Annotated in this window: 56 protein-coding genes (2 of these 56 cut by a window edge); 26 read left to right on the top strand and 30 right to left on the bottom strand. The window is 61.9% G+C overall.

The genetic code is table 11. The annotated features are described in order from the left end of the window. Positions 1–38 carry the 3' portion of a DNA mismatch repair endonuclease MutL gene (mutL, locus tag EFB14_RS29405; protein ID WP_126830135.1) on the top strand. It extends 1765 nt beyond the left edge of the window, so only the last 38 of its 1803 coding nucleotides appear in the window; its start codon lies beyond the left edge, outside the window; its stop codon occupies positions 36–38. 170 nt (positions 39–208) lie between these two features. Beyond that, a complete protein-coding gene (locus tag EFB14_RS29400) occupies positions 209–439 on the top strand; it encodes a DUF2093 domain-containing protein (protein WP_126830133.1) in 231 nt (76 codons plus the stop codon). A 247-nt stretch (positions 440–686) separates the two neighbouring features. Here the strand turns inward: EFB14_RS29400 and EFB14_RS29395 are convergent, their stop codons facing one another. The 3 genes from EFB14_RS29395 to EFB14_RS29385 all read right to left on the bottom strand — a co-directional run bounded on the left by EFB14_RS29395 (position 687) and on the right by EFB14_RS29385 (position 3502). Beyond that, positions 687–1604, bottom strand: coding sequence for a sugar ABC transporter substrate-binding protein (locus tag EFB14_RS29395; RefSeq protein ID WP_126830131.1), 918 nt, complete (start codon positions 1602–1604; stop codon positions 687–689). A 78-nt stretch (positions 1605–1682) separates the two neighbouring features. Then, on the bottom strand, positions 1683–2447 hold the full coding sequence (locus EFB14_RS29390; protein ID WP_125843894.1) for an ATP-binding cassette domain-containing protein: 765 nt from the start codon (positions 2445–2447) through the stop codon (positions 1683–1685). Then, on the bottom strand, positions 2444–3502 hold the full coding sequence (locus EFB14_RS29385; RefSeq protein WP_183605220.1) for an ABC transporter permease: 1059 nt from the start codon (positions 3500–3502) through the stop codon (positions 2444–2446). Before EFB14_RS29385 ends, EFB14_RS29390 begins: the two co-directional genes overlap by 4 nt. 99 nt (positions 3503–3601) lie before the next feature. On the opposite strand from EFB14_RS29385, the gene EFB14_RS29380 reads away from it, so the two are divergent. Then, positions 3602–4486, top strand: coding sequence for a GntR family transcriptional regulator (locus EFB14_RS29380; RefSeq protein WP_126830129.1), 885 nt, complete (start codon positions 3602–3604; stop codon positions 4484–4486). Between the two features lie 77 nt (positions 4487–4563). Here the strand turns inward: EFB14_RS29380 and lpxK are convergent, their stop codons facing one another. From lpxK to EFB14_RS29350, 6 genes are all read right to left on the bottom strand, one after another. Continuing rightward, positions 4564–5637: a tetraacyldisaccharide 4'-kinase gene (lpxK, locus tag EFB14_RS29375; RefSeq protein WP_125843892.1), complete on the bottom strand. Its 1074-nt coding sequence runs from the start codon at positions 5635–5637 to the stop codon at positions 4564–4566. Between the two features lie 159 nt (positions 5638–5796). After that, the gene (locus EFB14_RS29370; protein ID WP_125843891.1) at positions 5797–6519 is read right to left on the bottom strand and encodes an HAD family hydrolase; all 723 of its coding nucleotides are present in this window, start codon (positions 6517–6519) and stop codon (positions 5797–5799) included. Positions 6520–6528: 9 nt separating this feature from the next. After that, positions 6529–7848: a lipid IV(A) 3-deoxy-D-manno-octulosonic acid transferase gene (gene waaA, locus EFB14_RS29365; RefSeq protein ID WP_125843890.1), complete on the bottom strand. Its 1320-nt coding sequence runs from the start codon at positions 7846–7848 to the stop codon at positions 6529–6531. 170 nt (positions 7849–8018) lie between these two features. Then, a complete protein-coding gene (locus tag EFB14_RS29360) occupies positions 8019–8261 on the bottom strand; it encodes a DUF4170 domain-containing protein (protein WP_125843889.1) in 243 nt (80 codons plus the stop codon). A gap of 63 nt (positions 8262–8324) precedes the next feature. Next, positions 8325–9134 (bottom strand): 3'(2'),5'-bisphosphate nucleotidase CysQ, encoded by an 810-nt coding sequence (locus tag EFB14_RS29355; protein WP_126830127.1) that lies wholly within the window; start codon positions 9132–9134, stop codon positions 8325–8327. 16 nt (positions 9135–9150) lie between these two features. Next, a complete protein-coding gene (locus tag EFB14_RS29350) occupies positions 9151–10497 on the bottom strand; it encodes a TldD/PmbA family protein (protein WP_126830125.1) in 1347 nt (448 codons plus the stop codon). A gap of 119 nt (positions 10498–10616) precedes the next feature. Here EFB14_RS29350 and EFB14_RS29345 point away from each other — a divergent pair, with 119 nt between their 5' ends. The 4 genes from EFB14_RS29345 (at position 10617) to EFB14_RS29330 (ending at position 14831) form a co-directional block, all read left to right on the top strand. After that, positions 10617–12428, top strand: coding sequence for a monovalent cation:proton antiporter-2 (CPA2) family protein (locus tag EFB14_RS29345; RefSeq protein ID WP_126830123.1), 1812 nt, complete (start codon positions 10617–10619; stop codon positions 12426–12428). A 91-nt stretch (positions 12429–12519) separates the two neighbouring features. Continuing rightward, complete coding sequence (locus tag EFB14_RS29340) at positions 12520–12927, top strand: hypothetical protein (protein WP_126830121.1); 408 nt, start codon at positions 12520–12522, stop codon at positions 12925–12927. An 89-nt stretch (positions 12928–13016) separates the two neighbouring features. Beyond that, a complete protein-coding gene (locus tag EFB14_RS29335) occupies positions 13017–14390 on the top strand; it encodes a PepSY-associated TM helix domain-containing protein (protein WP_126830119.1) in 1374 nt (457 codons plus the stop codon). Positions 14391–14402: 12 nt separating this feature from the next. Then, the gene (locus tag EFB14_RS29330; RefSeq protein ID WP_126830117.1) at positions 14403–14831 is read left to right on the top strand and encodes a copper uptake system-associated protein; all 429 of its coding nucleotides are present in this window, start codon (positions 14403–14405) and stop codon (positions 14829–14831) included. Between the two features lie 10 nt (positions 14832–14841). Here the strand turns inward: EFB14_RS29330 and EFB14_RS29325 are convergent, their stop codons facing one another. Genes EFB14_RS29325 through EFB14_RS29315 form a run of 3 tightly spaced genes read right to left on the bottom strand, consistent with a single transcriptional unit; the run spans position 14842 to position 18304 of the window. Beyond that, on the bottom strand, positions 14842–15723 hold the full coding sequence (locus EFB14_RS29325; RefSeq protein WP_126830115.1) for a patatin-like phospholipase family protein: 882 nt from the start codon (positions 15721–15723) through the stop codon (positions 14842–14844). A 15-nt stretch (positions 15724–15738) separates the two neighbouring features. Beyond that, on the bottom strand, positions 15739–16299 hold the full coding sequence (gene rsmD / locus EFB14_RS29320) for a 16S rRNA (guanine(966)-N(2))-methyltransferase RsmD (protein WP_126830113.1): 561 nt from the start codon (positions 16297–16299) through the stop codon (positions 15739–15741). Further along, positions 16280–18304 (bottom strand): pseudouridine synthase, encoded by a 2025-nt coding sequence (locus tag EFB14_RS29315; RefSeq protein ID WP_126830111.1) that lies wholly within the window; start codon positions 18302–18304, stop codon positions 16280–16282. Before EFB14_RS29315 ends, rsmD begins: the two co-directional genes overlap by 20 nt. Positions 18305–18394: 90 nt before the next feature. Between EFB14_RS29315 and EFB14_RS29310 the strand changes: the two genes are divergently transcribed. After that, positions 18395–18832 (top strand): nucleoside deaminase, encoded by a 438-nt coding sequence (locus EFB14_RS29310; protein WP_126830152.1) that lies wholly within the window; start codon positions 18395–18397, stop codon positions 18830–18832. A gap of 164 nt (positions 18833–18996) precedes the next feature. Here the strand turns inward: EFB14_RS29310 and EFB14_RS29305 are convergent, their stop codons facing one another. The 4 genes from EFB14_RS29305 to EFB14_RS29285 form a co-directional block, all read right to left on the bottom strand. Beyond that, complete coding sequence (locus EFB14_RS29305) at positions 18997–19626, bottom strand: hypothetical protein (RefSeq protein ID WP_126830109.1); 630 nt, start codon at positions 19624–19626, stop codon at positions 18997–18999. A gap of 131 nt (positions 19627–19757) precedes the next feature. Further along, positions 19758–22664, bottom strand: a complete 2907-nt coding sequence (gene ileS, locus EFB14_RS29300) for an isoleucine--tRNA ligase (protein WP_126830106.1) — start codon at positions 22662–22664, stop codon at positions 19758–19760. A gap of 288 nt (positions 22665–22952) precedes the next feature. After that, the gene (locus tag EFB14_RS29290) at positions 22953–23936 is read right to left on the bottom strand and encodes a bifunctional riboflavin kinase/FAD synthetase (protein ID WP_125844099.1); all 984 of its coding nucleotides are present in this window, start codon (positions 23934–23936) and stop codon (positions 22953–22955) included. Positions 23937–23950: 14 nt separating this feature from the next. Continuing rightward, positions 23951–24799 (bottom strand): TIGR01459 family HAD-type hydrolase, encoded by an 849-nt coding sequence (locus EFB14_RS29285; RefSeq protein WP_126830104.1) that lies wholly within the window; start codon positions 24797–24799, stop codon positions 23951–23953. 335 nt (positions 24800–25134) lie between these two features. Here EFB14_RS29285 and groES point away from each other — a divergent pair, with 335 nt between their 5' ends. The 3 genes from groES to EFB14_RS29270 all read left to right on the top strand — a co-directional run bounded on the left by groES (position 25135) and on the right by EFB14_RS29270 (position 28292). Continuing rightward, positions 25135–25431: a co-chaperone GroES gene (gene groES / locus EFB14_RS29280; RefSeq protein ID WP_004675403.1), complete on the top strand. Its 297-nt coding sequence runs from the start codon at positions 25135–25137 to the stop codon at positions 25429–25431. Positions 25432–25502: 71 nt separating this feature from the next. Next, entirely contained in the window at positions 25503–27140 is a 1638-nt protein-coding gene (gene groL / locus EFB14_RS29275) for a chaperonin GroEL (protein WP_125843878.1), read from the top strand. A gap of 705 nt (positions 27141–27845) precedes the next feature. Then, complete coding sequence (locus EFB14_RS29270; protein ID WP_125843877.1) at positions 27846–28292, top strand: hypothetical protein; 447 nt, start codon at positions 27846–27848, stop codon at positions 28290–28292. A 65-nt stretch (positions 28293–28357) separates the two neighbouring features. On the opposite strand, the gene EFB14_RS29265 is transcribed toward EFB14_RS29270, so the two are convergent. After that, complete coding sequence (locus EFB14_RS29265; protein ID WP_126830102.1) at positions 28358–29068, bottom strand: glutathione binding-like protein; 711 nt, start codon at positions 29066–29068, stop codon at positions 28358–28360. Between the two features lie 212 nt (positions 29069–29280). Here EFB14_RS29265 and EFB14_RS29260 point away from each other — a divergent pair, with 212 nt between their 5' ends. Continuing rightward, positions 29281–29718 carry a DoxX family protein gene (locus EFB14_RS29260; protein WP_126830100.1) on the top strand — a complete coding sequence of 146 codons (438 nt, stop codon included), beginning with the start codon at positions 29281–29283 and terminating at the stop codon, positions 29716–29718. 78 nt (positions 29719–29796) lie between these two features. On the opposite strand, the gene hisG is transcribed toward EFB14_RS29260, so the two are convergent. From hisG to hisS, 3 genes are all read right to left on the bottom strand, one after another. Then, positions 29797–30492, bottom strand: coding sequence for an ATP phosphoribosyltransferase (gene hisG / locus EFB14_RS29255; protein ID WP_126830098.1), 696 nt, complete (start codon positions 30490–30492; stop codon positions 29797–29799). Beyond that, complete coding sequence (locus tag EFB14_RS29250; protein ID WP_126830096.1) at positions 30489–31610, bottom strand: ATP phosphoribosyltransferase regulatory subunit; 1122 nt, start codon at positions 31608–31610, stop codon at positions 30489–30491. The genes hisG and EFB14_RS29250 overlap by 4 nt, the downstream gene beginning before the upstream one ends. A gap of 174 nt (positions 31611–31784) precedes the next feature. Further along, positions 31785–33311, bottom strand: a complete 1527-nt coding sequence (gene hisS / locus EFB14_RS29245) for a histidine--tRNA ligase (protein ID WP_126830094.1) — start codon at positions 33309–33311, stop codon at positions 31785–31787. A 129-nt stretch (positions 33312–33440) separates the two neighbouring features. On the opposite strand from hisS, the gene EFB14_RS29240 reads away from it, so the two are divergent. The 3 genes from EFB14_RS29240 to copM all read left to right on the top strand — a co-directional run bounded on the left by EFB14_RS29240 (position 33441) and on the right by copM (position 35060). Continuing rightward, positions 33441–34202, top strand: coding sequence for a hypothetical protein (locus tag EFB14_RS29240; RefSeq protein ID WP_183605219.1), 762 nt, complete (start codon positions 33441–33443; stop codon positions 34200–34202). A 57-nt stretch (positions 34203–34259) separates the two neighbouring features. Further along, positions 34260–34625 (top strand): hypothetical protein, encoded by a 366-nt coding sequence (locus EFB14_RS29235; RefSeq protein WP_126830092.1) that lies wholly within the window; start codon positions 34260–34262, stop codon positions 34623–34625. 75 nt (positions 34626–34700) lie between these two features. After that, positions 34701–35060 (top strand): CopM family metallochaperone, encoded by a 360-nt coding sequence (gene copM, locus EFB14_RS29230; protein ID WP_126830090.1) that lies wholly within the window; start codon positions 34701–34703, stop codon positions 35058–35060. Positions 35061–35142: 82 nt separating this feature from the next. Here copM and EFB14_RS29225 read toward each other — a convergent pair whose 3' ends face one another. Continuing rightward, positions 35143–36192 (bottom strand): aldo/keto reductase, encoded by a 1050-nt coding sequence (locus EFB14_RS29225; RefSeq protein WP_126830088.1) that lies wholly within the window; start codon positions 36190–36192, stop codon positions 35143–35145. A 332-nt stretch (positions 36193–36524) separates the two neighbouring features. Here EFB14_RS29225 and EFB14_RS29220 point away from each other — a divergent pair, with 332 nt between their 5' ends. Then, complete coding sequence (locus EFB14_RS29220) at positions 36525–37229, top strand: HAD family hydrolase (protein WP_125843868.1); 705 nt, start codon at positions 36525–36527, stop codon at positions 37227–37229. A gap of 16 nt (positions 37230–37245) precedes the next feature. On the opposite strand, the gene EFB14_RS29215 is transcribed toward EFB14_RS29220, so the two are convergent. Next, positions 37246–37746, bottom strand: coding sequence for a hypothetical protein (locus tag EFB14_RS29215; RefSeq protein ID WP_125843867.1), 501 nt, complete (start codon positions 37744–37746; stop codon positions 37246–37248). After that, positions 37743–38372: a DNA-3-methyladenine glycosylase I gene (locus EFB14_RS29210; protein WP_126830086.1), complete on the bottom strand. Its 630-nt coding sequence runs from the start codon at positions 38370–38372 to the stop codon at positions 37743–37745. Before EFB14_RS29210 ends, EFB14_RS29215 begins: the two co-directional genes overlap by 4 nt. A gap of 248 nt (positions 38373–38620) precedes the next feature. Here EFB14_RS29210 and EFB14_RS29205 point away from each other — a divergent pair, with 248 nt between their 5' ends. The 3 genes from EFB14_RS29205 (at position 38621) to EFB14_RS29195 (ending at position 40993) form a co-directional block, all read left to right on the top strand. After that, positions 38621–39370 carry a L,D-transpeptidase gene (locus EFB14_RS29205; RefSeq protein WP_125843865.1) on the top strand — a complete coding sequence of 250 codons (750 nt, stop codon included), beginning with the start codon at positions 38621–38623 and terminating at the stop codon, positions 39368–39370. Positions 39371–39505: 135 nt separating this feature from the next. Continuing rightward, on the top strand, positions 39506–40198 hold the full coding sequence (locus tag EFB14_RS29200) for a L,D-transpeptidase (protein ID WP_125843864.1): 693 nt from the start codon (positions 39506–39508) through the stop codon (positions 40196–40198). 120 nt (positions 40199–40318) lie between these two features. Beyond that, on the top strand, positions 40319–40993 hold the full coding sequence (locus EFB14_RS29195) for an outer membrane protein (protein ID WP_125843863.1): 675 nt from the start codon (positions 40319–40321) through the stop codon (positions 40991–40993). A 96-nt stretch (positions 40994–41089) separates the two neighbouring features. On the opposite strand, the gene EFB14_RS29190 is transcribed toward EFB14_RS29195, so the two are convergent. The 4 genes from EFB14_RS29190 to EFB14_RS29170 all read right to left on the bottom strand — a co-directional run bounded on the left by EFB14_RS29190 (position 41090) and on the right by EFB14_RS29170 (position 45803). Next, positions 41090–41530, bottom strand: a complete 441-nt coding sequence (locus EFB14_RS29190) for a hypothetical protein (protein WP_125843862.1) — start codon at positions 41528–41530, stop codon at positions 41090–41092. Between the two features lie 36 nt (positions 41531–41566). Continuing rightward, positions 41567–42883: a glycolate oxidase subunit GlcF gene (glcF, locus tag EFB14_RS29185; protein ID WP_126830084.1), complete on the bottom strand. Its 1317-nt coding sequence runs from the start codon at positions 42881–42883 to the stop codon at positions 41567–41569. Positions 42884–43167: 284 nt separating this feature from the next. Then, the gene (locus EFB14_RS29175) at positions 43168–44367 is read right to left on the bottom strand and encodes an FAD-binding protein (protein ID WP_126830082.1); all 1200 of its coding nucleotides are present in this window, start codon (positions 44365–44367) and stop codon (positions 43168–43170) included. Further along, positions 44364–45803, bottom strand: coding sequence for an FAD-linked oxidase C-terminal domain-containing protein (locus EFB14_RS29170; protein WP_125843859.1), 1440 nt, complete (start codon positions 45801–45803; stop codon positions 44364–44366). The genes EFB14_RS29175 and EFB14_RS29170 overlap by 4 nt, the downstream gene beginning before the upstream one ends. Before the next feature lie 146 nt (positions 45804–45949). On the opposite strand from EFB14_RS29170, the gene EFB14_RS29165 reads away from it, so the two are divergent. Beyond that, entirely contained in the window at positions 45950–46846 is an 897-nt protein-coding gene (locus EFB14_RS29165) for a LysR family transcriptional regulator (protein ID WP_126830080.1), read from the top strand. 13 nt (positions 46847–46859) lie between these two features. On the opposite strand, the gene EFB14_RS29160 is transcribed toward EFB14_RS29165, so the two are convergent. After that, positions 46860–47711, bottom strand: coding sequence for a LysR family transcriptional regulator (locus EFB14_RS29160; protein ID WP_126830078.1), 852 nt, complete (start codon positions 47709–47711; stop codon positions 46860–46862). 133 nt (positions 47712–47844) lie between these two features. Here EFB14_RS29160 and EFB14_RS29155 point away from each other — a divergent pair, with 133 nt between their 5' ends. After that, positions 47845–48840, top strand: coding sequence for a zinc-dependent alcohol dehydrogenase family protein (locus tag EFB14_RS29155; RefSeq protein ID WP_126830076.1), 996 nt, complete (start codon positions 47845–47847; stop codon positions 48838–48840). A 17-nt stretch (positions 48841–48857) separates the two neighbouring features. Here the strand turns inward: EFB14_RS29155 and EFB14_RS29150 are convergent, their stop codons facing one another. Together EFB14_RS29150 and EFB14_RS29145 are read right to left on the bottom strand one after the other, a co-directional pair. Further along, a complete protein-coding gene (locus EFB14_RS29150) occupies positions 48858–50015 on the bottom strand; it encodes an adenosylhomocysteinase (protein ID WP_126830148.1) in 1158 nt (385 codons plus the stop codon). A gap of 99 nt (positions 50016–50114) precedes the next feature. Further along, the gene (locus EFB14_RS29145) at positions 50115–51026 is read right to left on the bottom strand and encodes a LysR substrate-binding domain-containing protein (protein ID WP_126830074.1); all 912 of its coding nucleotides are present in this window, start codon (positions 51024–51026) and stop codon (positions 50115–50117) included. A 230-nt stretch (positions 51027–51256) separates the two neighbouring features. Between EFB14_RS29145 and EFB14_RS29140 the strand changes: the two genes are divergently transcribed. The 5 genes from EFB14_RS29140 to EFB14_RS29120 form a co-directional block, all read left to right on the top strand. Beyond that, positions 51257–51787 carry an NUDIX hydrolase gene (locus EFB14_RS29140; protein WP_126830072.1) on the top strand — a complete coding sequence of 177 codons (531 nt, stop codon included), beginning with the start codon at positions 51257–51259 and terminating at the stop codon, positions 51785–51787. A gap of 63 nt (positions 51788–51850) precedes the next feature. Then, positions 51851–53350: an inorganic phosphate transporter gene (locus tag EFB14_RS29135; RefSeq protein ID WP_126830070.1), complete on the top strand. Its 1500-nt coding sequence runs from the start codon at positions 51851–51853 to the stop codon at positions 53348–53350. Positions 53351–53493: 143 nt separating this feature from the next. Next, a complete protein-coding gene (locus tag EFB14_RS29130) occupies positions 53494–54231 on the top strand; it encodes a 16S rRNA (uracil(1498)-N(3))-methyltransferase (protein ID WP_126830068.1) in 738 nt (245 codons plus the stop codon). A 145-nt stretch (positions 54232–54376) separates the two neighbouring features. Further along, entirely contained in the window at positions 54377–55750 is a 1374-nt protein-coding gene (locus EFB14_RS29125; RefSeq protein ID WP_126830066.1) for a glutamate--cysteine ligase, read from the top strand. 157 nt (positions 55751–55907) lie between these two features. Further along, a protein-coding gene (locus EFB14_RS29120; RefSeq protein WP_126830064.1) for a DUF937 domain-containing protein crosses the window boundary here: on the top strand, positions 55908–56407 show its 5' portion. It continues 346 nt past the right edge of the window; the window shows 500 of its 846 coding nt (coding positions 1–500); its start codon is at positions 55908–55910; the stop codon falls past the right edge of the window.

Raw genomic sequence — 56407 nt, 5'->3', positions numbered from 1 at the left:
AGCTCAGCGATATCGAACGGCTTTTCGGCAGAAGCTAAAAAAGCTGGAAAAGCAGCCTTTGCGGGAGTAAGGCAGACTAAAGCGTGTCGCGATCTTTCAGATTCGCTTGCCACGCTTTAGGCATTTGGTGTTCCGCATGTCGTGATCGCAAAACCGCGGCACACTTTTGCGCGACATCTTTAATGACAGACTGCAGGGAACGGAGCGCATGAATTTGTTCGAAGGGCACGGAAACCGCGAAGCGAAGATCCGGTATCTCGATGGCGATTTCCAGATTCTCTCGCCCGGCTCCTATGTCGTCTGCGCGATGACAGGCAAACAGATCCCGCTCGACGAGCTGCGCTACTGGAGCGTTGCACGGCAGGAACCCTACGCCGATGTCATATCATCGCTCGAAGCCGACAAACGCGCCGGCGTGCTGCCGAACCAGCGGCGCTAGATATTGCGATCCGCTGCGCGGCAGACGCGACTGTAGTGCCGTCGGAGGTTCTGGCTGAGATGGTTCTCCGACCCGCAGCCCGGAGCTGCTGCAAGGAGAATATTCACTCTGGTCACCCGGCGACTTGAAGTATCATAGGCTCTCCAGACTAGCAAACTGGCTCCGGGCCGCAGGGTTCGACGATATCAATCCCGACAACGGGTGAGGTTTGACTCTGCCGCCTACGCGGTCGGCAGAGGGTAATGATTCACTTGAATTTTGCCATATTCTCAGGCGTCACGAGCGCAGCGCCGGAGTCGATCAAAGACTCAACCTTCTCTCCACGAATCGATTTTACCAGCGCATCCACACCGAGTTCAGCCATCTTGGTGGGGAACTGTGCCACTGACGCATCCTCGATCCCACTCTTCAGCGCCTCCTCTTCGCCGCAGCAGAAGTCGAAACCGACCAGCACAATCTTGTCGTTGGCAATGCCGGCGTTCTTGATGGCGCGTGCCGCGCCAGCAGCGGGCGGGCCGCAAGCCGCATAAATGGCCTTAAGGTCCGGGTTCTTCGTCAACAGATCCTCGGCGACACTGATCCCGAGTTCCTCGGTGCAGTTTGTTGCGCCTTTCCCCACTATCTTGACGTCAAGACCATTCAGCCCTTCAAGCATACCCTTCACACGATCATCAAGTGCCGGCACGCCGGGCACACCCTCGAGAATCCCGAACGTGTCGCCGGCTTTAAGAATAGTTTTGAGATATTCGCCGGCGATTTTGCCGGCGGCGAAATTATTGGTCGTGGCAAGCGCCGTCCTGCCGTTCCAATCCGGAATATTGTTATCCATCAGGACGACCTTGATCCCGGCCGCCACCGCCTTGTCCAGGGCAGTCGACACGGTGGGATCGACGGGGGTAAGGGCAATGCCCTGCACGCCTCGTGTCACCATCGACTCGATCTGGGCAATCTGGCCCTCGATGTCGGTTGCTGATGTCCCCTGCCCGTAGATGATCTCGACGCCGGGATTTCTCTTCGCATAATCCTTTGCGGCGTTCTCCATTGTGGCGAAGAACGGTACAGGAAATTTGGTTATAAAGCCGAGCTTCACCGGCTCCTGCGCCAAGGCCGGAACTGCAGCGACGGCCAGGAGCGCAAGAGCTCCCAGCAGGGATTGCGGTTTCATGATATGCCTCCCATGTTTCGACCGCCCTCCTCTAGAGCGATCTCGTTGTCCGCTGCCCCGACGAAGCAGCGATCTCCCTTAAACCTCCGCCCCGACAATCATCGCGACAATGTCCTGCTTGTTCGCTTCCGTCGGCTTCAGTTCACCCACCTTGCGACCCTGCCGCAGCACAACCGCCCGATCGGCGATTTCGACGACATGTTCCATATTGTGCGTGATGATGATCACGGCATTGCCGTCGGCTTTGAGCTGATTGATAAGGTCGAGAACTTGGCGAGACTCGCGAAGCCCGAGGGCAGCCGTTGGTTCATCGAGAACCACCAGCTTGCGCGCAAAAACAATGGCGCGCGCGACCGCGATCGCCTGTCGCTGCCCACCGGACATCAGCGCGACCGGCGCGTCGAACCTCGGCAGCTTAACCTTCAGACGATCGATGACACTTGCTGCTTCCCGCTTCATCACGCCCGTGTTGAGGAAGCGGAGCGGACGCGGCAGCCAGGAGGGGAAAGAGATTTCTCGTCCGCAATAGAAATTCTGTACGGGGGTCAGGTTGTCGAAAAGCGCCAGATCCTGATAGACGGTTTCAATACCGGCGCGGCGGGCGGCCGCCGTTGAATGGAGCGATACAGGCGCACCATCCACGAGGATCTCTCCTTCGTCGAGACTATGAAGCCCACTGATGCATTTGACGAGCGTCGACTTGCCGGCACCATTGTCCCCCAGGAGAGCGGTTACCTCGCCTGCATAGGCATCAAAGCTTACATTTTTCAGGGCATGGATCGCGCCAAAGCGCTTCTGCGCGTTTCGAACCGAAAGTGCCGGTGTTGTGGATGCAGGGTTCATTGTACTCTCGCCGATTGAAGCACGCGCGCCCGCGCCTCGAGATGATTGCGAAGCACATCGGCCTCTACGGCGATAACGATGACGAGCCCAATCGCGATCATTTGAAAGAACACGTCGACCCCGAGAAGGTTAAGGGCGTTGCGGATGACGCCGATCAGCACGGCGCCGATCAGGGCGTGGCCGAGATGGCCTCGTCCGCCAAGGAAGCTAGCGCCACCGATAATCACCGCAGCAATCGTGTCGAGCTCCAAAAGATTGCCGTAGATCGGCGAGGCGGCGGCGGTCCGTCCCGCAAGTAGCACCGCGCCGACACCTGCGCAAAAGCCTGAGATAATGTAGGTTGCGAGCAGAACGCCCTTTACCGGTATACCCATGCTTCTGGCGGCATTCGGCGCGCCGCCGACCGCATAGATCCATCGGCCACAGACCATCGACTTCGTCAGGATCAGAAAAAGTAGCCCGAACATCGCAACGACAAAGAAGGAATTGGGCACACCAAGCGTCGTCCCGCCGCCGATCGCAGTCACTGCATCGGGCATCCCGCGCATGGTGGTGTGGCCGGGCGCCAATGCAAGTGCCAGGCCGCGGCAGATACTCAAGCTCGCGAGTGTAATGATGAAGGGGTGTGGCAGCCGCCCATAGACAAACACCACGCCGTTCACCGCGCCGACAGCCGCACCCGCAAGCAGCATGGCCACAATGACGACGATCGCGGAATCAACCTGCTGGTAGACCAGCCCGCCGATGACCGTCGCGAGCGCAAGATTCGAGCCGACAGACAGATCGATCCCGCGCGTCAGGATAACGAGCTGCTGCCCCATTGCCACAACGGCAATCACTGCCGTCTGCGCCAGGATGTTCCCGAGGTTAATGGGCTTTAGAAAAGCCGGCGTGATCAAACTAACGACGGCGATGAGCATAATGAGGATCAATAATGGGCCCAGGCTCAATAGCTTCAGCCCCAATGTGATGCCAGATTGTCTCGGATGGAAGGTTGCATCCTGCGAACCACCAGGCCGCGACGAATTCTGAGGCAGAATCCCGGAGTCTTCCAAATTCCCCTAGCCTCCCCCGTTTTTTATACATAAGAAACATATGATACACGTGGGTCAACTTGTTTTTTATAGATATATAACCATCTCTAGGATTGCGTAATGAGACCAGATACAACCTTCAAGAGAGCATTCAACGACATGATCGATATCATTCGGACGCTCGATCTCGGGGAGGAATTGCCGTCGGAAAACGCCCTGCGCGCCCAACTCGGCGTGAGCAGAACGACGGTGCGGAAGGTGCTGGCCGGGATGTCCGCCCGTGGGATCATCATATCTGAAGCGCACAGGCGGATCATAGGTGAGCAGCCGCTACAGGCGGAGCGCTATCCGAAGGAAGAGACCTTAGCCATTTCGGAACAGGTCGAGACGAGTTTCATGGAATGGATGCTGCGCGACAATGCCTGTCCGGGCACCGAAATCAATGAGGCGGAATTGGCCAGGAAATTCGGCGTCGCGACAACGATCGTGCGTGAATTTCTCAATCGATTTCAAAAATATGGGCTGATCGAGAAGCGTCAGAATGCAGGCTGGATTTTTAAAGGGTTCACCGCGAACTTCGCACTCGAACTGTTCGAAATCAGAGAGATGTTCGAAATGCGCTCCGCACGACTGTTCGCTACCCTGCCCGACAGCTCGCCGGTCTGGAAGCAGGTCCGTGCCATACGGGCAGCGCATTTGGAACTGCTCGCGGATATCGACGCTCGGTTTCAGGATTTCTCGGAGCTGGACAGCCGCTTCCATCGGCTGATTGCGGCAGTCTCGCCAAACCGCTTTATCGAAGGCTTCCAAGACGTGATAGCCATGGTCTTCCACTATCACTATCAGTGGAACAAGCGTGATGAACGCACGCGGAATGAGATCGCCATCAGGGAACATCTCGCGCTGATCGACGCCCTCGAAAGCCGCAATATCGCTTTGATCGATCGCGCCTGCCGGTCGCATCTGACCTCCGCCCGCGAAACTTTGCTTCGCTCGATCGTATGAGGAGCGTTGCTCCATCAGCATCCTCCGAGCGGATCGAGCCTTCAGGAGCGTCGCCGCAGTGCCACTGCAGCAGCCCACTAGAGCGGGTCGGCCTTGCCTGGACTTGCTTTAACCCCGGCCTTGATTTCCCGCAGGCGCCGCTCCCGGCAGGCGGCGATCGCCCGGTCGATGATGAGGCTTGGTGCGCTGTGATCCTCGAACACCATGTCGACCTCGATCACCCTGCTCTTTTCGGCAAGCCGCTCCGCCTTGCCGTGATGGCCGGAGAGGCGGACGAAATCCTTGGAGGTGGTGACGATCAAAAGCCCCTGCCCGTCGGCGGTCGTCAGGATGTCGTCGATCTCCTCCTCGGTCAGGTGCTCGTGGTCCCCGAAGGATTTGGCGACGACGATTTCGGCGCCGCGTGATTCCACAGTGCGGAAGAATTTGGCCGGATCGGCGATGCCTGCGAAAGCAAGCACCTTCGCGCCGGCAAGCGTATTGTCGCTGCGCACTTTCAGCGATGCGGTGAAATAGGGTTTTGCCGCACGCGCCGCCATTCGGACGATCCTGTCGGCAGCATTGCCGCCGCCGACCTTGAGCAGCGCCGTGGCATAGCGCAGCTGCTGGCGGATCGGCGCGCGCACCGGACCGCCCGGCACGATATGACCATTGCCGAGACCGCGCGTCGCATCGATGACGAGCAGGGCATAGTCGATCGCCAGCCGGGCACTCTGGAAACCGTCATCCATGATGATGAGATCGGCGCCCTCCGCCACCAGGCGCTGAGCCCCTTCGACGCGCCTGCGGGAAATCACCGTCAGCGCCTCCTGGGCGAGCAGCAACGGCTCGTCGCCGACGGCCACCGCCCGGTGATGATCGGGATCGACCACCGTCGTTACATCGAGCGAGCCGCCATAACCCCGGCTGAGGAAACCGGGCTTCAGCCCCTTCGCCTTGGCGGCGCGGGCGATCGTCAAGGCGGTCGGCGTCTTGCCGGCGCCGCCGACGGTGAAGTTGCCGACGCAGATGACGGGAATGGGAACAGAGGCGCGGCGCGCATAGGCCATGCGATGACCTGCGATGCGGCCGTAGAGAAAGGAAAGCGGCAGCAACAGCCAGGCCCGCCAGTCGGCCTTCCTCCACCAGAACGGCGGCGCTTCGGATATCATCTTGCCGTCCTGCTCCCCTGCCCGCCTTGTTCCCCCGCGGTCCCGAATGCAAAACCGCTGTGCATTTTTGCTGGAATTGCTCCAGCCGCAGCCAGCCCCTTGCGTTTCGACCGGCCGGATTGAGAAGCTAAAATCGGTGAAAATGCAAGCCCTTACCGGTCAGGCAGGCTGCAGATCCGGCAGCAGCGTCTCGATGGCGGTGATGTCGTCGAGCACATGATCGGCCGCGGCGGCAAGCGATTCCCGCGAACCGGTGCCCGTCAGCACTGCGATCCTCAGCCCCGCACCGGCATTCAGACCCATGTGCAGATCGTGGTTGTTGTCGCCGACCATGGCGATTTCGTCAGGCGAAAGGCCGGTCGCGGCACAGAAGCCGAGCACCATGCCGGGCTCCGGCTTGACGCCGAAACCACTGTCGTAACCGGCGATATAGTCGACATAGCGGGCAAAACCAAAACGTTCCGCCGTCTGGCGGATCGAGCGTTCATTGTCGCTGGAGGCGACCCCGAGCTTGAAGCCGCGCTGATGCAGCCGGGCAAAGAAGCCGGCGAGATCGGTCACCGGCACGGAAAATTGGGCAGCATGGGAAAAGAGTTCGTCGAGGCGGATCGTCAGCTCGTCGACATCGACCATCGAGCCCGCTGCCACGAGACCTTCGGCGATCTGGCGGGTATTGCCGGCGGCAAGCAGGCTGTCGGGAACGATATGACCGGTCGCGGGATCCATGCCGCAGGCCGAAAGCAGCCGGTCGGCGAGCGCCTGATCCCCCTTGGCGGCGATGCGGGCAAGCTCCCGGTTCACCGGCAGCCAGCTTTCGTCATAATCGAGCAGTGTACCGTCCTTGTCGAAGAGGATGCCTTTGATACCAGCCGCGGCCAAAATTGCGCCTCCTCAGACCTGCGCCACGGCCTTCGGCAACAGCCGCGCCTTGACCGTCAGGGGATTGATATAGGGCTCCAGCCCCTTCACCGTCGCCGTCAAAGCCCCGCGCATCTCATGCACGGCGGTGATGCCGGCCTCGATCATGTTGCGACGGGCTTCGTCGTTGGTCAGCAAATAATGCACGCCCTTGGCCAGCATTTCGGTATCGCGCACCATGCGGGCGCTGCCACTGCGGGCGAGTTTCTGATAGGCCTCGCGAAAATTCTGCACATGACCGCCGGAGAGGATGGCGCAGCCGAGCATGGCGGGCTCCAGCGGATTTTGACCACCTTCGGCAAAGAGCGAGCGCCCGACGAACGCGATTTCCGTCAGTCTCAAATAGAGGCCCATTTCGCCGATCGTATCGCCGAGGAAGATATCGACATCGGCGGACAAGGCATCGTCGCGGGTGCGGCGCGCGACCTTCAGCCCGTGCTTGACCAGCGCCGCCTCGATCTCGTCGCTGCGCTCGGGATGGCGCGGCACGATGATCGTCAATTGACGATCGCGCTCCTTGAGCGCGCGATGAACGATGGCCGCAGCGTTCTCCTCGCCGTCGAAGGTCGAGATCGCCGCCCAGGTCTTGCGCTCGCCGATCTGCTTCTTGTAGCGAGCAAGGACAGCGCTGTCATAAGGCGGTGCGTCGGTATCGACCTTCAGATTGCCCGAGGTGATGACGGGGACCGCACCAAGATCGCGGAAACGCTCGGCATCGACATCCGACTGGGCAATGACGAGGGCGAGATTTTCGAACAGGGCTTCGGCGATCGCAGGGCGGCGGCGCCAGCGGGCGAAAGAGCGGTCCGACATGCGGGCATTGATCAGGATTTGCGGAATGCGGCGGCGGCCGAGTTCCAGAACCGTTGCCGGCCAGATCTCGGATTCGGCGATGATGGCGCAATCGGGCTGCCAATATTCGAGAAAGCGGCTGACGGAGGGTTTCAGGTCGAGCGGCACATATTGGTGGATCGCTTCGTTGCCAATGCGCTCGGCAGCGAGCTTGGCTGATGTGATGGTGCCGGTCGTCAGAATGACATGGATGTCGCGACGGCGGATTTCGCGGATCAGCGGGATGACGGCGTTGGTTTCGCCCACACTTGCTGCGTGGAACCAGACGAGCGGCCCCTGCGGCCGGTTGGCGCTCGGATAGCCGAAGCGTTCCAGGCGGCGCGCGCGGTCTTCCTTGCCCTTGGCCGTGCGGTAGGTGAGATAGAGGCCGACAACGGGAGAGGCCACGGTTCCCGCCAGACGATATGCGCTCAGACCGAACCGCGCTATACGGGAACTCATTGCGCCAGCCTCCGATCAAAAGCGATCGACATCAACCCCATTCCCCAATCATCGTTGCGGCCGGAATGACCGATTAATTTGTTCAGAATGCGTCAAACAAACCGATCGACGGGAGCTCGATGTACGAAATCCCCGCTCGACGAGCGGTTGACCGGCCGCATGTGCCAGGGTCAGTTGCCCTTCGACTGCGGATCAAGCAGACGATGCATGTGGACGATGAAGTAGCGCATATGCGCATTGTCGACCGTCTGCTGCGCCTTCGCCTTCCAGGCTGTCAGCGCCGTGGCATAATCGGGGAAAATGCCGACGATATCGAGACCGTTCAGATCACGGAACTGGACGTCATCGAGGCTTTCCAGTTCGCCACCAAAAACGAGATGCAAAAGCTGCTTCTTGTCACCGGAGTCAGTCATTTTCTTGTTCTCTTTCTGCCTATTCTCCTCCGACACCTCATCTGCGGGATTTTGACGAAAACGTCAACTGTCTCGTCGCCCCGTAAAGGCTGCGAGAAATTCGGTGAGACGGGGTTCTGAAGCCGCGCAAAGCGCCTCGTGGGTGACGTTGGCGAGATTGTAGACGACCGGTTTGCCGGCGAGGTCGACGAGGCCGCCGCCGGCGCAGGCGAGGATCAGATCGGCAGCGGCAAGGTCCCAATCATGCGAATTGCCCTTGACGAAGGTGCCTTCGAGACGTCCGTCGGCCACCATGGCGATGCGGTAGGCGAGCGAGGGAATGTATTTCTCGCGCCTGACCCGGTCGCGGAACTCCGGCGGCAAGGTTTTCAACACGTCTTCACCGATCGCGAGGCGGCTGATCTCGTCCGGTCCCGCGGCCGAAACGATCAGGGGCACACCGTTCTTCAGCGCCACACCACCCTCGACGGCCTCATAGAGTTCTTCGAGCGCCGGCGCATAGAGCACGCCGGCCACCGGCCGGCCGCGATGAACGACGGCAACGCTGACGCACCAGACCTTCTGCCCGCCGAGAAAGGCGCGCGTGCCGTCGATCGGGTCGACGATGAACAGTGTCTCGCGGGAGAGCCGGTCGGCGGCGTCCTCGGTTTCCTCCGACAGCCAGCCATAATCCGGCCGGGCCTTGCGCAGGATGGTTTCGAGCGTCTTGTTGGCGGCGAAATCGGCGGCGCTGACCGGAGAGCGGTCCTCGTTCTTCCACCAGACCTCGGGCGACTGGTTGAAGAAGCTGAAAGCGACCGCGCCCGCCTCTTTCGCGGCATCGGCGATCAGCGCGAGATCGCTCTGCCAGCGGGCTTTATCCAAGTCGCTCATTGCGTCTATCCGTTTCTCAACGCCCGGCGAGCGTCATGCCTTCGATGGCGAAGGTGGGGGCGGCGACGCCGAACTTGCGATCTATGTCGTTTGCCAGCGTCAGGCGCATGAACATGTCCTTGAGGTTCGAGGCGATCGTCACCTCGGAAACCGGGAAGGTCAGTTCGCCGTTCTCGATCCAGAAGCCGGTCGCGCCGCGGCTGTATTCACCGGTGATCATGTTGACGCCGTGGCCGATCAATTCGGTGACATAAAAACCGTTGCCGACGCTACGGATCAGTTCCTCCGGCGAGATGTCGCCGGGCTCGAGGGCGAGGTTGGTCGAGGAAGGCGTCACGGCGCTGCCGCCGCGCACGCCGCGGCCGTTGGTCTCAAGGCCGAGCTCACGACCGGTTGAAGTCGAGAGGAACCAGTGCTTCAGAACCCCGTCCTCGATCATGACAAGCCGTTCGCCGGACACGCCCTCGCCGTCGAAGGGCCGCGAGGAGGGCCCACGCACGATCAGCGGATCGTCGGTGATCGACAGACCCGATTTCAAAACTTGCTGGCCCATCTTGTCACGCAGGAAGCTCGTCTTGCGGGCAACAGCGGCGCCGTTGATCGCGCCGGCGATATGGCCGACGAAACCACGGGCGACACGCGGATCGAAGATGACGGTGACGCCCTTGCCGGTCGGCACCTGGCGCGGATTGATGCGCTTTACCACCCGTTCGCCGGCGCGGCGGCCGATCTCCGAGGGATCGTCCAGTTCGCCATAGTAGAGACGGCTATCGAAATCATAGTCGCGCTCCATACCCGTGCCTTCGCCCGCGATGACGCTGACGGAATGGCCGAAACGGGAAGCCATGTAGCTGCCCGCAAAACCGTGCGAGGTGGCAAGAACCAGGCCGCCCATGCCGGCGGACGCACCGGCGCCGGAAGAATTGGTGACGCCCTCGACCGCAAGGGCCGCCGTCTCGGCCGCAAGAGCTGCCTCGCGCAGCATCTCGGAGGAGACTTCCGTGGTGTCGAGCAATTGCAGATCGGGATAGGATTTCGAGAGGTTCGCCTCATCGGCCAGGCAGGCGAAAGGGTCTTCCGGCGAAACTTTCGCCATGGCGACGGCGCGTTCGGCAAGCGCCTGAAGATCGAAGCCCGGATTGGCCGAAACGCTGGCGACCCGCTTGCCGATGAAGACGCGCAGCGAGAAGTCGTCGCTTTCGGAGGACTCCGTTCCCTCGACCTTGCCGAGGCGTACGCTGACCGATTGCGAGCGCGACCGGACGACAACGGCGTCGGCGGCGTCGGCCCCGGCCTTTTTTGCCAGATCGATCAATTGACTTGCACGGGAAAGAAGTGTCGAGGAATCGATTTCAGAGGACATGATTTGGCCTTTCCTTCGGCTTCCATTTATTGTGCACTCTCCCAGGCATCAAGGCCGCCGCCGCCGATTCTTTGTCGGAGCCGCCTGCATGCTCTCCGCCGTCGAAAGAAATTGTCAGCATGTCAGCGCCCAATGCCCTTTTTTCCGAAACGATCCTGCTGCTCGGGGGCGCGGTTGTCGCCGCTCCGATCTTCAAAAAGCTCGGGCTCGGCACGGTGCTCGGCTACCTTGCCGCCGGCATCGTCATCGGCCCGATCTTCCACGGCATCACCGACGGCGAGCAGATCCTCGACGTCGCCGAGCTCGGCGTCGTCTTCCTGCTCTTCATCATCGGGCTGGAGCTGAAGCCAAGCCGTCTCTGGCAGATGCGGCGCGACATTTTCGGCCTCGGCACGGCGCAGGTGGTGCTGACAGGCCTGGCGTTGACCGCGCTTGCGTGGTTTTCCCAAGTTCTCGACTGGCGTGGCAGTATCGTCGCCGGATTTGGCCTAGCGCTATCTTCGACTGCCTTCGCCATGCAGATCCTTGAGGGCGACGGCGACGTCAACACGAAATACGGGCAGCGCTCCTTCTCGATGCTGTTGTTCCAGGACCTGGCGATCGTGCCGCTCCTGGCTCTGATCACCGTCCTCGACGGCGGCAAGGGCAGCAATGCCCCGTTCACCGATTTCGCCGTCGCCGTCGGCGCGGTTGCGGCGATGATCGTCATGGGCCGATACCTGCTGACGCCGCTCTTCCAGATCATCGCCCGGACCGGTGCGCGCGAGGCGATGATCGCGGCCGCTCTCTTCGTCGTCATGGGATCGGCGAGCCTGATGCAGCTTGCCGGGCTTTCCATGGCGATGGGCGCCTTCCTTTCCGGCGTCATGCTGGCCGAATCCTCCTACCGGCACGAGCTGGAGGCTGACATCGAGCCGTTCCGCGGTGTGCTGCTCGCTATCTTCTTCATCGCCGTCGGCCTGTCGCTGGAACTCGACGTCCTCGTCGACAACGCCCTCTTCATCATCATCGCCGTGCCGATCGTCATGGCCGTCAAGGCGATCATCATCTACGGGCTCTGCCGGATCTCGGGCTCACCGCACAATGATGCGATCCGGATCGCTTTCCTGCTGCCGCAGGGCGGCGAATTCGGCTTCGTGCTGTTCACCACGGCGGGTGTGAGCGGCCTGATGTCGACGAGCACGGCATCGCTGCTGGTCGCGATCGTGACGCTCTCCATGGCGCTGACGCCGATCGGTGCGGCTCTTTCGAAACGGCTGCTCAACGATGACCAACGGGAGGAGCTGGACGAGGATTTCGAGGGTGCGGGCGCCGACGTACTGATGGTCGGCTTCTCGCGTTTCGGCCAGATCGCCGCCCAGATCCTGCTTGCCGGCGGGCGCAGCGTCACCGTCATCGACTTTTCGGCGGACCGCATTCGACAGGCCTCCTCCTTCGGCTTCCGCATCTATTTTGGCGACGGCGCCCGCAAGGACGTGTTGCGCTCGGCCGGCATCGACCGAGCGAAGATCGTGCTCGTCTGCACGCAGAAGAAGGAAATTACCGACAAGGTGGTGGAGCTGGTGCAGGCGGACTATCCGCATACCAGGCTCTACGTGCGCTCCTACGACCGCATCCATTCTATCGAACTGCGTAACAAGGGCGTCGATTACGAACTGCGTGAAACGCTGGAATCCGGCCTGCTCTTCGGACGGCGAACATTGGAAGCGCTCGGCGTTTCCGAGGTCAACGCCTATGAAATCGGCGAGGATATCCGCAAGCGCGACGAGGCGCGTCTCGTGCTGCAGGTTTCCGAAGGGCTGCAGGCCGGGCGCGACATGCTGTTTTCCCGCCCCGTCCGTCCCGAACCGCTGGTCAAGCCGAAACGCGCCGCCGATCCATTCGAGGACGATCCGCTGGCAGGCACGGCGGACGCGGTCGAGGATGCCTGATCGCGTCTAACAGTTTACGAAATTGACGCATTGAATATGCGCGGCGCGGCGTCTATCAAAACGCACGATCGGAGCGATCGAAGAGGGAATCTTGATCAGGCGGGGGAGACAAATCGAACAATGGGCACTGCGCATCCTCTGCGCGGTCGCACTGGTCTTCGTCGGATTCGCCCACCAGGTTCCCGCCGCAGCCGCCGGCGATCTTGGCCCGGCGGAACTCGCCCAATATGTGCTTCCTGATGGGACACTGCCGACGCTTTGCGTCACCGTCACCGACAAATCCGACCAAGGCCAGCACGACAAAGCCCATTCGCATGGCTGCGAGGCCTGCCGGATCAGCGCCTCGACCCTGCTGCCGACGCCGACGGATGTCGCCGGCGCTCCTATACCCTTTGCGGTTACGGTTGAATTGCCGATCCGGGCCGAGGCCTTCCACCGCCAGCTTTTCCCGCCCAATACCGGGCCTCGCGCTCCTCCTTCAGATCCGATCCCTGCCTGAACTCCGTGTTGCGGCGGGCGCCGTAACGCGCCTTTCAACGCCGGCCAACCTGCTTTCCTGCAGTCGGCCGTGGATGCGGATCCATTCTCATGTCGACTACTACTGCTGCCGAACCGGCGGAGGACGCTGCACACGGCGTTTCGCTCTATCGCGCCATCTGGCGCTGGCATTTCTTTGCCGGGCTTCTCGTCATACCCTTCATGCTAAACTTGGCCATTACCGGATCGCTCTATCTCTTCAAGGATGAGATCAACAGCACCTTCTTCGGCTACCGTTACATAGTCCAGCCGACCGGCAAAACGCTGCCGGCGGCGCGGATCGCAGAGATCGCGGCCTCCGCCGTGCCGGGCTCAACCGCGACATCCTACAAGGACCCGGTTCTGCCGGAGCGATCGGCGATCGTCACCGTCTCCGGCGATGCCGGCTCCACGCTGGTCTTCGTCAATCCCTATGACGGCAAGGTGCTCGGTGTGGTCGGATCGATCGACGAGTTCAATTATGTCGTCAAGCGCATCCACAGCCTCGCCTATTTCGGCAACACAGCGAACCGGCTGATCGAAATTGCCGGCGGCTTCGCCATGGTGCTCGTCGTCACCGGCATCTATCTCTGGTGGCCGCGACGCCAGACAGGGGGCATCGTCAGCGTGCGGGGGACGCCCGGCCGCCGCGTTTTCTGGCGTGACCTGCATGCGGTGACCGGCGCCTTTGCCGGTGTCCTGATCTTTTTCCTGGCGATAACCGGCATGCCCTGGTCGGGTTATTGGGGCGCGAACGCCAATGCCTGGCTGACCGAACACGGTCTCGGCTATCCGGTTCAGCTCTGGGACGACGTGCCGAAGTCGCGGAAAATCACCGAAGACATTCTTCCGAAGAGCGGCTGGATCGTCGAGAAGGCGCTGGTTCCGCTTTCCGATATCGCCGCGGCGCAATCAGCCAGGCCAATCGGCCTCGACAAAGCCGTCGAGATTGCCAAGCGGTTGGGCATGGCGCCGGGCTTCGACGTGGCGATCCCATCCGATGAAACAGGCGTCTATACCGCCTCGCTCTATCCCGAGGATCTTTCCGACGAACGGACCATCCATATCGACCAGTACTCCGGCAAACCTCTGATCGATATCGCTTTCAACCAGTATCCGTTGCTCGGTCGGGCGATTGAGTGGGGCATCAATATCCATCAGGGACAGGAATGGGGGCGCTTCAATCAGTTGCTGATGCTCGCAACATGTCTGGCGATTGTGCTCAGCTGCGTGACGGCTGTCGTCATGTGGTGGAAACGGCGCCCAGCCGGCCGCCTAGGCGTGCCGCCCATGCCGCCGCAGCGCTCGGTCTATTACGGCCTGTGGGTGATCACCGGAATTTTTGCCATCGCCTTCCCGATGAGCGGGCTTGCCATTGTCGTCATGATCGCCTTCGACCAGCTCGTCGTTCGGTTCGTACCATTGTTGAAACGCGTTCTCGCTTGAAGATGCCATCGGATGAAGAAGATTATCGCTATTCTCGCCTGCCTGTTGCTTGCCTCGACGGCATCTGCCGGTGACGATCCGCAGCAGGCGATCCCGGCAAGGCTGAAGCTGATGTTCGAACGGCCAGACAAGCCGCTTGATATCGCGCCGGTCGTCGTTCAGGCCGATTGGGCGATCGTCGGCTGGCGACAGGACGGGCGCGGTGGACGCGCCCTGATGAAGAAGACGCATCATGGCTGGAGCGTTTATCTTTGCAGCGGCGATAGCCTGAAGGACGCCGGGACGCTGGAGAAGATCGGGCTCTCCACAAATGATGCCGCCGGGCTGGCTGCGAGGCTGAAAGATGCCGAGGCCGGCCTCTCAAGCTTCCAAGGCACCGTCATGATGATGAATGAGGCATCGAACGGCTCGGGCGGCGGCCATGAGGGCCACGCCCAATGAGAGTAAGGCTCTAGCGCTTCAAGCGCGCTTCGATCTCGCGGTCGAGGGCGAATTTGAGGTCGTCCTTGACGCCGACGGACATGGCGAGGACTTCGCGGGCCTTCAGGAAATCCATGACGCCGGTACGGCCGACCGCAGGGCGTAGGAAGATCTGCGGCTGGCAAAGCTTCAGCTTGAGCGAGATCGCCGTCTGCATCATCAGCTGGCCGGAGCCGAAGATGCTTTCCATGCGGTTCGGAATATGCGTGCCGTCACCTTCGGGGGCGCCGACGACATCGATGCCGATGACGATATCGGCAAGATCCATCAGGCATTCATAGGGCACCGGATTGCTGATGCCGCCGTCGATCATCACGCGGCCGTGCAAGCGCACCGGCATAAAAACCGCGGGAATGGCGGAAGAGGCCGCCAGCGCCGGGAATAACTCGCCCTGCTCGATGATGACTTCGTGCTGCCCGTAATAATCGGTGGTGATGACCTTCATCGGGACCAGCAAGTCCTCGAAGCGGGCCGGAAGCTCGGACGGCAGGAAGGCCTTGAGGATACGCTCCAGATTGAACTGGCCGATGCGGATGCCCTTGGCCACCGCATCGCGCACCGTTGCCGGCCTCAGACCCCAGATGCGGGCGACCACGGCCGTCTTGTTGCCAACGGTCTCCAGCGCATGTTCGCGGATTTCGGCGCCGGACATGCCGGCCGCCATGCCGGCCCCCATGATGGAGCCGATCGACGAGCCTGCGATCGCCACCGGCCGGATGCCGAGTTCGTCGAGCGTCTCGATAACATGGATATGGGAAAGCCCGCGCGCGCCGCCGCCGCCAAAGGCAACCGCGACCGTCGGGAGATCGCTGATCGCAGGCAATTTCGGACTGATGATCTCTGCCTGCTGCACGCTCCGTCCTCGCCCTTATTGCGGCTGATATCGGAAGAAATGCACCCTCGTATCCCCAAAGATGCGGCTTTCGAGGAAAACATAGGAAGGATGGACCGAAACGACAACGTCGGCACGCTCCTCGAGGACCGCGATCGCGCCTGGTTGCAGCCAGCCGCCCACGGCCGCTGCCGCCATCGCCTTCTCGCCGAGACCCTTACCATAGGGCGGGTCGGCAAAGAGCACATCGAAAGGTTCGAGATTGCCGACGCTGCCGAGATCGGTCGCATCCCGGCGCAGGATGCGCGTGCGGCCGTGCAGGCCGAGCGCATCGATATTCTCCCAAAGAAGTGCCCGGCCCTCGACACTGTTTTCGACGAAGAGCGCGTGGCGACAGCCGCGCGAGACGGCTTCGAGGCCGACGGCGCCGGTTCCGGCGAAAAGATCGAGAATCCGGGTGCCGTCGACGCATTCCGGATAGGCATGGCTCAGAATATTGAACAGGCTCTCGCGCGTCCGGTCCGCAGTCGGCCGGATATCGTTGGATTTTGGCACGGCGAGAGGCCGTCCGCGAAACTCACCGCCGACGATCCGCACCGCGCGTCATTCCCTTTCCTCTAGCACCACCTCTGGACGGCCCGCCCGCAGGCTTGTCGCCGCCCGGCCTGTCACCGCCTGGCTTGGCGCCTTTCGGCTTGCCGGAAAAACTCTTGCCCCCACCGGGCTTGGCCGCAAAGCCCTTGCCGCGAGGCTTGTCACCCGACGGCTTGTCGCCGAAGGATCTTTCGCCACGCGGACGCTCGGAGCGGCCCTCGCCGGCAAAGCTTCTGGCTGCCCGCGGGCGCTCGTCGCCATCCTGGCGCGGCTTGCGATCTCCACGCGGCTTGTCGCCGAAGGGCCGATCCCCACGCGAGGGGCGATCGCCGAACGGGCGGTCGCCGCGTGGACGTTCCGAACGGCCTTCGCCGGCGGAAGCTCTGGCGGCGCGAGGCCGCTCGTCACCATCCGCACGCGGCCTGCGATCACCACGCGGCTTATCGCCGTAGGGCCGATCCCCGCGCGAAGGGCGATCACCGAAAGGCCGGTCGCCGCGCGGACGCTCCGGACGGCCTTCGCCGGCAGAGCTTCTGGTGCGCGGCCGATCCTCACCCCCTTCGCGGGGGCGGCGTTCGCCCCGTGCCGGCCGGTCGCCAAAACCGCGGTCTTCGCGAGCGGGACGATCCCCGAAGGACCGCTTGCGGCCGGAGCCTTCTCCCTCATCCTTGCGACGGGGCTCCTCGCTCGAACGGATCCATTCGCCATCCTCTTCACGCACGCGGTTCACCTGCGTGCGCGGGCGATCCTCGATGCGATCGAAGGCAGTGTTCCTTGCCGGCGCCTGCTCGCCGCGCCTGCGCGCGGTCTGCGCATTCTTGGCGGCTTTCGCCGCTGCCTTTTCACCGAGCGGACGGGCGCCCGGCGCCATCCAGACATTGGCACTGCGGCGCTGGCCGAGTGGATGGGCGCGCTTCGGCTTCTCGTCATCTTTGCGACCGCCGTCGCGGCGATCGTCATCTCTGCGGCCCCCACCAGGGCGGTCGTCGCGCTTGGTATCGAGGCGGCTCAGCGCCCGTTCGCGCTTGTCCTCATCGCGGCGCGGGCGCTCGCGCTTTTCCGGGACAGCGGGCTCGATCTCTTCTTCGGCGGCAACGGCCGGCGCATTGTAGATCGGCGCGTCGAAATTCGCCTTGGCTTCCTCGATCAGGCGCGGGCCGAGCTGGTCGCGCAACGTGCGGCCGCGCACCTCGATGACGTGGCCTTCCGGCAAGTCACCGAGCTGGAACGGGCCATAGGAAATGCGGATGAGGCGATTGACGTCGAGACCGAGCGCACCGAGCACGTTCTTGATTTCGCGGTTCTTGCCTTCGCGCAGGCCCATGGTGATCCAGACGTTCGAACCCTGGGTACGGTCGAGCGTTGCCTCGATCGATCCGTAGAGCACGCCGTCGACGGCGATGCCGTCCTTCAACTTGTCGAGTGCTTCCTGATCGATTTCGCCATGGGCGCGGACACGGTAGCGCCGCAGCCAGCCGGTCGCCGGCAATTCGAGCGCGCGGGCAAGGCCGCCATCATTGGTGAGCAGCAGCAAGCCTTCGGTGTTGATGTCGAGGCGGCCAATCGACATGACGCGCGGCAGCTCTTCGGGCAAGTTGTCGAAAACGGTTCGCCGGCCTTCCGGATCGGCATTGGTGGTCACCAGGCCCGCGGGCTTGTGATAGAGCCAGAGCCTGGTGCGCTCGATGCCGCGGATTGGCACGCCATCGACCTCGATCCGGTCGGTGAGCGTGACGTTGACGACTGGGGTTTCCAGAACCGCGCCGTTCAGCGTCACCCGGCCTTCCATGATCATGCGTTCGATGTCGCGGCGCGAGGCGACGCCTGCGCGCGCCATTACCTTGGAGATGCGTTCGGCCTTGGCGTCGCCATCGCTCTCGGCGTTGGCTGGGCGCGCGGCGGCAGCCTTTCCCGGCTTCGCATTGCCCGCCTTGGGATCGGCTTTCGGCCTGGTATCCCGTGAAAAGGGCTTTGCGCCCGGCCGTTTTGGCTTGTCTTTGGGTGTCATTTGTTGTTTGCCTGCCTTTTGGGCCTGTCTATCAGGTCACGCATCTGCGGTTAAGTGGAAATTCTTGCGATCGTGAAGACAAATCGTTTCATGGAGATGGCGCTTCAGGAAGCGCGGGCGGCCGAAGAGCGCGGCGAGGTGCCGATCGGCGCCGTCGTGGTGATCGATGATATTGCCATTTCCAGCTCCGGAAACCGTACGCGCGAGCTGAAAGACATCACCGCACACGCCGAAATCGCCGCCATCCGGCTCGCCTGCGAAGCGCTCGGGCAGGAGCGGCTGACCGGCGCCGATCTTTATGTGACGCTGGAGCCCTGCACCATGTGCGCGGCAGCCATCTCGTTTGCGCGTATCCGGCGGCTCTACTACGGCGCGGAGGATCCGAAAGGCGGCGCCGTCGACAATGGGGTGCGATTCTATGCGCAGCCTACCTGTCATCACGCTCCGGAGGTCTATTCGGGCATCAACGAGGTCCAGTCGGCCGAGATGCTGAGAAGGTTCTTTTCGCAAAAGAGAGAAACGCCGTAGCGCTTGCGCGCGTAGCCGTCGTTCCAGCTCGCGAAGCCGATCGATGGTTATTGAGGAAGGCACGGCTGAGCCGGCCGAGACAGCTTACCATACCCGCGAGCGCTGTCTTGCCTGGCGCTCCAAACATAACCAATCGGCCCACTGCGATCCGGGACCGAAAGCTGTTATTGCAACAGATTCCACCACTGCTTGCCGCTGTTGGCGATCGCCGCATCCTTCTTACGCTTCTTCTGCTTCTTGAGCTCGGGTTCGCCGAGATCGTCGAGCTTTGCAGGATCATCGACGGTGCGGTAGCCGGACGGCGGATCGGAGATGGAGCGGCGCTGATCGAGATAGGAGCCCTTCTGCAGGGCGCGGGCATCGCGATAGGCCTGGGTCTGGGCTTCGGTCGTACGACGACCGCCTTCGATCGCCGAGCTCGCCAGAGGCGAGCGGTAATTCGGATTGTCCGAGTTCGTATCAGCCTCGGAAACGAGGCGGGCGCGCGTCTCCTCCGGCGATTCAAGCCACTGCGGATTGTCCTTGTTGGCGATCGTCGGCTGCGGCGTAACCAGGGTCTCTTTCTGTGCCTGGGCCGGCAGCACCAGCGTCGGACGCGGCGTATACTTGACGCCCTTGTTCTTCGGGTCCGGTCCGGTCAGCGACACGGACTGGCCAAGATCGTCGGTCAGCTGCTCCATGGCGGTCTTGCCGGTGCCGTAGGTCGGGCTGCTGGCGCAACTGGACACCAAGGAGCATCCCGCCACGACAACAGACAGGCAGGCGCCCATACGGAACCAATGCGTTGCGAACATGAAAACCCTTCCAGCCACCGGTGCAATCGTTGCCCAACCGGACAACCGTCCCCCTGACGCAAAAATCCGGCCATTTTCAGGCAGCTTTTACCGGATGAACGCTATAAAGGCAATTCACCCGGCAAATATCTTCAGGCGCGGATGCCGAGTTCACGCAGGGCGGCGGCGTCACGCGCCGAGACATCGGGATATTCCGGATCGGAACCGACATCGGTGGTGATGCGCCAGGAACGGGCGCATTTCACGCCTTCCGCAAGCTTCGGAATGACTGCGACTTCGGGCACCTCAGACAGACGGAAGGCGTCGGCCGGGCCGGCGCTCGCCTCGATCGTGATGGCGGAGGTGATGCAGACTTCGCTGAAATCCTGACCTTCGAGCGCCTTGCGCAATTCCGCATCGGTAACGTGGACGACAGGAGCCGCTTCCAGCGACGAGCCGATGCGCTTGTCCTTGCGCTCGATTTCGAGAGCGCCGGTGACGACGCTGCGGATCGCGCGGATCTTCTTCCACTTTTCCGCGAGCGCATCGTTGCGCCATTCCCTGGCGACCGGGGCGAACTGCTCCAGATGCACCGAGACGGCCGAAGGATCGCGCGAGAGCCATGCCTCTTCCGTGGTGAAGGGCAGCATCGGCGCAAGCCAGGTCACCATGCAATCGAAGATCATGCGGATGACATAGAGCGCCGAGCGGCGGCGAAGGCTGGAAGGCGCATCGCAATAGAGCGCATCCTTGCGGACGTCGAAGTAGAAGGCCGAGAGTTCGACATTGGCGAAGTCGATGAGCGCGCGGGCGATCTTCTTGAAGTCGAAGGCGTCGTAGTTTTCGCGCACGAGCTGATCGAGCTCGGAGAGGCGATGCAGCATCAGCTGCTCCAGCTCCGGCAGATCGGCAAGCGCGATGACCTCGCCCTTGTCGTGCGCCAGCGTGCCGAGCATCCAGCGGATCGTGTTGCGCAGCTTGCGATAGGCATCGACATTGGTCTGGATGATCGTCTTGCCGACACGCAGATCGTCCGCATAGTCAGAGGTCATGACCCAGAGGCGCAGGATATCGGCGCCGGCATCCTTCATCACCTCCTGCGGCGAGGTGACATTGCCCTTGGACTTCGACATTTTCTCGCCCTTCTCGTCCATGGTGAAGCCATGGGTGAGGACGGTGTCGTAAGGCGCGCGGCCACGGGTGGCTGCCGATTCCAAGAGCGAGGAATGGAACCAGCCGCGATGCTGGTCGGAACCCTCGAGGTAGAGATCGGCCGGCCACTTCAGGTCGGGGCGGTCTTCCAGCGTGAAGGTGTGCGTCGAGCCCGAGTCGAACCAGACATCGAGGATATCCATGACCTGCGACCACTTGGCCGGATCATGCTCGTTGCCGAGGAACCGCTCCTTGGCGCCTTCGGCGAACCAGGCGTCTGCGCCTTCGACATCGAAAGCATCGAGGATGCGCTGGTTGACGGCATCGTCCTGCAGCACTTCGCCCTGCTCGTCGACGAAGACGCAGATCGGCACGCCCCAGGCACGCTGACGGGAGAGAACCCAGTCCGGGCGCTGCTCGATCATGGCGCGCAGGCGGTTCTGGCCGGCAGCCGGCACGAAACGCGTGTCGTCGATCGCGTTGAGCGCACGGGTGCGCAGCGTCGTTCCGTCAGGCAGCGTCTTGTCCATATAGACGAACCACTGCGGCGTGTTGCGGAAGATCACCGGCTTCTTGGAACGCCAGGAATGCGGATACTGGTGCTTCAGACGGCCGCGGGCAAAGAGCGCGCTGCGCTCGATCAGCGCCTTGATGACGCGGTCGTTGGCATCGCCCTTTTTGCCGTTGTCGTCGATGACGCGCGCGCCTTCCAGGCCCGGAGCATCCGATGTGTAGAAACCGCCGTCGTCGACCGGGAACGGGATCTTGGTTTCGATGCCGCGCGCCTCGATTTCGCGGGCATGCGCCATCCAGACGTCAAAGTCTTCGCGGCCGTGGCTCGGCGCGGTGTGCACGAAGCCCGTACCGGCATCGTCGGTCACATGGTCGCCATCGAGCAGCGGCACGGCAAATTCATAACCGTCGCCGAGACCCTTCAGCGGATGGGCGCAGGTGATACCGGCGAGATCGGCAGTCGTGACGTCGGCGAGACGCTTGTACTGCAGCTTTGCCTTGGCGAAGGATTCCTCAGCCAGCTTGTCGGCGAAGATCAGTTTCTCGCCCGGGCGCGGTCCAAAATCGTTCTCGGCGGCCGTTACTTCGTAAAGGCCGTAAGCAACGCGCGACGAGTAGGCGATCGCCCGGTTTCCGGGGATCGTCCAGGGTGTGGTGGTCCAGATGACGACGAAGGCATCCTTGACGCCATCGGAGCCCTTCGCGACCGGGAACTTCACCCAGATCGTGTCGCTCTCATAGTCATGATACTCGACTTCGGCTTCCGCGAGCGCCGTACGCTCGACGACCGACCACATGATCGGCTTGGAGCCGCGGTAGAGCTGGCCGCTCCCGGCGATCTTGAGGAGTTCTCCGGCGATGCGGCTTTCCGCGTGGAAGTTCATCGTCAGGTACGGATTTTCGAAATCGCCGACGATGCCGAGACGCTGGAACTCACCGCCCTGGATGGCGATCCACTTTTCGGCATAGGCGCGGCACTCGCGGCGGAATTCGATCATTGCCGACGGCTCGGTCAGGTCAGGCTTGGCCTTGCCCTTGGCGCGATAATTCTCTTCCTCGATCTTCCATTCGATCGGCAGGCCGTGGCAATCCCAGCCCGGCACATAATTGGCGTCGTAGCCGCGCATCTGGAACGAACGGTTGATGACGTCCTTGAGGATCTTGTTCAGCGCGTGGCCGATATGGATGTTGCCGTTGGCATAGGGAGGGCCGTCGTGCAGGACGAATTTTTCGCGGCCGGCGGCAGAAGCGCGCAGCTTCTTGTAGAGATCCATCTGCTGCCAGCGGGCAACGAGTTCCGGCTCCTTCTGCGGCAGGCCGGCACGCATCGGGAAATCCGTTTCAGGCAAGTAGAGGGTCTTCGAGTAGTCGATCTTTTCGGCTGTGTCGGTCATATGTGACAATCGTTTCTGGCGGCCCAGGAAGGGGCGCAACGGACATGAAAATAGGTGGCGGCGGAAGCGCCTGCTCGCAAGCGCCGAAAACCCGGACCTCCCGGCCGCTTAGCGCGCGCGGAAGGCCGGGCCGATAATTCGTATCGTGGTCGCCAGCCGAAATTTCGTCATAGCGCCGGTTCATAGGCGTTTTTGCCGGGAAAAGGAAGAGCAGAAATTACCTGCATGCGATCCTGCGGCACGGCCGAATTCGGCTTGCGCCGGAGAAAATCCGAGCTGGTGGCAAACTCAGGAAAAGCACAGTTTCCGATCGAGCTCGCCAAGCGGTGCCACGCCCGCCAGCAGTGCCCTCGCCTCCTCCTCGTCGCGCTTGATCTGGGCGACGAGCGCTTCCAAGCCGTCGAATTTCAGCTCGGGTCTGAGATAGCCGAAGAATGAGACCGAGCAGAGCTGACCGTAGAGATCGCCGCTAAAGTCGAACAGATAGGTTTCCAACAATGGTGCACCGTTTTCCGTGACTGTCGGGCGGCGGCCGTAGCTTGCGACGGCATCGTAGAGCGTTCCGTCCTGAAGGCGGAAGCGGACGGCGTAGATGCCCGCTGCAAGTTCGGCCTCGGGCGGCAGGCGCATGTTGGCCGTGGGAAAACCGAGCTGCCGGCCGAGCTTTTCTCCGTCGATCACCTCGGCTTCGACAGTATAGCGGTATCCCAGCATGCCGGCGACTTCGCTGACGCTGCCCTCCTTCAGGAGCGCGCGGATGTGGCTCGAAGAGACGACGTCGGCGTTTTCGTCGCGGAAGGCATCGATCAGGGTGACGCCGAAGCCGTAGGTCTGGCCGGCATTCATGAGGAAGGCAGGCCCGCCCTCGCGGCCGCGGCCAAAATGGAAATCGAAGCCGGTGACGACTTCGGAGGCGCCCAGCCAATCCTTCAGGATCGAATGGATGAAATCATCGGCCGAGCGCTGCGAGAACTCATAGTCGAAGGGATATTCGATGACGGCGCTGAAACCCAGCGTTTCCAGAATGCGGGCCTTCAGCGGCGCAGGCGTCAGTCGGAAGACCGGCGTCTGCGGCCGGAAGACCGTGCGCGGATGCGGCTCGAAGGTGAGCACCAGGGCGGGGATGCCGCGCGCTTGGGAAATTTCCAGCGCGCGATTCAGCACCGACTGGTGGCCTCGATGCACACCGTCGAAATTGCCGATGGCAATCACACCGCCTCTGAGATGGGCGGGCAAAGGATCCCGGGTTTCATTGCGATGGAAGACGGTCATCGTCTGGCTTCTCTTCATGCAAGGCGTGGCATCCACCACCTCGGCGCCGCCTTTTCCCGTTCGAGATAGGCGTTGAGGATCGCCTCGTCGGTCTTGCCGTTGAGGGTGTATTCTTTAGCGTGGATACCGCCGCTGATGTAGAGGAGGTCGAGGCCGTAATTCAAGGCCCCGCGCACATCGGTCGGCATGCCGTCGCCGATTGCCAGCACACGATCGATCGGGAAATCGCCGCGAAGCTCGCGGGCCGCCGAAAGCGTCGCCTCGTAGATCGGCCGGTGCGGCTTGCCGGCAATACGCGTCCTGCCGCCGAGCTGCTCGTAATAGGCGGCCATGGCGCCGGCGCAGGGGATGATGCGGTGCCCGCGCTCGACGACCAGGTCCGGATTGGCGCAGATCATCGGCACTTCACGCGCTTTGAAATCCAGAAGCATGTCGGTGTAATCCTCCGGCTTCTCGGTCTCGTCATCGAAAAATCCGGTGCAAACGAGCGATTGCGCCTCGCCTGCCGGCCGGCGGTCGACGCCAATGCCTTCGAGAAGCGCGCTGTCGCGATCGGGGCCAAGCAAAAAGACCGTCTTCGGCCCTTCGGCGATCAGCCCGCGCGTCACGTCGCCAGAGGTGACGATCCTGTCATAGGCGCTGTCGGGAACGCCGATGTGGCGCAGCTGCGCGACCACCTGCCAGGAAAGGCGAGGCGAATTGGTGATGAGCACCACGGCAAGGCCGCTCTCTCTTGCGGCTTGAAGGGCTGCGGCTGCCTTCGGAAACGGATCGACCCCATTGTGAACGACACCCCAGACATCGCAGAGCACCACATCATAGTGACCTGATATCTCCGAGAAGTTTTCTATCCGCTTGGCCATTCCAATTTCCCGATTTGCTTCAGTCACCGGTGACATTGCAAAGGCGCAAGGCGATGGCAAGGCATTTTCTTCGCCGTGGCAACGCGAAATTCCTGAACGGCAATCAGACGAGCCCGGACGGTCAAGGGTCGCCCGCGTGGGGATTTCGGTCGGAATCTCCGAGAATTCTCCGGCCTCTTCACAATTCCGGCACAAAAATTCGTGATTGCTCTCATTGACTCCTTTCGGAGCCATCCCTAAATGCTCGGCGCTAGCACTCACCGCAAGGGAGTGCTAACATTTATCCATGTGGGCCACTCCGGTCCGCGAATGTCATTCGATCGAGGGATTAGACAATGGCAAGCACCAATTTCCGTCCGCTTCACGACCGCGTCGTCGTTCGTCGCGTCGAGTCCGAAGAGAAGACCAAAGGCGGCATCATCATTCCCGATACCGCCAAGGAAAAGCCCCAGGAAGGCGAAATCGTCGCCGTCGGCTCCGGCGCTCGTGACGAGTCCGGCAAGGTCGTCGCACTCGACGTCAAGGCTGGCGACCGCGTCCTCTTCGGCAAGTGGTCCGGCACCGAAGTCAAGATCAACGGCGAAGACCTTCTGATCATGAAGGAAGCCGACATCATGGGCATCATCGGCTGATCAGCCGATCCGCTTTCCCGAAATGACTGACGGGCTTTTGCCCGAACAAATCGAATTCAGGAGTCACAAACATGGCAGCTAAAGAAATCAAGTTTGGCCGCACCGCGCGCGAAAAGATGCTGCGCGGCGTCGACATTCTCGCCGATGCAGTCAAGGTAACGCTCGGCCCGAAGGGCCGTAACGTCATCATCGACAAGTCCTTCGGCGCTCCGCGCATCACCAAGGACGGCGTTTCGGTCGCCAAGGAAATCGAACTCGAAGACAAGTTCGAAAACATGGGCGCCCAGATGGTCCGCGAAGTCGCTTCGAAGACCAACGACATCGCCGGCGACGGCACGACGACCGCAACGGTTCTCGCCCAGGCGATCGTTCGCGAAGGTGCCAAGGCCGTTGCTGCCGGCATGAACCCGATGGACCTGAAGCGCGGCATCGATCTCGCCGTTGCCGAAGTCGTCAAGGATCTCCAGGCCAAGGCCAAGAAGATCAACACCTCGGAAGAAGTCGCCCAGGTCGGCACGATCTCCGCAAACGGCGAACGTCAGGTCGGTCTCGACATTGCCGAAGCCATGCAGAAGGTCGGCAACGAAGGCGTCATCACGGTTGAAGAAGCCAAGACCGCCGAAACCGAACTCGAAGTCGTCGAAGGCATGCAGTTCGACCGCGGCTACCTCAGCCCCTACTTCGTCACCAACCCGGAAAAGATGATCGCCGACCTCGAAGACGTCTTCATTCTCCTCCACGAGAAGAAGCTGTCGAACCTGCAGTCGATGCTGCCGGTTCTCGAAGCCGTCGTCCAGACCGGCAAGCCGCTCCTCATCATCGCTGAAGACGTCGAAGGCGAAGCTCTTGCGACGCTCGTCGTCAACAAGCTGCGCGGCGGCCTGAAGATTGCTGCCGTCAAGGCTCCCGGCTTCGGCGATCGCCGCAAGGCCATGCTCGAAGACATCGCGATCCTGACCGGCGGTACCGTTATCTCGGAAGACCTCGGCATCAAGCTCGAATCCGTCACGCTCGACATGCTCGGCCGTGCGAAGAAGGTTTCGATCTCCAAGGAAAACACCACGATCGTCGACGGTTCGGGCGCCAAGTCTGACATCGAAGGCCGTGTTGCCCAGATCAAGGCGCAGATCGAAGAGACCACCTCCGACTACGACCGCGAGAAGCTGCAGGAGCGCCTTGCCAAGCTCGCTGGCGGCGTTGCCGTCATCCGCGTCGGCGGCTCGACGGAAGTCGAAGTGAAGGAAAAGAAGGACCGCATCGACGACGCTCTCAACGCGACGCGCGCTGCCGTTCAGGAAGGCATCGTACCGGGCGGCGGCGTTGCCCTGCTGCGTTCTTCCGTCAAGATCACCTCCAAGGGTGTCAACGACGACCAGGAAGCCGGCATCAACATCGTTCGTCGCGCTCTGCAGGCTCCGGCTCGCCAGATCGCTGAAAACGCTGGCGACGAAGCTTCGATCGTCATCGGCAAGATCCTCGACAAGGATCAGGACAACTGGGGCTACAATGCCCAGACCGGCGAATATGGCGACATGATCGGCATGGGCATCATCGACCCGGTCAAGGTCGTTCGCACCGCCCTGCAGGATGCCGCTTCCGTTGCATCGCTGCTGATCACCACCGAAGCCATGATCGCCGAGCTGCCGAAGAAGGACGCTCCGGCTATGCCGGGCGGTATGGGCGGCATGGGCGGTATGGACATGATGTGATAGGCCAACGGCCTTTCACAACATCGTCCATGAAACCGCCCATCATCTAAGATGGTTCAGCGCGTCAAGCGCGCTGAACTGGCGGTATGGACATGATGTGATAGGCGAAAGCCTTCACTGATATCCTTTCCGGTCTCCGGAATTAGGAAGGGCGGCCCTCGGGTCGCCCTTTTCTTTTGCCCAAAACGATTCGACCTGTTGCGCACAATTTTTCGCAATCGGCGCCGGTTTCCGCCCGGGAAGCTTTCGCGAAGCTTGCGTCGCTGCGCATTCTTTGATCTGCAGAAATAGGCGGGAGACCCTAGCATAGGAGCGAAATTTCTATCGTTGCAGGGTGTGGAAACGTTTTCAAAGCACGAAAAGACGGTTTTTCGGCCTCTATTTTCGTGAGGTAGCCGGAGCATACCGACATCCCAGAGGAATAATGCTGGCCCGAACGCCCCTTAGAAAGCCGTTGCCGTTTGTCAAAAAGCCCCTATAAATCCGCGCTGCAATTCAAACGCGCCGGCGACCAATTTCGTCACCAGACAAAGCCGGTGCGCGGAAGGTGATACGTCAACATTCAGCTTCGACGTCGGGTTCCGAAAGCCTGACAGCCGCGGCAACAATTGTCGGATGCGCGGGCATAATGTCCGCAGCTGCATGATCCTGTTTTGTGTTTACCTAGCGTGCGGCGGAGGAGTCGCATCGGAATTGGGGAACGCCTTGTTTAAGATCGCCAAAGCCAACGCAGCCGTACCCTTGATGCCCGGCTCGCTGAACGACAACAATCAGAATCGTGAGATGCTGGCGCAGTTTTCCGTTTCCGAAGCCTGGACCGGAGATTTTTCGAGCGGCTTGATCCGCCTCGGCGAATGGAGCGCGATGCTGCACGGCCTCTCGGCACCGGAATGCGGGCTGCTGAGCCTGATCCGCTCCTATGACACCAAGGATCGCAGCCACGTGCTCGAGCTGTTCGAGCAGGCGGCGACGCTCTGCTCCTCCTTCTGTTTTTCGACGACGATCATCATGCCGAACGGCTTCCGCCAGCCGCTCTTCTGCATGGGCGAGTCGAACGGGCTCGAGCAAAAATACAGCGGCAGCATGTCCGGCGTCTTCGTCTTTCCGCGCTTCAAGCTCGAAGGCGCAAGCCAGATCACAAGCCGGCGATAGAGACCGGCGACGCATAGCAGAGGCCGCCCGAGGGCGGCCTCTGTGCTTTCCAGCGATCCCATTCGTTACTCCGGCTTGACCGGAATGTTGAGGCCCCTGGCGCTTGCCGGACGGGCGATGCAGCGCTCCAGCCAATTCGAAACGGCGGGGAATTTCGCATATTCAAGAACCTCGCGGCCGCCATAGAAAATGTCGGCGCCGCGAACCCAGGTGAAGGTCGTGATATCGGCGATCGTGTAGAGATCGCCCATGATCCACTGACGCCCTTTCAGCCGGTCTTCCAGCACGCCGAGCAGGCGTTTGGATTCGTCGCGATAGCGTTCCACCGGATAGGAATTGTTGGCGACCTTGTCGGCGGCGAATTTGTAGAAATGGCCGAACTGGCCAAACATCGGGCCGATCCCCGCCATCTGGAAAAACACCCACTGGATGGTTTCATAGCGGCCTGCGGCATCGGCCGGGATGAGCCTGCCGGTCTTTTCCGCGAGATAGAGCAGGATGGCGCCGGATTCGAAAAGACCGATCGGCTTCCCGTCCGGCCCGTTCGGGTCGATGATCGCCGGAATACGGCCGTTCGGATTGAGAGATTCGAATTCCGGCGACTTCTGCTCGTTGGCGGCGAAGGAAACATAATGCGGCTCATAAGCCAAGCCGAGCTCTTCGAGGGCGACGGAGACCTTCACCCCGTTCGGCGTCTGCAGGGAATAGAGCTGGATGATGTCGGGATTTTTCGCCGGCCAGCGCGTCGTAATCGGAAATGCGGAAAGATCTGCCATCGGATTCTCCATGTTATCAGCCGACCATAAAAGACAGCGCTCGGCAAAGGCAAGCGGAGGGGACAAGCACATCGTTCCATATTATTGAACAAAGTGTCCGCTTCCGTTTATCTTTCCACAACGAGAGAAAAGAGCGACATAGAGGCATCCGAGGTCCACAGGGTGCCGGGGGCACCACGATCTCCAGAGCCATTCAAACGGAGACAAAGTCCATGTCGAACAACGTCATCATCCTGATTGCCCGCATCCTTCTTTCCTTCATGTTCATCTTCGCCGGCTTCGGCAAGGTTACCGATCCGGCTTCCACCGCCGGCATGATCGCCGGCGCTGGCCTGCCGGCTTCCACGGCGCTCACCTATCTCGCCGGCCTCTTTGAACTGGCAACCGGCATTGCCGTGCTCGTCGGCTTCCAGGTGCGCATCGTCGGCTGGCTTCTCGCTGCCTTCTGTGTCTTCACCGGCGTCGTCTTCCACCTTGCACCGGTCAACGTTCCGGATTTCCCGGCCGCCGCCAACGGCTGGATCAACGGCCTGAACTTCGTCAACTTCCTGAAGAACATCACGCTTGCCGGCGCCTATATCATGCTCGCCACCAATGGCGCAGGCGCTTACTCGCTCGACGCCCGCCGCGGCGCCTATGCGGCTGCCTGATACAAGCCAACATCCTCCCAGCATAAAAAACCCGCCGTCGCATCCGACGGCGGGTTTTTCATGCCTTTTCGAATGACATCAGAGGGCGGCGCGCACTGCCTCGATGATTGCCTGCACGGCGGGTTCGCCAGCATGGCTCTCCTTGCGGGCGCGCACGAGGCAGGCCTGCGAATGCAGGATGACGCCGTCCTGGAGCACCTTCAAGTGGTTGGCGTGCAACGTCGAGCCGGTCGAGGTGATATCGACGATGATATCGGCCGAGCCGGATGCGGGAGCACCTTCGGTCGCGCCCAGGCTTTCGACGATACGATAGAGCTGGATGCCGTGCTGGCTCGAAAAGAACTGCTGGGTCAGCCGCCAGTATTTGGTGGCGATGGCAAGGCGCCTGGAGTGACGGGCGCGGAAATCAGCGGCGACATCGCCAAGATCGGCCATGGTCTCGACGTCAAGCCAGATCTCAGGCACGGCGACGACGACATCGGCATGACCGAAACCGAGGCGGGCGCAAAACTCGACGCGCTTGTCCACTTCGGCAAAACCTTCCCGCATCAGATCCTCGCCGGTGACGCCGAAATCGACGGTACCATTGCCGAGTTCGCGGGAGATTTCGGAGGCCGAGAGGAAGGCGACTTCCACATCGTCCCAGCCTTCGACGCGGCCTCGATAGGAGCGGTCGTTACCAACAGCCGATATCGGCATGCCGGCACGTTCGAAGATCGCCGACGCGTCGTCTTTCATCCGGCCCTTGGAGGGAAGCGCGATGGTGATGGTCATGCGGCTGCCCTTTCGGTTTCGATGCGGTCGAGCCAGAAGGAGAAGCCGACGGCCGGAATGCGGTCCGTCGCACCAAGGAAGGTCAGCAGCCGGTCGAAGCGGCCACCGCCGGCGAGAACCGCGGCCGAGCCCTCCACCGTCACCTCGAAGACGAGGCCGGTATAATAATCGAGAGGCCGTCCGAAGGCGGCGCGGTAGCTGAGGCCGGAAAGATCGACGCCGGTGTTTGCGAGGGCTGCGACGCGGCCGTCGAAGCGGGAGAGCGCGTTACCGAGTTTCAGACCGGCAGCATCGGCAAAACCGGCGAGCGCGGCCGAAGCATTGACGAGCGGCACGTCGAGCGACAGGAACTTTTCCAGCACATGGAAGGCCGCATCGTCGAGGCGCGTTTCGGAAAGGATGAGCTTTTCCTTGAGCCGCCGGGCGATCTCCAGAGCCGAGCGGCCGGCATTCGTCGAATAGCCGGTCTTCTGCATCTCCCGCTCAAGGTGGGCGACCAGCGCCTGCTCGTCGCCGGAGGCAATGAGCTTTGCAATGTCGTCGTCGAGCCCGGTCACGAATTGCGGGCTGACGAGACTCGCAAGCAGCGCCTCCAACTGCGTCATGTTGCCGAAAGCGTGGATCAGACGCTTCTGCCAGCCGAGCGGCAGGCCGAGCGCCTGCACGACCGCTTCGAACACTGCCTGATCGCCCAGCGTCACCGACAGGCGCCGGCCCGGCAACAGGCGGGCGAGAATGCCGGTGGCATCGCCGATGGCGCGGGCATCGGCGCTCGCGATGTTGATATCACCCAGATCCTCGATGCCGGCCTGGTAGAATTCGTTGGCGCCATCGCGGCGTTGGCGGAAAACCTCGCCCAGATAGGCATAGCGTTTCGGCGTGCCGGTCGCCGTTTCGATGTGGCGCAGACAGACGGGGATGGTGAATTCAGGACGCAGGCAAAGGCTCGCGCCGGTTTCGCTCTCCGTCATGAAGATGCGGCGGCGCAGATCCTCGCCGGCAATGTCGAGAAAGGGTTCAGCCGGCTGAATGACAGGCGTGTCGATGCGCTCGGCCTTGCGGGCGGTAAATTCGGCAAGCAGGTCGTTGGCGAAGTCGGGGAGGTTGATCAGGGGCATGGTGTCGCTCCTGGGAAAAGTCCCCTCCCCAACCCCTCCCCACAAGGGGGAGGGACTAACTCGCGGCGATCGCTGAAACAAATTGAGAGCGCCATCGGTGAGGCGAAGGCTGAGTTAGGCACAGCGGCGCCACTTGGAGCCCCTCCCCCTTGTGGGGAGGGGTTGGGGAGGGGTCTACTGCGCATTCGACGCCGCCCTCTTCAGATCCTCCGCCTGCGCGGCCAGGATTTCCCTGACCTTGGCGACGAGGTCGGCTTCAGGCACTGTCTCCTGCGCCACGCGCGCTTCGCGCCAGCTGGCATTGTCCTCGATCTCGCCGGAGAGCCGCTTGCCCTCGATGAGATCCTTGATCTGCACGACGCCCCCTGCGCGCTCGTCGCCGCCCTGGATGATGGCGACGGGGCAGCCGCGGCGGTCGGCGTATTTCAGCTGGTTGCCGAATTTCTTCCAGTTGCCCTGGAACATCTCGGCGCGGATGCCGGCGGCGCGCAGTTCCTGCGTCATGCGCTGATAGCGGCCCATCGACTCGACATCGCCGTCCATGACGGTGACCAGCACCGGCTCGATGACCTCGTTCGCACCGAGCTTGCCGAGGTTCTTCAGCGCCGTCATCAGGCGGGAGACGCCGATCGAAAAACCGGTGGCCGGAACCGGCTGGCCCATGAAGCGGGAGACGAGGCCGTCATAACGCCCGCCGCCGCCGACCGAACCGAAAACGACCTTCTCGCCCTTTTCGTTGGTGACGTCGAAGGTAAGTTCGGCCTCGTAGACCGGGCCGGTGTAATATTCGAGGCCACGCACGACCGAGGGGTCGATCTTGATGCGGTCGGAGCCGTAGCCGGCGCTCGTGACGAGCGCGCCGATGAAATTCAACTCCTCGACGCCTTCACCACCCCTGGAGGTTCCGGCAACGAGCTCGGCGAGGCGCGCAGCACTTTCGGCATAGTCCTTGATGCCGACGAAGAAGAGCACCTTGTCGATCTGCTCCTGATTGAGACCCGCGCCTTTGGTGAAGTCACCGGATTCGTCCTTGCGGCCGGGACCGAGCAGCAGCGACACTCCTTCCGGGCCGAACTTGTCGAGCTTGTCGATAGCGCGCAGCACGTTGAGCCGCTGGCCGGCCTTGTCGTCGCCGCCGAGACCGATCGCCTCCAGCACGCCATCCAGAACCTTGCGGTTGTTGACGCGGATGACGTAATCGCCGCGCTTGATGCCGAGGGCTTCCAGCGTATCGGCCATCATCATGCACATTTCGGCATCGGCCTGGACGCCGGGCGCACCGACCGTATCGGCATCGAACTGCATGAACTGGCGGAAGCGGCCCGGACCCGGCTTCTCGTTGCGGAAGACGTACCCGGCGCGATAGGTGCGGTAGGGCAGCTGGATCTCGTTGAAATTCTCGGCGACGTGGCGGGCAAGCGGCGCCGTCAGGTCGTAACGTAGCGACATCCATTGCTCGTCGTCGTCCTGCAGCGAGAAGACGCCCTCGTTTGGCCGGTCGCTGTCGGGCAGGAACTTGCCGAGCGCATCGGTATATTCGAACAGCGGCGTTTCCACAGGGTCGAAACCATAATGCTCATAGACTTCCCGGATCTTTGCCGTCATCTCGTTGACGGCGCGGATATCGGCGGCCGTCCGATCGACGAAGCCGCGCGGCAGGCGGGCCTTGAGCTTTTGCGGTTTCTTCTGCTTGTCGTTCATTTCCGGGAATTCCACTGACTGTGACAGTGGCGGTTTCCTAGCGGATTGGGCGGGGAGCGGCAAGGGCGAAGGGTCTTGAGGCCGCAGGCAGAATCGATTGAACGACAGACATCCATCAGAAATGCGGATATGCTCATGATCACCGAGGCTCTTCTTTATGCCGCGACATTTCCGCTGACAGGCAAGGCCCATCGAAAATTCATCCGCTCCTCGGTCAATCTCTGGTCACGAGCCGGGCGCTGCGCCCGGGATTGGGCCGGACATGAGGAGATGAGCAGGAATGCGATCCGGGCGGCAACCGCCGGTCTCAGGCAGAAGCGGACGGCCGTGGTGCTCGGTTCCGGCCTGCTGCTCGATGTGCCGATCGAGGAATTGGCGAAAGATTTTGACACCGTCGTTCTGGTCGATCTTGTTCATCTCGCCTCGGTGCGCCTTTGGCTTGCGGCCAAGGGCTATCGTAATGTCAGGCTGATCGAGCGCGATCTCTCGGGCTATGACGATCTTGCCGCAGGCCGCGAACCTGAACCGCTCGGCTTCCTGCGCACCGTTCCCTATCTCGATTTCGTTGTTTCGGCCAATCTGCTTTCGCAGATCGGTCGCGGCGTGAAACGGCGCCACGAGGCCGAGGCCGGACGAATGCCTGATGACACCGTGGAAAGACTGATCGCGGCGCATCTCGCCGGGCTTTCCGGGCTTTCCTGTCCCAGTTGCCTGGTGACCGACATTGCCTATGCCGTTATCGACCGCAACGGCAAAACGCATGAGGAGGCCGACCTGCTGCACGGCGTTTCACCCCCACCTGTAAAAGCGGCCTGGACATGGCCGGTTGCGCCACTCGGAGAGGAAAGCAAGGATTACCGGATAGAGCACAAGGTCATTGCCGCATGGTGACCAGGATGTGACCACCGGTCGGCTTGGCTTGTATCAGGCATTCGCCTATAAGGCGGTATGCGCACACTCGCTCTAATCACGATGGTTTTCGGCTGGCTGGTCTACAGCGCCATGTCCGCATGGGCGGGCTGCCCGACATGCGCGTCGATGAATATGCCCGTGACCGAAAGCGGCAGCATGCACCATGAAATATCCGGCATGAATATGCCCGGACCGGCGGGCAAGGCCAATCCCTTGAAAGACCCCTGCGCGGCCGATGGCGCGGCCCATATGCCGCTTTGCGCCGCCTGTCTTCTGCTGCCGCCGACGGTGGCGGTCATGGCCGACGGAAAGTCTATTTTCGGCTATCCCGCGCCGGCGCTTGCGCGCGCCCTTGATGACAATAAGCCCGCTCCGCAGGCGCCCCCTCCCCGATTGTCCTGACACCGCATTCTCCGTGCAGAACGGGCGGCTCCGGCTGCCCTCAAAATCCATTGTCAGACAGAGGAAGGAACTCTCATGCCTTTGAAAATCATTGCCTTATCCACGATGCTCGCCATCGTTGCCACCCCCGTCCTTGCGGAAGACATGTCCATGGACATGAGCAAGCCGATGGGCAACCACGAAGCCTCCAGCCACGCTTTCAGTGAGGCGAACGACAAGATGCATAAGGATATGATGATCAAATATAGTGGCGATGCCGACACGGATTTCGTCCGCGGGATGATCCCTCATCATCAGGGGGCGATCGACATGGCAAAAGTCGAACTTCAATACGGAAAGGATCCCAAAATCCGCAAGCTCGCCGAAGCGGTCATCAAGGCCCAGGAAGCAGAAATCGCGGAGATGAACGCCTGGCTCAAGGCCCACGGCAAGTAGTCAATCGTTCTTGAAAGAGGAACGCCGGAGATATCCGGCGTTCCGCAACAGCTGCCAGGCCGCCCTTTTCCTGGCGTTGGCGTCAGTCCTTCGGCTCGAAATCGGCGGGCCGGCGACCGGCGCCCTGCCGCGCCAGCATCCAGCCCGGATATTCGGGCGCAAGCGCGCTCACCTCGTCGAGCCTCGTCATATCGTCGGTATCGAGCTTCAGCTTGACGGCGGCCAGGTTCTGGTCGAGCTGGTCGACACGCTTGGCGCCGATGATGACTGACGTGACGAAAGGCTTGGCGAGGATATAGGCGAGCGCCACGGTGGCGACGCTGACGCCGTGCTTGCCGGCGATCTCACGCATGACGGCGACGCAGGCCCAGGCCTTGTCCTTGTCGACAGGCGGGAAATCGAAATTGGCGCGGCGACCTTCGCCGTTGCCCGGCGCGCCAGGACCGTATTTGCCGGACAGCAGGCCGCCGGCAAGCGGCGACCAGACCATCAGGCCGAGCTTCTCCTCCTGCATCATCGGCACGATGTCGCGCTCGAGATCGCGGCCGGCGATGGAATAATAGGCCTGCACGCTCTCGAAGCGGGCAAAGCCGCGGCGCTCGGACAGGCCGAGAGCCTTGGAAATGCGCCAGGCCTGCCAGTTGGAAACGCCGATATAGCGCACGAGACCACGGGAAACGAGATCGTCGAAGGCGCGCAACGTCTCCTCGATCGGCGTCACCGTATCGGTCGCGTGGATCTGGTAGAGGTCGATGTGATCGGTCTGCAGGCGCTTCAGGCTTGCCTCGACGGAATCCATGATGTGGCCGCGCGAGGCGCCGCGGTCGTTCGGCTTGTCGCCCATCACACCATAGACCTTGGTGGCGATGACAACGTCCTTGCGGGGCACATCGAGGTTCTTCAGCGCCTGGCCGAGCAGCCTTTCGGACTCGCCGACGGAGTAGACGTCGGCCGTGTCGATGAAATTGACGCCTGCGCTGAGCGAACGCTCGACGATCCGGTCGGCGGCATTCTGGTCGACGTCGGCGATGGCGCCCCAGAGGTTGCCTTGTGTGGCTTCACCGAAGGTCATCGTGCCGAGGCAGATTTCCGAGACGAAAAGTCCCGTATTTCCGAGTTGATTGTAACGCATGGTCGAAAAATTCCTTTGTGTCTGCCGCAAGAGGGGCTTGCGAACTCAAGAACTTCATCTTTTGATTATTGGCCTGCGCATGACGGGCACAGCCGTGGCTGGCTGCAAGGTGAGGCGATTTTCATGTAGTGCGGCGTTGGCGCTTTTCAACGTCGCGCTACTGCATAATTCCTTAAATCGAAAATCGATTTTAAGGATAAAATTATGCAGCAATTCAAAGTGTTACAGCGTCCTTTGCGCATCTGAAGGATGCGCGGCGCTGTAAAGGCAGATGCCCTTGTCTCGACACAGGCGACCGATAGATTGCCGGCCTTATTTCAAGAGGTGCGCATATGGCGACGCGACCACTGACCACCATCGGCTTCGATGCCGACGACACACTCTGGCAGAACGAACAATATTACCGACTGACTGAAGAGCATTTCACCAGGCTCCTTGCCGATTTCGCCGAAGGGCCGAAGATTTCCGAACGGCTGCTGGAAGCCGAAAAGCGCAACCTTCGCCATTACGGCTTCGGCATCAAGGGTTTCACGCTGTCGATGGTCGAGACCGCGATCGAGATCACCGAGGGCAAGGTTCCAGCGAGCGTGATCGCCAAGATCCTGGATACCGGCCGCGATCTTCTCAGCCACCCGGTCGAAACCATGCCGCATGTGCGCGACACGCTGGAGGCGCTTGCCGGCAAATACCTGCTTGTCATGATCACCAAGGGCGATCTCTTCGATCAGGAGCGCAAGCTCGCCCAATCCGGGCTCGGCGACTTCTTCGATGCAGTCGAGATCGTCTCCGACAAGACAGCCGTCACCTATCGCCGCATCTTCGCCAGGGTCGGCGATGGGCCGGAGCGAGCGATGATGGTCGGCAATTCGCTGAAATCGGACATCGTGCCGGCGATCGCGGCCGGCAGCTACGGCGTCTTCGTGCCGCATGAACTGACCTGGGTGCTGGAGCATGTCGACGAGCCGACGGAAGCGCCGCGTTTCCGCAAGATCGGCCATCTCGGCGAATTGCGCGACCTGATCGACCGGCTCGCCTGAGCGAGATGCCCCTGCCTCACTGCTTGGCGGGCGCCTTCGGAAAGAGCGACGGCCGCTCCAGCTCGGCCGGCTTTTGCGGCTGCTGCGGGGCGGCCAACGGCTCGATCAGGATGCTGAAGGGAGCGCCGAGGCCGCGGCGCGGCGAGACCTTGGAATAATAGGGGCGCAGCAGCCAGGTCGTATTTTCCTTGACCGTCGTCTCGAAGCTCGTGCCGTCCTCGTCCGTGCCGAAGAAGGCTTCGTCATCCGGTTTCGATAGGTCGAAGATCGCCAGGAAGGCGAACTTGCTCTTCGTGGCAAAGCTGATCTTCATGTGCTGTCCAGCGTGCACCGGCAGCGTATAGACGTGGCTGTTGCCGAACTTCGTCCAGCCCTTCAGCTGCATGGTGACGGCCGGGAACTGCAACTTCTCCAGCTTCTCGCCGGGATTGAGCTGCGGCGCCTGCGCCATGGCGGAGGCCGTCAGGAGGAGCAGGGCAGCGGCTGTAATCAACGTTCTCACGGAGTGATCTTTCATGGACGAACCAGGGCGGCGCGCATCGCCTCGACCTCGGGCCGGCAATAGCAGCCCTCCAGATGATCGTTGACGAGGCCCATCGCCTGCATGAAGGCATAAACTGTAGTCGGACCGACAAAGGTCCAGCCGCGCTTCTTCAGATCTTTCGAAATGACCACGGATGTCGGGGTCGTCGGATTGGCGACGATATGATCGCGGTCGACGATCGCCGGCCTTTCGTTGTGGCCGGGCTCGTAGCGCCAGAAGTAATGGGCGAGCGAGCCGAATTCGTCCCGGAGCGCGATGGCGCGCTTGGCGTTGTTGATCGTGGAAACGATCTTGCCGCGATGGCGAATGATGCCGGCATCGGCAAGGCAGCGGGCGACATCTTCCTCGCCGAAGAGGGCGACCTTCTCGAAGTCGAAGCCGGCGAAGGCGGCGCGGAAGTTCTCACGCTTGCGCAGGATGGTCAGCCAGGAGAGGCCCGACTGGAAGCCCTCGAGGCAGATCTTCTCGAAGAGGCGGATGTCGTCGATGACGGGGCGGCCCCATTCCTCATCGTGATAGCGGAGATAATCCGGCAGATTGGCGTGCCAGTGGCAGCGGCTCCTGCCGTCCTCGCCGATGATAATGCCCGTCGCGCTCATGTCCGCTTCATTCCCCGGCGTTCGCTTCGTTCTCCGGTCGTGATTCCGGCTTTACCATTTGCAAACCGTCTTTCCAAACCGAACGGTAACCCTGACGAAAAGTTTATTCGACCGATCGGCTTTTCATGATTCGATCTTTACCATTCGCTGGCGGATAGGGTGGCAGCGTCTTTGCGGGCGGAACATCTCCGCCCGGGGCGGACATGCTCCGCCAGCACATTTTCGGTCATTTGTAGAGAGTTCGTCCGATGATGAAACACCTTGTTCTTGCCGCTGCCCTCGTCGGCATCTTCTCCACGACGGCCATGGCGGACGATCGCTACGCCACCCGTCCACCCGTCGTGCTCAGCCCCGATCTGACCGCGCCATGGATCAACCAGCTCGGCGGCGGCACGGTTCGTCCCGTCGTCTACCAGCGTCCGGTCGTCCAGACGCAGCAGCGTGGCCTTTTCCAGCGCCGCATCATCCGCCAGGCGCCGCAGGTTGCGCCGCAGACCGTTTCGGCGATCAATCCCGGCATCCCGTCGATCCGCCATCCGATCGAACCGCAGTTCCTGCCTCAGATCGTCGATTACGACACCCAGGAAAAGCCCGGCACTATCGTCATCGATACCAACAACCGCTTCCTCTATCTGGTGATGGAAGGCGGCAAGGCGCGGCGCTACGGCGTCGGTGTCGGCAAGCCGGGCTTCGAGTGGGCAGGCGCCCACAAGATTACCCGCAAGACGGAATGGCCGGACTGGACACCGCCGTCCGAAATGGTCAGCCGTGAAGCCGCCAAGGGCCACTACCTGCCGGCACGCATGGACGGCGGCCCGGAAAACCCGCTCGGCGCGCGCGCCATGTATCTCGGCTCGACGCTCTACCGTATTCACGGCACCAACGCGCCCTGGTCGATCGGCAGCGCAGTCTCCTCCGGCTGCATCCGCCTGCGCAACGAAGATGTCGTCGATCTCTACGACCGCGTCAGCGTCGGGACTCGCGTCATCGTCATGTAACGACGGCGCTGTATTTTGGGAGCCGCAAGAACAGGCGGCTCCTTCCCCCAAAAATGCTGTATCCGTCAGCACCGATCTTGAATCGGGCAGAAGTTCATGTAGCTTCGAGCGGATTTTGCTTGAGGGGAATCGACCATGATCAAATTGATGCCAGGTCTGGCTGCGGCCGGACTTGTCCTGTCCTTGATGTCTGCGTCCGCCTTTGCCGCACCCGCCGGCTCCACTCCTGACAACGCACAGCGCCCGGCGCAGATCGTCCGTGTGGCGCAGATGCCGAAATATGTGAAGCCGGAGTTCAAGCGCAAGAAAGTGCGCCTGGTTACGACGGAAGTGGCCGGCACCGTCATCATCGATACCAACAACAAGTATCTCTACCTCGTCGAAGGCAACAACCGCGCCACCCGCTACGGCATCGGCGTCGGCCGCGACGGCTTCGGCTGGTCGGGTGTCGTCAAGATTGGCCGCAAGGCCGAATGGCCGGACTGGACGCCGCCGTCCGAGATGCGCCGACGCGAAGCCGCCAAGGGACACATCATTCCCGCTTTCCAGGAAGGCGGCGAGGATAACCCGCTTGGCGCCCGCGCCATGTATCTCTACCAAGGCGGCCGCGACACCATCTTCCGCATCCACGGCACCAACCAACCCTGGACGATCGGCCTCAACATGTCTTCCGGCTGCATCCGCATGATGAACGCTGACGTGACGCATCTTTACGACCGCGCGCCTGTCGGCACCAAGGTGATCGTCATCGGCCCCGGCAACAAGCAGGGCAAGGTTGCCTTCGAAGACAAAGGCATCGACGTGCTGCGCACGCTCTTTGGCGGCTGAGCAACACCTGAGAAAAAAATTAACGCGTGTTTTATCGCGCCTTTTATTAGCCTTAGACATTACGGCCGAAAGCTGGCACACCTGCCTCAGAGTCGACATAATTGAAATACGGGGTATTCAATGGCCTATGCGCTTCGCTCCTCCGCTTCCCTACTTGCGGGCATCGCGTTTTTCACGATCTGTTCGGCAGCTTCAGCATCGGCGGAAGATCTGCAGTTCTCCATTTACGGCGGTTACCAGACCGCCCCACACAGCGGCGTCGATCTCTCGGACGGCACGCATTTCACCGCCGGCTGGGAAGGCAAGTCCTTCGGCAGCCCGCCTTATTACGGCGGTCGCGTCACCTGGTGGCTCGAGAATTTCAACAAGCCGAACTGGGGTATCTCGCTCGATTACACCCATGACAAGGTCTATGCCGACGACGACACGCTCGAAAAGACCGGTTGGTCGCATTTCGAATTCACCGACGGCCTGAACCTGCTCACCGTCAACGGTCTCTATCGCTTCCAGGATCCGACCCGTCGCTGGACGCCCTATCTCGGCGCCGGTATCGGCGTGAACATTCCGCATGTCGAAGTGATTCGTCCCGAGGGCAAGACCTGGGCTTATGAATTCGGCGGCGTGACGCTGCAGGCCCAGGCCGGCGTCGATTTCAAGGTCACCGACCGCTGGTCAACCTTCGTTGAATACAAGGGCACCTATTCGCGCATCGACGTTCCGATCGACAGCGGTATGGACCTGAAGACCAACATCTTCACGAATGCCGTCAACGTCGGCGTATCGTTCCACTGGTAATAGAATAATAGAAATAGAGCGCCGCGCATCCGATGGGACGCGCGGCGCTTTGTTGTTTTCGGATTCCGATTTCGGGATTGTCCGCTTGTCGTGGCGCTATTTCGTGCCGCAGCTGACCTTGCCCTCGACGGCGTAGGGTTTGCTGCCTCCTTCGATCGTCAGGGAATAGGTGCCGCTGAAATTTGCCGCAGCCTTACCGCGCTCACCGGCAACCACCACCAGATCCAGCGTTACGCCACCGGTATCGTCACCGCCGGGATCGAAGACCTCCAGAAGCAGCTCGCCGTCGCGCGACCAGTGATTGGTCAGATGCCGCGATTCGAAAACACGTTTTCCGAAGATCGCCGATTGGCTCTCATCCTTGACGGCCAGCGCGCCGCGGAAATGGTTGAGCCGATGGCCGCCATTGCTTTCGAACCCGCTTTCGAGCGTGAACCGTGCTTCCTTGTCATCGGCGGAACAGAAATAATGGCTGTCCGCATGAGCCGTGCCTGCCGCGCCGAGCAGTCCCGCAAGCACTATCATCCCACGCCACATCGCCTAAACTCCCGAGACCGGCCCGGCGGGCCTTCGCTAAGTTGAGACTAACGGCAAACCTGTTAATTTTTCCGGCACAGCGCCGCCATAGGCCCAATCGAGAAGCTCGACCGTGTGCAGGATCGGAATGCCGGTGGCGGTGGCGATCTGTGTGATGCAGCCGATATTGCCGGTGGCGATGACATCGGCCTTGGTGGCCTCGATGTTCTTGACCTTGCGCGCCTTCAGCGCCGCCGAGATCTCCGGCTGCATGATGTTGTAAGTGCCGGCGGAGCCGCAGCAGAGATGGCCTTCGGCGGGATCGCGCACCGTAAAACCCGCCGCCTTCAGCAACTGCTTCGGCGCCAGCGTGATACGCTGTCCATGCTGCATGGAACAGGCGGAATGATAGGCGACGGTGATGCCCTTCGGCATGTGCGCCGGCAAGTCGAGCGTTGCGAGATATTCGGTGACGTCCTTGGCGAGCGCCGAGACTCTCGCGGCCTTGGCGGCATAGGCGGGATCGAGGCGCAGCATATGGCCGTAATCCTTGATCGTCGTGCCGCAGCCCGAGGCAGTGATGATGATCGCGTCGAGGCCCTCTCCTTCCATCTCGCGCGTCCAGATATCGACATTGGCGCGCGCGCTGGCAAGCGCCTGCTCGGCTCGGCCCATGTGATGGACCAGCGAGCCGCAGCAGACCTCGCCTTCCGGCACAACGACCTCGACCCCGAGCCGCGTCAGAAGCCGGATCGCGGCCTCGTTGATCCCGGGATCGAGCACCGGTTGGGCGCAGCCCGTCAAGATGGCGACCCGGCCGCGCCGCTCCGCCTCAGGCGGATAGCTGCCGGGTTTTGCGAAGGCCGAAGCAGCGGGGATGCGCCGCGGCGCCAGCGCCAGCATGGCGGCGAAAGGTTTCAAAGCGGAGCCCCGCATCAGGCCTGCGACGGGCCGACCGAGACGAGCGAGATTGAGCGCCAGCCGGAAACGGCCGGGATAGGGCAGAACGGCGGCCAGAATGGCGCGCGTCAGCCGGTTCATGAAGGGCCGCTTGTAGGTCTTTTCGATATGGGCGCGGGCGTGGTCGACCAGATGCATGTAGTCGACGCCGGAGGGACAGGTGGTGACGCAGGCAAGGCAGGAGAGACAGCGGTCGATATGGGTGACGACTTCGGCATCGGCGGCACGGCCGTTTTCCAGCATGTCCTTGATGAGATAGATGCGGCCGCGCGGGCTGTCGAGCTCGTTGCCGAGCGTCACATAGGTCGGACAGGTGGCAGTGCAGAAACCGCAGTGGACGCACTTGCGCAGGATCTGCTCGGATTCGGCGACATCAGGATCGAGGAGCTGGGTCGGGGTGAAGTTGGTTTGCATCTAACGGAGCCTCCGCATTGGGAGGATTTCGGGGATTGTGCTTGGGATACCCCCCTCTGTCCTGCCGGACCCGGGGTCCAGCCACAGGTCTAAACCCGTCCTTCGGATCCCCACAAGGGGGGAGATCGGATGGGGGAGATGGCTTCCCCAAACAACTCGGGCAGTGCAACTCCGACGCGGCAGCGTGGGAGCCATGGTCCAACCTCTTGTCAATCTCCCCCCTTGTGGGGGAGATGTCCGGCAGGACAGAGGGGGGTAATCCGCGCGCAGCTTCATCTTCTCCCTCACCCCATCTTCCCCGGATTGAATATGCCGGCCGGGTCGAATTTCTCCTTCACCCGACGCGACAGCATCGCCACCGCCTCAGGCTCCGGATGGAAGGCTGACGTGACCGCCCTCGCCTCAGCCGATGCACGGATCAGCGTCGCATGGCCGCCGCCGAGCGCCTTGATGAAGCGACGGACCAGTTCCGCTTCGGGGCCGGCCTCCATCCGCATCCAGACGAGGCCGCCCTGCCAGTCGTAGAAGGCGTCGACGCCGGCTTCGAGGCGAAGGGCCGCGACCAGCTGATGGCCGGTACCGGGAGCGACCGAGACGCGCCAGACCGGCCGCGTCGTGCCGTCGGCATAAGGCAGCACGTCGCGGATTTCCTGCCATAGCCTACGGCTTTCCGGCTGTTCCAGCCGCGTGACCTTAGCGAAGGCGGACATTACCGCCGCAAGCTTTTCGACGCGCACGTCGACCGAGCCGACCAAGCCCTCGATGCGCAGAACCGTCGCCTCGCCCTCGGGCAATTTGCCGGCGAGGAATTTCCACGTCACCGTCAGCGGCAGATGAGCGGCACCCGAGACCTCCACCGGCAGTGCCATCGCCACCGCCATGGCGTTTGCCGCTTCAGCGTCGTTGAGGCCCGACAGAACCACGGTGCACTCCGTCTTCGGGCGCGGCGGCACGCGGAAGGTGACTTCGGTGAGGAAACCCAGTGTGCCATACGAGCCGGCGATCAGCTTGACGAGATCGAGACCTGTGACATTCTTCATCACCCGGCCACCGGCCTTGATGACTTCCCCCTTGCCGTTGATGAAGCGTACACCGAGGAGGCTGTCGCGAGCAGCGCCCGCAATGAGGCGGCGCGGGCCGGAAACATTGGCGGCGAAGACGCCGCCGATTGTCGGCTCGCCCGACCTGCCCATAACCGGGCGATGGTCCATCGGCTCGAAGGCGAGCATCTGGCCACCTTCGGACAGCGCCGCCTCGACCTCGGAAAGCGGCGTACCCGAGCGGGCTGTCATGACCATCTCGCCGGGATTGTAGACGACAATGCCGGAAAGCCTGGTCGATCGCAGCCGGTCTTCGGCGGAAACGGCATTGCCGAAACCCGACCGCGTATCGCCGCCACAGACCGCGAGCGACCGGTTCGTCGCCGCATGTGCGAGGACGATCGCCGCTGCCTGTTCCTCGCTAGTCGGCATCAGATCGATCATACGGCGGGACGCCCTTCGAGCGGGAAGACCTTGGAAGGATTGAGGATCCAGCCGGGATCGAAGGCGGCGCGCACCGCCATCTGCTGGGCAAGATCAGCCTCGGAATATTGGTGCCGCATCAGGTCGCGTTTCTCGATGCCGACGCCATGTTCGCCGGTGAGGCAGCCGCCGGCATCGACGCAGAGCTTCAGGATATCGTTGCCCGCCGCCTCGGCGCGGGCGGCATCCTCCGGATCGTTGGCGTTGAAGAGGATCAATGGGTGCATATTGCCGTCGCCGGCGTGGAAGACGTTGGCGACGCGCAGGCCGTAATGGTCGATGATCTCGGCCGTCCGCTTCAGCACATGGGAAAGCTGGCTGAGCGGCACGGTGCCGTCCATGCAGATATAATCGGCGATGCGGCCGGTGGCGCCGAAAGCGGATTTGCGGCCCTTCCAGATCAGCGCCGCCTCGGTCGCCGACTGGCATTCGCGCACGGTCTTGACGCCGTGCCGGCGGGCGATCTCGACAATGTCCTTCAGCGTGGCGTCCATTTCCGCTTCCGAACCCTCGACCTCGACGATCAGCAGCGCGCCGACATCGAGGGGATAGCCGGCATGGGCGAAGGCCTCGCAGATCTCGATCGCCGGCTTGTCCATGAATTCGATCGCAACGGGAATGATGCCGGCGGCGATGACATCGGCAACGCAGGCGCCAGCCTCCTCTGAAGCTTCGAAACCGAAGAGCACGGGGCGCGCGCCTTCCGGCTTGGCGATCAGCCGCACCGTTGCCTCGGTGACAATGCCGAGCTGGCCTTCGTGGCCACAGACTAGGCCGAGCAGGTCATAACCTGCCGCATCCAGCGCCTTGCCGCCGAGTTCAATCACCGTGCCGTCGACCAGCACCATTTTGACGCCGAGCAGGTTGTTTGTGGTGACGCCGTATTTCAGACAGTGGGCGCCGCCGGAATTCATGCCGATATTGCCGCCGATAGTGCAGGCGAGCTGAGAACTCGGATCGGGCGCATAGAAAAAGCCGTCTGCGGAAACGGACTCGGAAATGTTGAGATTGGTGACACCGGCCTGAACCACGGCGACGCGGTTCGGCAGGTCGATCTCGAGGACACTGTTCATCTTCGACAGGCCGAGCACGACGGCATCCTCCTGCGGAATGGCGCCGCCGGAGAGCGAGGTGCCGGCGCCGCGCGGCACGACGGGGATGCCGTAGCGATGGCAATAACGCATGATCGCCGAAACCTCTGCTGTCGTGCGTGGAAGAGCGACGGCAAGCGGCAGGCGACGATAGGAAACGAAGGCATCGGTCTCGAACGGCACCAATTCGCGCGCCTCATGCACCAGGCATTCCGGCGGCAGGAGGTCGGTCAGATCGGCAACGATCTGGGCTCGGCGCACCAGGACATCGGCGCGCGGGGCGAGAAACGAAATGGCGTCGGACATGGCGTTCTCCCTGGCCCTGACGACGGAAAATGACAGCGGGAACTGGCCCGCAAACCTTCCTGCCGCGGCCAACCGGCTTAGCACTTTCCCGAAAGCGGCGCAAATGCTAAGCACTTATGCCTAAAGGGGAAAAAGTCGCAAACCTCATGACCAATCTGGGTGATCTCGAAATCTTCGCCAAGGTCGTCGCAACAGGAAGCATGTCGCTGGCAGGGCGCGCGCTCGGCTTTTCCCCGGCCGTCGTTTCCAAGCGGATCAAGCGGCTGGAGGATCGGCTCGGCACCCGGCTTCTGCAGCGCACGACACGGCAGATCTCGCTGACGGAAGCCGGACAGGGTTTCTATGACCGCGTTCTCGGCATTCTTGCCGGTTTGGAGGAGGCGGAATTCTATATTTCCGGCCGCTCGGCGCAGATGCACGGCACGCTGAAGATCTCGGCGCCGACCTCCTTCGGGCGCATGCATATCGCGCCGCATCTGAAGGCGTTCATGGAGGCGCATCCGGGGCTTGCGATCAACCTGGTGCTGACGGACGAATTCTCAGACATCGTCGGAGGCGGCTTCGATCTGGCGATCCGCATCGCCGAGCTGACCGATTCGAGCCTCGTCGCCCGCCGGCTGGCGCCGGTGCGCCGGCTGCTCTGCGCCTCGCCGGATTATCTTGCCGCGCATGGCGAGCCCAGGCATATCGACGAGCTGAAGCACCATCGATGCCTGCCGGCGCACAATAACGACACCTGGCGGCTGAATGGACCGGATGGAATGCTCAGCCTCAGGCCGGAGGGCATGCTGATCACCAATTCCAGTGAAGTCATCCGCGAGGCGGTGATTGCCGGCCTCGGGATTGCGCTGCGCTCCACCTGGGACATCGGCGAAGAGCTCAAGGCCGGCCGGCTGGTGCAGGTGCTGCCGGCCTATGAGGGCTCGCACAATGTCGCTCTCTCGGCCGTCTACCCCAGCCGGCAGTTCTTGCCGGCCAAGGTACGGCTGTTCATCGACTATCTAGCAGAGCTTTATGGCCCCGTTCCCTATTGGGAGCGCTGATGGCAGCGCCGGTTCAGCGCGCCAGCCTCTCGATGACGAGATTCAGCAGGGCGCGCAGCCGCGCAAGGCGCTTCATGTCACGGTGATAGCCGACAAAGGTGTCGCGGCCGGGTGGCGGCTCACCGAGATCGACCAGTTCGATGGCCGCAAGCGAATCGCCGAGCGGCCGCGGCAGGACGGCGAGCCCGGCTCCATTGGCACAGAGTGCCGCCTGCACGTCGCGGCTGTTGCTGCGCATGACGATGCCGGCCCGCGGCAGCAGGCGCTGCAGCCAGCCGACATCCGGCATGTCGCCGAAAGCCTCGTCCATGGTGACGAGACGGGCGCCCAAGCCGTCGCCTGCTTCGGGGTGCGGCGCGCCGCGTCTGATGTAAAGGCCGTATTCGATGTGGATGAGCTTGCGCGATATGACCTCCGCTTCCGCGAAGGGCTGGATGCGGAAGACGAGGTCGGCTTCGCGTCGCGACAGGCTGAGAAGCCGGCTGTCGGTCAACAATTCGACCACCACCTTCGGATGGACTTGCGAGAGTTCCGCCAGCACCGGCGACAGCACATGCGCGCCGAACCAATCGGATGAGGACAGCCTGAGAAAACCATCGAGCTGACGGCTGCCGCCGGCAAGGGCGCGCTCCATGGCGAGCGCCTCCTCCTCGATGCGTTCAGCGCCGGCGAACACGGCACTGCCTTCGTCGGTCAGGACGAAGCCGTCCGTCGTGCGCTGAAAAAGCGTCTGGCCGAGAGAGGCTTCAAGGGCACGCAGCCGCCTGCCCATCGTCGGCTGCGTCAGGCCGAGACTGCGGGCTGCAGCCCCCAGCGTGCCGAACCGGGCGATCGCCAGAAACAGCTTGAGGTCGCTCCATTCCATCGCTCGTATCCGCCAAACAAAAATGCATGGACTTCAGTCGTTATCTTTCATTTTCATTCGCATCTCAATGCACCATCTTTCTTCCAGGCCCATTTGCGGGTGCCTGCGCCCCCACTGCGAACGAAGGAATTCCATGCCTGTACAATCAACGATGAAAGCGTTGCTGTCGGAAGCACCCAATTCGCCATTGCGTCTTGCCGATATTGCAAAACCGACGCCCGGCGAAGGCCAGGTTCTGGTGCGCATCAAGGCAAGTGGCGTCAATCCGCTCGACCTCAAGATCCGGGCCGGTAATGCGGCTCATGCCCGCCATCCGCTTCCGGCCATCCTCGGCATCGATATGGCCGGTATCGTCGAAGAGATCGGGGCCGGCGTCGGCGGCTTCGGCCGCGGCGATGCGGTCTACGGCATGACCGGCGGGGTCGGCGGCGTACAGGGATCGCTTGCCGAATTTGCAGCCGTCGACGCCACGCTGCTGGCGCCGAAGCCGCAGAATCTGTCAATGCGCGAGGCAGCCGCCCTGCCACTGATCTCGATCACCGCCTGGGAGGGGCTTGTCGACCGCGCCGGGGTCAAGAGCGGCCAGAAGGTTCTTGTGCTCGGCGGCGGCGGTGTCGGCCATATCGTCGCTCAGATCGCCAAGGCCGCCGGAGCCGGGGTCTATGTCGTCGACGGCGCCTCAAAGGCCGACTATCTCGCCGGTCTTGGCGCAACGCCGATCGATCGAGACGCGGAAACGGTGGAAAGCTATGTCGCAAGACATACTGGCGGCAGCGGGTTCGATCTGGTCTACGATACGATCGGCGGCCACGGGCTCGATACGGCGTTCCGGGCCGTCAGCCGGTTCGGCCATGTCGTGAGCTGTCTTGGCTGGGGAAGCCACGCGCTGGCGCCACTCTCCTTCAAGGCAGCCACCTATTCCGGTGTCTTCACGCTGCTGCCGCTTCTGACTGGCGAGGGACGCGCCCATCATGGCGAGATCATGCGGGAGATGACGAAGCTCGTCGAAGCCGGCAAGGTGGCGCCGAAGCTCGACAGGCGCCGCTTCACCATTGCCGATGCCGATGAGGCGCATCGGCTGATCGAAACCCGGCGGGCAGATGGGAAGCTCGTCATCGAGATCGACTGATCTCAATGGCGAGAGAATTAGCGCGCGAGATCGAGGTAGGCGTTCGCCACCATCGCATCGATATCCCTAGGCACAGGCACGACGCAGGATTGGGAACCGGCCTCGCCTCTGGCGATGCGTTCCAGGCAGCGGGCCTGAAGGGTGAAGCCGAGATCCATTGATTCGACGGTATTGCCGAGCGGCCGCGGCCCGGCGAGATTGGCCATGTGGCCGCCGCCGAGCACATGGAAGGAGCGGCCGTCGCTCAGATGGAAGGTCTCGATATGATCGGCCTCGTAGCGATCGATGCCGACGACATCGGGGTGGCGGCGAAAGGCCTCGACATCGATCTCATGCGGGAAATGGCCGCCATTCATCAGGATCGCACCGTCCTTGACGAGCGGCAGGTCGGCGGCCGTCACGATGCCGGCAAAACCGGTGACTGTGACGAGGATATCGGCAGAGCGGATCGCCTCGTCGCGCAGCGGCGTGACGAAACCATCGAGATGGGCTTCGAGCGTCGTCACCGGATCGATATCGACGACTCTGACCGACGAAAAGGCATTGCGGAAGCAGGCGGCCGTGCCCTTGCCGCAGGCGCCATAGCCGAAGACCGTCACGCGTTTGCCGTTGGTGGAGCGATTGGTGAAACGCAGATAGCTTTCGAACAGGCTCTGGCCGACGGCATGCCTGTTTTCTGCGAATTGTTTGATCGGGCTGTCGTTGATGACGAGGATCGGCATGTTCAGCCGCTCGCGCAGCGGCAGCAGGCGCGTTCGGCCCGAGGTCGTCTCCTCGGTGCCGCCGAGGAGATTGGCATAGGGTTTATCCGCCGCGATGGCGAAGAGATCGCCGCCATTGTCGAGCAGCAGATCCGGTTTTTCTGCGATAACCGCTTCAAGGCTCTGATGATGAGCGGCGGGATCGGTCGTTTGCGTCGCAAAGACCGTGATGCCCTGCGCGCGCAGGAACTCGACCGTTGCAGGCTGGGTGCTGTTGAGGTTGCCGGTGCAGACGAGGCGCGCCCCGCCGGTGCGAAGCGTCATCAAGAGCGCCACCGTCTTCGGTTCCAGATGGATGCCGGTACCGATCGACAGGCCCTCGAAAGGGCGCGTGCGCTCGAATTCTGCCCCTATGGCCTTGAGCAGCCGGCAGCTGCGGCCGATCCAGTCGATGCGGGTTGCGGTCTGTTCCATCATCTCTTCCCCGTTGCCTACGTTTGCAAGGTTTCTAGCGGAGCGGCAGGGCTACGAATATGGAACTAATTCTGGCGAAGGAACAGAAAATCTGCCCTTTCAGACTGAGGCCCCTGAACGGAGCAGCCAGCCGGACAAGGCGGCAAAGGCGGGCCGTTTCGCATCCGGCGTGCGACAACAGAGGCTGTAACCGGACGGCCGGGAGATGAAACCGTAGGGCGCGACCAGATGCCCGCGCTCGAGATCGTCCTCGATCGAGGCACGCGGGGCAAGAGCGATGCCAAGCCCGGAGCGGGCAGCCCCCAGCGCCAGTAACAGATCCTCGAATTCCTGCCGTCTGGAAAAGGCGACCGGCGGCGTACTGCTTTCGGCGAACCATTCGTCCCAGAGCTTCGGTACGCTGCGGCTGATGAGCACCGTCAGCGCAGCCATCGCCGCCGGGTCCCGGGATAGTGGCTTGGCAAGCGCCGGCGTCGCGACCGGGCCGAACTCGTCCTCCATGAACCGCAGCGCGGTAATCCCTGCGGCCGGCCGGTATTCTCCACCCATGATTACAGCGTCCAATTCCGGGTGCATCTGCAACGGTTCGACCACGGTCATCGGCACGATATCGACCGCTATGTCGCCGAGACTGGCCTGCATATTGGCGACACGCGGCATCAGCCACCAGACCGCGAAGGCGGAAGGCACGCCGAGACGGATGCGGCCCGGCGCAACACCTTCGAGCTCGGAAGCGGCACGCTGGAGGATATCGAAAGCCGCACTCGCAGCCTCGGCAAAAGCACTGGCCTGCAAGGTCGGGACGAGCCTGCGGCCGCCACGCGTGAAGAGCTTGAAGCCGAAGTGATTCTCCAGCGTGGAAATCTGCTGGCGGACGGCGCCGCGCACCACGCTCAGCTCTTCGGCGGCCTTCAGAATACTGCCGTGACGGCAGACGGCCTCAAAGGCGCGGACGGCGTTGAGCGGTGGAAGGCGCATGATGACCACATTCACAAAATCATAGTGGATCACTATGATCTTGCCATTGATCCAAAGGCAACATCACGCCATATTGTACAGCTGTGCAACATGACGCATTCGGGACAGGGTGCGGCGATTTTATGAGCCTGCCCCAGCTCGATTTTTCCTATGAAACAGCGATCAAATCGCGTTTCGGAGTGTCTGCGGCTTTGGATTGTGTAAGCTTTCTATGATACACGTATATAAGTGATTCCTAACAACTGCTAAAGGTGACCCGACAATTGACTCTTCTCGCCCGACTGGCTTCCGACGTGCAACTGATGTTCCGGCGTCCGCCGCGACAGCAATATGGTGCGATCTGTTACCGGGTGAAGAAAAAGAGCGGTGACGTCGAGGTTCTCCTGCTGACGAGCCGCGACACCGGTCGATGGGTCATTCCCAAGGGCTGGCCGATGAACGGGAAGTGCGCCCACGAGGTCGCCGCGCAGGAAGCCCTTGAAGAAGCCGGCGTCCGCGGCACGGTCGAGACGGAAACGCTCGGCGCCTACACCTATCCGAAAATGTTGCGCGACGGAGTGCAGGTGATCTGCAAGGTGCAGGTCTATGCGCTCGAAGTCACCGACATGGCGAAAAACTTCAAGGAAAAGGGCGAACGTACCATCGAATGGGTCTCGTTCGACGAAGCAGCGGGCCGCGTGCACGAACCGGAACTCCGTCGCCTTTTCCTTGCCTTCAAGCAAAAGATGACCGACAAGCTTGCGGTCAAAGCGGTGAAGCAAATTCCGGCGGCAAAGCAAATTTCAGCGAAATGAATCCTGCCATCTTGCACTGCTAGAAAAGCAGCGTAGAAGCAGAACCATTCCCTGGGATAAAGAATGCCGCCACGTCCCGCAGTCCTCACGAAACGCACGCTCGACAAAGATCTCGAGAAGCTCACTCGTGCCGAGGACGCTGCCAAACATGTCTTGCGACAACTGGTAGCGCCCGGTCTCGGGTTGATTTTTCTCGGTCTGGCCATGCTGTTTGCCGGCGTCTATGTGTTTGATCGACCGGGAGCCGTGCTCGTCGTGGCGGCGGCAGCGCTTGCCGGCTACATGGCGATGAATATCGGCGCCAATGATGTGACCAACAACGTGGGCGCGGCCGTCGGCGCGCGCGCCATGACGATGGGCCAGGCACTGGTCATCGCTGCGATTTTCGAAATCCTTGGCGCCACGATCGCCGGCGGTGAGGTGGTCAAGACGATTTCCTCTGACATCGTCAATACCGTCGAAGTGCCGCAGGCAGCACTCGGCTGGATCATGATGGCGGCTTTGATGGCGGCAGCCCTCTGGATCAACCTCGCCACATGGATGAACGCGCCGGTTTCCACCACCCATGCGATCGTCGGCGCGGTAATCGGCGCCGGCATCGGCGCCGTCGGGCCGGAGCCGGTGAATTGGCGGGTGATGCTGGAAATCACCGCGAGCTGGATCACGTCGCCGCTGATCGGCGGGCTGATCGCAGCCGGCCTGCTCTATCTCGTCAAGACCCTCATCGTCTATCGTGACGACAAGATCGCAGCGGCGCGGCACTGGGTGCCGGTGCTGGTCGCGATGATGGCCGGCGGCTTCATGGCCTATATGGTGCTGCAGTTGACGCCCCACGGCCGGTTTCCCTCTTTCACGATCATCCTCATCGGGATCGGCATCGGCCTGGTAAGCTGGCTCTCCGCCCGGCCGCTCATCCTCAGGCAGGCGGGCGATCTCGAAAACCGCAACAGCTCGCTGCGCGTATTATTCCGGCTGCCGCTGATCGGTTCCGCGGCACTGCTTTCCTTCGCGCATGGCGCAAACGACGTTTCGAACGCCGTCGGGCCGCTTTCGGCAATCGTGCATTCAGTCGGCATCGTCGGTGGCGACGGCGCCGGGCATCCGCCGCTCTGGGTGATGCTGATCGGCGCCTTCGGCATCTCCGTCGGCCTGCTGCTCTTCGGCCCCCGCCTCATTCGCCTCGTCGGCGAGGAAATCACCAAACTCAATCCGATGCGGGCCTATTGCGTCGCGCTGTCGACCGCTTTCACCGTCATCGTCGCCTCCTGGTTCGGCCTGCCGGTCAGCACCACCCATATCGCTGTCGGCTCCGTCTTCGGCGTCGGCTTCTTCCGCGAATGGTACACCCGCCATTCGAAGCGTCGCATCGCCTATATCAGGCGCAAGGCGGAGAGCTTCGATATCGACGAGCCGGAAGATCCGAATATCCACGAGACGCGGCGGCGCTATCTCGTGCGCCGCTCGCATTTCATGACGATCGTCGCCGCCTGGATCGTCACCGTGCCTGTTTCGGGAGCGCTTGCGGCAATGATTTATTGGGTTATGTTCGCGCTCTTCGTCTAACGCGCGTCGCGATCTTTCAGATCAGCGTGCCGCGCTTTAGGTCTTTATTTTCTAGCATGTCTCGGCAAAAGCGTTTCACGCTTTGCCTGGCAAAACCGCTGCACGCTTTTGCGAGACATGCTTCAGGACTCCGAGTTTTTCGAATGCGCGCCAATTTCCGCATGCAACGGCTTTTCGTCGACGCGCCGCTTTCCAGCGGCGCAGTCATCGAGGCGAATGCCGATCAGTTCAACTATCTCGCCAATGTGCTGCGGCTGGAGGAAGGGGCAGAAATCCTGATCTTCAACGGCCGCGACGGCGAGTGGAAGGCTGCCCTCTCCTTCCCCACGCGCAAGCGCATCCTGCTGGCCGCAGCCGAAGAGACGCGGCCACAGCCCGCGCCCTGCGACCTGCATTATCTCTTTGCGCCGCTCAAGGTCGGCCGCATGGATTATCTCGTGCAAAAAGCGGTCGAGATGGGAGCCGGCCTGCTGCAGCCGGTCATGACCCAGCACGTGCAGGGCAAGATCACCAATCTCGACAAGCTGCGCGCCAATGTCGTCGAGGCGGCGGAGCAATGCGGCATTCTCGGCATTCCTGAAGTCGCCGAACCGACGAGGCTTTCCGACCTGCTCGACCGCTGGCCGAAGGAGCGCCGCATCATCTATTGCGACGAAGGCGATGCCGGGCAAAACCCGCTGCCGGTGCTGTCGGCGATCAGGGAAAGGCATCTGGCCCTGCTCGTCGGGCCGGAAGGCGGCTTTTCGGAGGAAGAACGCGCGCGGCTTCGAAGCCTCGATTTCGTCACCGCCATTCCGCTCGGACCGCGCATCTTGCGGGCCGATACCGCAGCCGTTGCGGCGCTGGCAGTGGTCCAGGCGGCGATCGGCGACTGGAACTAAGGTCGAAACGGGTTGACATGGAAATCGCTGCTGTTTTTTTGATGCGTCGTTGAAACAATTTCACTTGCAACATACGTGGCTTGGGTCCTAATCACCTTCCAATTGCCCGCCCCCTGGGCGCCTTTCCGGATACAGGTACCCCCGCATGGCCCGCGACACTACCGACCAGACGCCACTTTCTTCGGTCCAGGAACTGACCGACTATCTCGCCGCGGGCAACAAGCCGCGGGAGCGCTTCCGGATCGGCACCGAACACGAGAAATTCGCCTTCTTCCGCGCCGACAACAGCCCGGTTCCCTATTACGGCGATGCCAGCATTTCCGCCCTGCTCACCGGCTTGCAGAAGAAGTGCGGCTGGGAGCCGATCACGGACGGCGGCAACATTATCGGCCTTGCCGAGCAGAACGGCATGGGCGCGATCTCGATCGAGCCCGGCGGCCAGTTCGAATTGTCCGGCGCGCCGCTTGAGACGATCCACGAGACCTGCAGGGAATCGAACCAGCATCTGGCGACGCTGCGCGAGATCGCCGAGCCGATGGGCATCCGCTTCCTCGGCATCGGCGGCAGTCCGAAATGGACTTATGCGGAAACTCCGCAAATGCCGAAATCGCGCTACGAGATCATGACCCGCTATATGCCGAAGGTCGGCACCAAGGGTCTCGACATGATGTACCGCACCTGCACGATCCAGGTGAATCTCGACTTCTCCTCGGAAGCCGACATGCGCAAGAAAATGCGCGTCTCGATGAAGCTGCAATCGCTGGCGACCGCCCTCTTTGCATCCTCGCCCTTCACCGAAGGCAAGCCGAACGGGCTGCTCTCCTGGCGCGGCGATATCTGGCGCGATGTCGATAACCGGCGTTCCGGCCTGCTCGATTTCACCTTCCGCGACGATTTCGGCTTCCGCGACTATGCCGAATGGGCGCTCGACGTGCCGATGTATTTCATCGTCCGCGACGGCCACTATCACGACTGTACCCATGTCACTTTCCGCCAGTTCATGAACGGCGCATTGAAGGGCGAGGTCGCCGATCCGGCGCCGACGATGGGCGACTGGACGAACCACCTGTCCACGCTCTTCCCTGACGTGCGGCTGAAGCGTTTCCTCGAAATGCGCGGCGCCGACGGCGGGCCGTGGCGGCGCATCTGTGCGCTTCCGGCTTTCTGGGTCGGGCTGCTTTATGACGATGCAGCGCTTGAGGCCGCGGACGAACTGACGAAAGACTGGAGCTTTGCCGAGGTCGGCGTCCTGCGCAATGCCGTTCCCGCCGAAGGATTGAAGGCTGAGTTTCGCGGCCATCCGCTTTTCGACGTGGCGCGCGAGGTGGTCGGCATATCAAGGGCCGGCCTCAAGGCCCGCGGCAAGCTCAACCGCGAAGGCCAGGATGAGAGCATCTTCCTGGCGCCGCTCGACGAGGTGCTCGCCAAGAAGGCGACGCTCGCCGAGGATCTGCTGGCTCTTTATAATGGCCGCTGGAACGGCTCGGTTGAGCCGGTCTTCGAGGACTATCAGTACTGAGCCTGCTCCGGGTTCCTATTGCACAATGCCGGGCGGAAAACCGCTGCGGTTTTTTGCTGGAATCGCTTTAAGCTCTTCTGGCAAAAAGCCGTTTGCACATTACCATTTCCGGATATAGTGACGTGACACGCGTCACGACTCGGGGAAAGGGACTTCCATGCTGCCACTCTTCGATATGATGATGCAGGCGCAGAACGGCGCGGCGATGGAGGCGGTCGCCCGGCAGTTCAACCTGGCGCAGGAACAGGCGACCAAGGCGATGGCGGCGCTGATGCCGGCTTTTTCCGCCGGCCTGAAACGCAGCACCAGCAACCCTTACGATTTCGTCGGGCTGATGCAGGCCGTCGCCTCCGGCAACTACGCACGATATTTCGAGGATATGAGCCGGGCCTTCACGCCGGAGGGCATATCCGACGGCAACAACATCCTTGCCCAGCTTTTCGGCTCAAAGGAGGTTTCGCGCGCGGTGGCCGCCCAGGCCGCGCAGATGACCGGGATCGGCCAGGAGATTTACAAGCAGATGCTGCCGGTGCTGGCCGACACGCTGATGGGCGGCCTCTTCAAGCAGACGACCGGCCAGATGGCTTCGCCGGTCAATCCCTTCGTCAACACGGCGATGGGCGAGACGATTCAGAAATGGCTTGAGAGTACCGGCTT

The sequence above is a fragment of the Rhizobium fabae genome (assembly GCF_003985135.1).
Taxonomy (GTDB): domain Bacteria; phylum Pseudomonadota; class Alphaproteobacteria; order Rhizobiales; family Rhizobiaceae; genus Rhizobium; species Rhizobium pisi.
Note: the sequence above shows the minus strand (reverse complement) of the source record. Positions and strands in the feature narration are given on the sequence as shown.

Bases quoted from the DNA above. Each gene is read 5' to 3' on its own strand.
- lpxK (WP_125843892.1), bottom strand. From the start codon at position 5,637: ATGATATCCGAAGCGCCGCCGTTCTGGTGGAGGAAGGCCGACTGGCGG.
- EFB14_RS29310 (WP_126830152.1), top strand. From the start codon at position 18,395: ATGGAGATGGCGCTTCAGGAAGCGCGGGCGGCCGAAGAGCGCGGCGAG.
- EFB14_RS29360 (WP_125843889.1), bottom strand. From the start codon at position 8,261: ATGACTGACTCCGGTGACAAGAAGCAGCTTTTGCATCTCGTTTTTGGT.
- EFB14_RS29155 (WP_126830076.1), top strand. From the start codon at position 47,845: ATGCCTGTACAATCAACGATGAAAGCGTTGCTGTCGGAAGCACCCAAT.
- ileS (WP_126830106.1), bottom strand. From the start codon at position 22,664: ATGACCGACACAGCCGAAAAGATCGACTACTCGAAGACCCTCTACTTG.
- copM (WP_126830090.1), top strand. From the start codon at position 34,701: ATGCCTTTGAAAATCATTGCCTTATCCACGATGCTCGCCATCGTTGCC.
- EFB14_RS29260 (WP_126830100.1), top strand. From the start codon at position 29,281: ATGTCGAACAACGTCATCATCCTGATTGCCCGCATCCTTCTTTCCTTC.
- EFB14_RS29315 (WP_126830111.1), bottom strand. From the start codon at position 18,304: ATGACACCCAAAGACAAGCCAAAACGGCCGGGCGCAAAGCCCTTTTCA.
- EFB14_RS29350 (WP_126830125.1), bottom strand. From the start codon at position 10,497: ATGTCCTCTGAAATCGATTCCTCGACACTTCTTTCCCGTGCAAGTCAA.
- groES (WP_004675403.1), top strand. From the start codon at position 25,135: ATGGCAAGCACCAATTTCCGTCCGCTTCACGACCGCGTCGTCGTTCGT.
- EFB14_RS29390 (WP_125843894.1), bottom strand. From the start codon at position 2,447: ATGAACCCTGCATCCACAACACCGGCACTTTCGGTTCGAAACGCGCAG.
- EFB14_RS29305 (WP_126830109.1), bottom strand. From the start codon at position 19,626: ATGTTCGCAACGCATTGGTTCCGTATGGGCGCCTGCCTGTCTGTTGTC.
- hisS (WP_126830094.1), bottom strand. From the start codon at position 33,311: ATGAACGACAAGCAGAAGAAACCGCAAAAGCTCAAGGCCCGCCTGCCG.
- hisG (WP_126830098.1), bottom strand. From the start codon at position 30,492: ATGACCATCACCATCGCGCTTCCCTCCAAGGGCCGGATGAAAGACGAC.
- EFB14_RS29195 (WP_125843863.1), top strand. From the start codon at position 40,319: ATGGCCTATGCGCTTCGCTCCTCCGCTTCCCTACTTGCGGGCATCGCG.
- EFB14_RS29135 (WP_126830070.1), top strand. From the start codon at position 51,851: ATGCCGCCACGTCCCGCAGTCCTCACGAAACGCACGCTCGACAAAGAT.
- EFB14_RS29125 (WP_126830066.1), top strand. From the start codon at position 54,377: ATGGCCCGCGACACTACCGACCAGACGCCACTTTCTTCGGTCCAGGAA.
- EFB14_RS29330 (WP_126830117.1), top strand. From the start codon at position 14,403: ATGAAGAAGATTATCGCTATTCTCGCCTGCCTGTTGCTTGCCTCGACG.
- EFB14_RS29200 (WP_125843864.1), top strand. From the start codon at position 39,506: ATGATCAAATTGATGCCAGGTCTGGCTGCGGCCGGACTTGTCCTGTCC.
- EFB14_RS29335 (WP_126830119.1), top strand. From the start codon at position 13,017: ATGTCGACTACTACTGCTGCCGAACCGGCGGAGGACGCTGCACACGGC.
- EFB14_RS29240 (WP_183605219.1), top strand. From the start codon at position 33,441: ATGCTCATGATCACCGAGGCTCTTCTTTATGCCGCGACATTTCCGCTG.
- EFB14_RS29400 (WP_126830133.1), top strand. From the start codon at position 209: ATGAATTTGTTCGAAGGGCACGGAAACCGCGAAGCGAAGATCCGGTAT.
- EFB14_RS29225 (WP_126830088.1), bottom strand. From the start codon at position 36,192: ATGCGTTACAATCAACTCGGAAATACGGGACTTTTCGTCTCGGAAATC.
- EFB14_RS29290 (WP_125844099.1), bottom strand. From the start codon at position 23,936: ATGACCGTCTTCCATCGCAATGAAACCCGGGATCCTTTGCCCGCCCAT.
- EFB14_RS29205 (WP_125843865.1), top strand. From the start codon at position 38,621: ATGATGAAACACCTTGTTCTTGCCGCTGCCCTCGTCGGCATCTTCTCC.
- EFB14_RS29220 (WP_125843868.1), top strand. From the start codon at position 36,525: ATGGCGACGCGACCACTGACCACCATCGGCTTCGATGCCGACGACACA.
- EFB14_RS29250 (WP_126830096.1), bottom strand. From the start codon at position 31,610: ATGCCCCTGATCAACCTCCCCGACTTCGCCAACGACCTGCTTGCCGAA.
- EFB14_RS29265 (WP_126830102.1), bottom strand. From the start codon at position 29,068: ATGGCAGATCTTTCCGCATTTCCGATTACGACGCGCTGGCCGGCGAAA.
- EFB14_RS29215 (WP_125843867.1), bottom strand. From the start codon at position 37,746: ATGAAAGATCACTCCGTGAGAACGTTGATTACAGCCGCTGCCCTGCTC.
- EFB14_RS29395 (WP_126830131.1), bottom strand. From the start codon at position 1,604: ATGAAACCGCAATCCCTGCTGGGAGCTCTTGCGCTCCTGGCCGTCGCT.
- EFB14_RS29150 (WP_126830148.1), bottom strand. From the start codon at position 50,015: ATGGAACAGACCGCAACCCGCATCGACTGGATCGGCCGCAGCTGCCGG.
- EFB14_RS29190 (WP_125843862.1), bottom strand. From the start codon at position 41,530: ATGTGGCGTGGGATGATAGTGCTTGCGGGACTGCTCGGCGCGGCAGGC.
- EFB14_RS29235 (WP_126830092.1), top strand. From the start codon at position 34,260: ATGCGCACACTCGCTCTAATCACGATGGTTTTCGGCTGGCTGGTCTAC.
- EFB14_RS29170 (WP_125843859.1), bottom strand. From the start codon at position 45,803: ATGTCCGACGCCATTTCGTTTCTCGCCCCGCGCGCCGATGTCCTGGTG.
- glcF (WP_126830084.1), bottom strand. From the start codon at position 42,883: ATGCAAACCAACTTCACCCCGACCCAGCTCCTCGATCCTGATGTCGCC.
- groL (WP_125843878.1), top strand. From the start codon at position 25,503: ATGGCAGCTAAAGAAATCAAGTTTGGCCGCACCGCGCGCGAAAAGATG.
- EFB14_RS29285 (WP_126830104.1), bottom strand. From the start codon at position 24,799: ATGGCCAAGCGGATAGAAAACTTCTCGGAGATATCAGGTCACTATGAT.
- EFB14_RS29130 (WP_126830068.1), top strand. From the start codon at position 53,494: ATGCGCGCCAATTTCCGCATGCAACGGCTTTTCGTCGACGCGCCGCTT.
- waaA (WP_125843890.1), bottom strand. From the start codon at position 7,848: ATGAGTTCCCGTATAGCGCGGTTCGGTCTGAGCGCATATCGTCTGGCG.
- EFB14_RS29175 (WP_126830082.1), bottom strand. From the start codon at position 44,367: ATGATCGATCTGATGCCGACTAGCGAGGAACAGGCAGCGGCGATCGTC.
- EFB14_RS29210 (WP_126830086.1), bottom strand. From the start codon at position 38,372: ATGAGCGCGACGGGCATTATCATCGGCGAGGACGGCAGGAGCCGCTGC.
- EFB14_RS29345 (WP_126830123.1), top strand. From the start codon at position 10,617: ATGTCAGCGCCCAATGCCCTTTTTTCCGAAACGATCCTGCTGCTCGGG.
- EFB14_RS29160 (WP_126830078.1), bottom strand. From the start codon at position 47,711: ATGGAATGGAGCGACCTCAAGCTGTTTCTGGCGATCGCCCGGTTCGGC.
- EFB14_RS29380 (WP_126830129.1), top strand. From the start codon at position 3,602: ATGAGACCAGATACAACCTTCAAGAGAGCATTCAACGACATGATCGAT.
- EFB14_RS29355 (WP_126830127.1), bottom strand. From the start codon at position 9,134: ATGAGCGACTTGGATAAAGCCCGCTGGCAGAGCGATCTCGCGCTGATC.
- EFB14_RS29165 (WP_126830080.1), top strand. From the start codon at position 45,950: ATGACCAATCTGGGTGATCTCGAAATCTTCGCCAAGGTCGTCGCAACA.